General features: G+C 71.8%; 57 protein-coding genes (2 of these 57 running past the window's edge). 18 read left to right on the top strand and 39 right to left on the bottom strand.

What is annotated here, in order from left to right; translation table 11 throughout:
• The 4 genes from ACOJVX_RS22665 to ACOJVX_RS22650 all read left to right on the top strand — a co-directional run.
• Window positions 1-45, top strand: the 3' portion of a protein-coding gene (locus ACOJVX_RS22665; protein WP_418152905.1) for a hypothetical protein. Its footprint begins 420 nt before the window's first position; the window shows 45 of its 465 coding nt (coding positions 421-465); its start codon lies beyond the left edge, outside the window; the stop codon is at window positions 43-45.
• Between the two features lie 191 nt (window positions 46-236).
• Window positions 237-683, top strand: coding sequence for an SgcJ/EcaC family oxidoreductase (locus tag ACOJVX_RS22660; protein ID WP_035292489.1), 447 nt, complete (start codon window positions 237-239; stop codon window positions 681-683).
• Between the two features lie 311 nt (window positions 684-994).
• Window positions 995-1,255 carry a hypothetical protein gene (locus ACOJVX_RS22655; RefSeq protein ID WP_030104393.1) on the top strand — a complete coding sequence of 87 codons (261 nt, stop codon included), beginning with the start codon at window positions 995-997 and terminating at the stop codon, window positions 1,253-1,255.
• 80 nt (window positions 1,256-1,335) lie between these two features.
• Complete coding sequence (locus ACOJVX_RS22650; protein WP_418152903.1) at window positions 1,336-2,514, top strand: YhjD/YihY/BrkB family envelope integrity protein; 1,179 nt, start codon at window positions 1,336-1,338, stop codon at window positions 2,512-2,514.
• Window positions 2,515-2,669: 155 nt separating this feature from the next.
• Here ACOJVX_RS22650 and ACOJVX_RS22645 read toward each other — a convergent pair whose 3' ends face one another.
• The 8 genes from ACOJVX_RS22645 to ACOJVX_RS22610 form a co-directional block, all read right to left on the bottom strand.
• Window positions 2,670-3,104, bottom strand: a complete 435-nt coding sequence (locus tag ACOJVX_RS22645; RefSeq protein WP_418152901.1) for an Imm1 family immunity protein — start codon at window positions 3,102-3,104, stop codon at window positions 2,670-2,672.
• 378 nt (window positions 3,105-3,482) lie between these two features.
• A complete protein-coding gene (locus tag ACOJVX_RS22640) occupies window positions 3,483-3,920 on the bottom strand; it encodes an Imm1 family immunity protein (RefSeq protein ID WP_422647080.1) in 438 nt (145 codons plus the stop codon).
• Between the two features lie 378 nt (window positions 3,921-4,298).
• On the bottom strand, window positions 4,299-4,727 hold the full coding sequence (locus ACOJVX_RS22635) for an Imm1 family immunity protein (RefSeq protein WP_162147319.1): 429 nt from the start codon (window positions 4,725-4,727) through the stop codon (window positions 4,299-4,301).
• Between the two features lie 5 nt (window positions 4,728-4,732).
• Entirely contained in the window at window positions 4,733-5,134 is a 402-nt protein-coding gene (locus tag ACOJVX_RS22630; protein WP_422647079.1) for a DddA-like double-stranded DNA deaminase toxin, read from the bottom strand.
• A gap of 139 nt (window positions 5,135-5,273) precedes the next feature.
• Window positions 5,274-5,534 carry a hypothetical protein gene (locus ACOJVX_RS22625; protein ID WP_418155039.1) on the bottom strand — a complete coding sequence of 87 codons (261 nt, stop codon included), beginning with the start codon at window positions 5,532-5,534 and terminating at the stop codon, window positions 5,274-5,276.
• Between the two features lie 14 nt (window positions 5,535-5,548).
• The gene (locus tag ACOJVX_RS22620; RefSeq protein ID WP_418155040.1) at window positions 5,549-6,007 is read right to left on the bottom strand and encodes a hypothetical protein; all 459 of its coding nucleotides are present in this window, start codon (window positions 6,005-6,007) and stop codon (window positions 5,549-5,551) included.
• Window positions 6,004-6,159: a hypothetical protein gene (locus ACOJVX_RS22615; protein WP_418152895.1), complete on the bottom strand. Its 156-nt coding sequence runs from the start codon at window positions 6,157-6,159 to the stop codon at window positions 6,004-6,006. The genes ACOJVX_RS22620 and ACOJVX_RS22615 overlap by 4 nt, the downstream gene beginning before the upstream one ends.
• 2 nt (window positions 6,160-6,161) lie before the next feature.
• A complete protein-coding gene (locus ACOJVX_RS22610) occupies window positions 6,162-6,593 on the bottom strand; it encodes a hypothetical protein (RefSeq protein WP_418152893.1) in 432 nt (143 codons plus the stop codon).
• A 677-nt stretch (window positions 6,594-7,270) separates the two neighbouring features.
• Between ACOJVX_RS22610 and ACOJVX_RS22605 the strand changes: the two genes are divergently transcribed.
• The 3 genes from ACOJVX_RS22605 (at window position 7,271) to yhjD (ending at window position 10,170) form a co-directional block, all read left to right on the top strand.
• The gene (locus tag ACOJVX_RS22605) at window positions 7,271-8,617 is read left to right on the top strand and encodes a hypothetical protein (protein WP_422647078.1); all 1,347 of its coding nucleotides are present in this window, start codon (window positions 7,271-7,273) and stop codon (window positions 8,615-8,617) included.
• An 11-nt stretch (window positions 8,618-8,628) separates the two neighbouring features.
• Entirely contained in the window at window positions 8,629-8,883 is a 255-nt protein-coding gene (locus ACOJVX_RS22600; RefSeq protein WP_026419410.1) for a hypothetical protein, read from the top strand.
• 192 nt (window positions 8,884-9,075) lie between these two features.
• A complete protein-coding gene (yhjD, locus tag ACOJVX_RS22595) occupies window positions 9,076-10,170 on the top strand; it encodes an inner membrane protein YhjD (RefSeq protein WP_030105615.1) in 1,095 nt (364 codons plus the stop codon).
• A gap of 176 nt (window positions 10,171-10,346) precedes the next feature.
• Here the strand turns inward: yhjD and ACOJVX_RS22590 are convergent, their stop codons facing one another.
• The 5 genes from ACOJVX_RS22590 to sdhC all read right to left on the bottom strand — a co-directional run bounded on the left by ACOJVX_RS22590 (window position 10,347) and on the right by sdhC (window position 15,682).
• Window positions 10,347-11,738, bottom strand: a complete 1,392-nt coding sequence (locus ACOJVX_RS22590; RefSeq protein ID WP_422647584.1) for a D-alanyl-D-alanine carboxypeptidase family protein — start codon at window positions 11,736-11,738, stop codon at window positions 10,347-10,349.
• 375 nt (window positions 11,739-12,113) lie between these two features.
• Window positions 12,114-12,917 (bottom strand): succinate dehydrogenase iron-sulfur subunit, encoded by an 804-nt coding sequence (locus ACOJVX_RS22585; RefSeq protein ID WP_026419408.1) that lies wholly within the window; start codon window positions 12,915-12,917, stop codon window positions 12,114-12,116.
• A complete protein-coding gene (gene sdhA / locus ACOJVX_RS22580; RefSeq protein WP_026419407.1) occupies window positions 12,917-14,701 on the bottom strand; it encodes a succinate dehydrogenase flavoprotein subunit in 1,785 nt (594 codons plus the stop codon). The genes ACOJVX_RS22585 and sdhA overlap by 1 nt, the downstream gene beginning before the upstream one ends.
• A 118-nt stretch (window positions 14,702-14,819) precedes the next feature.
• On the bottom strand, window positions 14,820-15,242 hold the full coding sequence (locus ACOJVX_RS22575) for a succinate dehydrogenase hydrophobic membrane anchor subunit (protein ID WP_026419406.1): 423 nt from the start codon (window positions 15,240-15,242) through the stop codon (window positions 14,820-14,822).
• Between the two features lie 2 nt (window positions 15,243-15,244).
• Window positions 15,245-15,682 (bottom strand): succinate dehydrogenase, cytochrome b556 subunit, encoded by a 438-nt coding sequence (gene sdhC, locus ACOJVX_RS22570; RefSeq protein WP_016698112.1) that lies wholly within the window; start codon window positions 15,680-15,682, stop codon window positions 15,245-15,247.
• Between the two features lie 431 nt (window positions 15,683-16,113).
• Between sdhC and ACOJVX_RS22565 the strand changes: the two genes are divergently transcribed.
• From ACOJVX_RS22565 to ACOJVX_RS22540, 6 genes are all read left to right on the top strand, one after another.
• Window positions 16,114-17,259 (top strand): BMP family lipoprotein, encoded by a 1,146-nt coding sequence (locus ACOJVX_RS22565; protein ID WP_026419405.1) that lies wholly within the window; start codon window positions 16,114-16,116, stop codon window positions 17,257-17,259.
• A gap of 211 nt (window positions 17,260-17,470) precedes the next feature.
• Window positions 17,471-19,174 (top strand): ABC transporter ATP-binding protein, encoded by a 1,704-nt coding sequence (locus ACOJVX_RS22560; RefSeq protein ID WP_418152887.1) that lies wholly within the window; start codon window positions 17,471-17,473, stop codon window positions 19,172-19,174.
• Entirely contained in the window at window positions 19,174-20,274 is a 1,101-nt protein-coding gene (locus ACOJVX_RS22555) for an ABC transporter permease (protein WP_026419403.1), read from the top strand. The genes ACOJVX_RS22560 and ACOJVX_RS22555 overlap by 1 nt, the downstream gene beginning before the upstream one ends.
• Entirely contained in the window at window positions 20,271-21,701 is a 1,431-nt protein-coding gene (locus ACOJVX_RS22550; protein WP_026419402.1) for an ABC transporter permease, read from the top strand. The genes ACOJVX_RS22555 and ACOJVX_RS22550 overlap by 4 nt, the downstream gene beginning before the upstream one ends.
• A gap of 82 nt (window positions 21,702-21,783) precedes the next feature.
• Window positions 21,784-22,194: a cytidine deaminase gene (locus ACOJVX_RS22545; protein ID WP_026419401.1), complete on the top strand. Its 411-nt coding sequence runs from the start codon at window positions 21,784-21,786 to the stop codon at window positions 22,192-22,194.
• Between the two features lie 44 nt (window positions 22,195-22,238).
• The gene (locus ACOJVX_RS22540; protein ID WP_026419400.1) at window positions 22,239-23,537 is read left to right on the top strand and encodes a thymidine phosphorylase; all 1,299 of its coding nucleotides are present in this window, start codon (window positions 22,239-22,241) and stop codon (window positions 23,535-23,537) included.
• Between the two features lie 51 nt (window positions 23,538-23,588).
• On the opposite strand, the gene ACOJVX_RS22535 is transcribed toward ACOJVX_RS22540, so the two are convergent.
• A complete protein-coding gene (locus ACOJVX_RS22535; RefSeq protein WP_418152882.1) occupies window positions 23,589-24,803 on the bottom strand; it encodes a DUF418 domain-containing protein in 1,215 nt (404 codons plus the stop codon).
• Between the two features lie 124 nt (window positions 24,804-24,927).
• Between ACOJVX_RS22535 and ACOJVX_RS22530 the strand changes: the two genes are divergently transcribed.
• Window positions 24,928-25,590: a TetR/AcrR family transcriptional regulator gene (locus ACOJVX_RS22530; RefSeq protein ID WP_418152880.1), complete on the top strand. Its 663-nt coding sequence runs from the start codon at window positions 24,928-24,930 to the stop codon at window positions 25,588-25,590.
• Between the two features lie 105 nt (window positions 25,591-25,695).
• Here ACOJVX_RS22530 and ACOJVX_RS22525 read toward each other — a convergent pair whose 3' ends face one another.
• The 4 genes from ACOJVX_RS22525 to ACOJVX_RS22510 all read right to left on the bottom strand — a co-directional run bounded on the left by ACOJVX_RS22525 (window position 25,696) and on the right by ACOJVX_RS22510 (window position 29,894).
• On the bottom strand, window positions 25,696-27,036 hold the full coding sequence (locus tag ACOJVX_RS22525) for a hypothetical protein (protein WP_418152879.1): 1,341 nt from the start codon (window positions 27,034-27,036) through the stop codon (window positions 25,696-25,698).
• The gene (locus tag ACOJVX_RS22520; RefSeq protein ID WP_418152878.1) at window positions 27,033-27,611 is read right to left on the bottom strand and encodes a DUF3558 family protein; all 579 of its coding nucleotides are present in this window, start codon (window positions 27,609-27,611) and stop codon (window positions 27,033-27,035) included. Before ACOJVX_RS22520 ends, ACOJVX_RS22525 begins: the two co-directional genes overlap by 4 nt.
• A complete protein-coding gene (locus ACOJVX_RS22515) occupies window positions 27,604-28,029 on the bottom strand; it encodes a hypothetical protein (RefSeq protein ID WP_418152876.1) in 426 nt (141 codons plus the stop codon). Before ACOJVX_RS22515 ends, ACOJVX_RS22520 begins: the two co-directional genes overlap by 8 nt.
• 620 nt (window positions 28,030-28,649) lie before the next feature.
• Window positions 28,650-29,894, bottom strand: a complete 1,245-nt coding sequence (locus tag ACOJVX_RS22510) for a hypothetical protein (RefSeq protein WP_026419394.1) — start codon at window positions 29,892-29,894, stop codon at window positions 28,650-28,652.
• A 487-nt stretch (window positions 29,895-30,381) separates the two neighbouring features.
• Between ACOJVX_RS22510 and ACOJVX_RS22505 the strand changes: the two genes are divergently transcribed.
• Window positions 30,382-31,479 carry an adenosine deaminase gene (locus ACOJVX_RS22505; protein ID WP_030104761.1) on the top strand — a complete coding sequence of 366 codons (1,098 nt, stop codon included), beginning with the start codon at window positions 30,382-30,384 and terminating at the stop codon, window positions 31,477-31,479.
• Between the two features lie 91 nt (window positions 31,480-31,570).
• Here the strand turns inward: ACOJVX_RS22505 and ACOJVX_RS22500 are convergent, their stop codons facing one another.
• From ACOJVX_RS22500 to ACOJVX_RS22460, 9 genes are all read right to left on the bottom strand, one after another.
• On the bottom strand, window positions 31,571-32,902 hold the full coding sequence (locus tag ACOJVX_RS22500; protein ID WP_103056019.1) for a primosomal protein: 1,332 nt from the start codon (window positions 32,900-32,902) through the stop codon (window positions 31,571-31,573).
• 68 nt (window positions 32,903-32,970) lie between these two features.
• A complete protein-coding gene (locus tag ACOJVX_RS22495; RefSeq protein WP_418152872.1) occupies window positions 32,971-34,095 on the bottom strand; it encodes a YbaB/EbfC family nucleoid-associated protein in 1,125 nt (374 codons plus the stop codon).
• Window positions 34,092-34,499, bottom strand: a complete 408-nt coding sequence (locus ACOJVX_RS22490) for a YbaB/EbfC family nucleoid-associated protein (protein ID WP_051314105.1) — start codon at window positions 34,497-34,499, stop codon at window positions 34,092-34,094. The genes ACOJVX_RS22495 and ACOJVX_RS22490 overlap by 4 nt, the downstream gene beginning before the upstream one ends.
• An 8-nt stretch (window positions 34,500-34,507) precedes the next feature.
• A complete protein-coding gene (locus tag ACOJVX_RS22485) occupies window positions 34,508-35,716 on the bottom strand; it encodes a C40 family peptidase (protein ID WP_035292482.1) in 1,209 nt (402 codons plus the stop codon).
• 113 nt (window positions 35,717-35,829) lie between these two features.
• Window positions 35,830-36,156: a hypothetical protein gene (locus ACOJVX_RS22480; RefSeq protein WP_418152869.1), complete on the bottom strand. Its 327-nt coding sequence runs from the start codon at window positions 36,154-36,156 to the stop codon at window positions 35,830-35,832.
• A gap of 627 nt (window positions 36,157-36,783) precedes the next feature.
• Window positions 36,784-37,527 (bottom strand): ABC transporter permease, encoded by a 744-nt coding sequence (locus tag ACOJVX_RS22475; RefSeq protein ID WP_016698284.1) that lies wholly within the window; start codon window positions 37,525-37,527, stop codon window positions 36,784-36,786.
• Complete coding sequence (locus ACOJVX_RS22470) at window positions 37,527-38,447, bottom strand: ABC transporter ATP-binding protein (RefSeq protein WP_418152866.1); 921 nt, start codon at window positions 38,445-38,447, stop codon at window positions 37,527-37,529. The genes ACOJVX_RS22475 and ACOJVX_RS22470 overlap by 1 nt, the downstream gene beginning before the upstream one ends.
• On the bottom strand, window positions 38,448-38,813 hold the full coding sequence (locus ACOJVX_RS22465; RefSeq protein WP_016698286.1) for a transcriptional regulator: 366 nt from the start codon (window positions 38,811-38,813) through the stop codon (window positions 38,448-38,450). It lies immediately after the preceding gene.
• Complete coding sequence (locus ACOJVX_RS22460; protein ID WP_422647077.1) at window positions 38,810-39,463, bottom strand: hypothetical protein; 654 nt, start codon at window positions 39,461-39,463, stop codon at window positions 38,810-38,812. The genes ACOJVX_RS22465 and ACOJVX_RS22460 overlap by 4 nt, the downstream gene beginning before the upstream one ends.
• Window positions 39,464-39,729: 266 nt before the next feature.
• On the opposite strand from ACOJVX_RS22460, the gene ACOJVX_RS22455 reads away from it, so the two are divergent.
• Window positions 39,730-40,167, top strand: a complete 438-nt coding sequence (locus tag ACOJVX_RS22455) for a VOC family protein (protein WP_103056022.1) — start codon at window positions 39,730-39,732, stop codon at window positions 40,165-40,167.
• 139 nt (window positions 40,168-40,306) lie between these two features.
• On the opposite strand, the gene ACOJVX_RS22450 is transcribed toward ACOJVX_RS22455, so the two are convergent.
• From ACOJVX_RS22450 to deoC, 3 genes are read right to left on the bottom strand one after another with little or no spacing between them, the layout of a single operon-like run.
• On the bottom strand, window positions 40,307-41,179 hold the full coding sequence (locus tag ACOJVX_RS22450) for an aldehyde dehydrogenase family protein (protein WP_026419386.1): 873 nt from the start codon (window positions 41,177-41,179) through the stop codon (window positions 40,307-40,309).
• A complete protein-coding gene (locus ACOJVX_RS22445) occupies window positions 41,172-42,611 on the bottom strand; it encodes an aldehyde dehydrogenase family protein (RefSeq protein WP_026419385.1) in 1,440 nt (479 codons plus the stop codon). The genes ACOJVX_RS22450 and ACOJVX_RS22445 overlap by 8 nt, the downstream gene beginning before the upstream one ends.
• A 47-nt stretch (window positions 42,612-42,658) precedes the next feature.
• Window positions 42,659-43,651, bottom strand: coding sequence for a deoxyribose-phosphate aldolase (gene deoC, locus ACOJVX_RS22440; protein WP_051314103.1), 993 nt, complete (start codon window positions 43,649-43,651; stop codon window positions 42,659-42,661).
• A 195-nt stretch (window positions 43,652-43,846) separates the two neighbouring features.
• Here deoC and upp point away from each other — a divergent pair, with 195 nt between their 5' ends.
• Complete coding sequence (gene upp, locus ACOJVX_RS22435) at window positions 43,847-44,470, top strand: uracil phosphoribosyltransferase (RefSeq protein ID WP_026419383.1); 624 nt, start codon at window positions 43,847-43,849, stop codon at window positions 44,468-44,470.
• A gap of 126 nt (window positions 44,471-44,596) precedes the next feature.
• On the opposite strand, the gene ACOJVX_RS22430 is transcribed toward upp, so the two are convergent.
• From ACOJVX_RS22430 to ACOJVX_RS22390, 9 genes are all read right to left on the bottom strand, one after another.
• Complete coding sequence (locus tag ACOJVX_RS22430) at window positions 44,597-45,187, bottom strand: TetR/AcrR family transcriptional regulator (protein WP_016700151.1); 591 nt, start codon at window positions 45,185-45,187, stop codon at window positions 44,597-44,599.
• A gap of 131 nt (window positions 45,188-45,318) precedes the next feature.
• A complete protein-coding gene (gene mnhG, locus ACOJVX_RS22425; RefSeq protein ID WP_016700150.1) occupies window positions 45,319-45,675 on the bottom strand; it encodes a monovalent cation/H(+) antiporter subunit G in 357 nt (118 codons plus the stop codon).
• Window positions 45,672-45,938 (bottom strand): monovalent cation/H+ antiporter complex subunit F, encoded by a 267-nt coding sequence (locus tag ACOJVX_RS22420; protein ID WP_016700149.1) that lies wholly within the window; start codon window positions 45,936-45,938, stop codon window positions 45,672-45,674. The genes mnhG and ACOJVX_RS22420 overlap by 4 nt, the downstream gene beginning before the upstream one ends.
• Window positions 45,938-46,576, bottom strand: coding sequence for a Na+/H+ antiporter subunit E (locus tag ACOJVX_RS22415; RefSeq protein ID WP_016700148.1), 639 nt, complete (start codon window positions 46,574-46,576; stop codon window positions 45,938-45,940). Before ACOJVX_RS22415 ends, ACOJVX_RS22420 begins: the two co-directional genes overlap by 1 nt.
• Window positions 46,573-48,105 carry a Na+/H+ antiporter subunit D gene (locus ACOJVX_RS22410; RefSeq protein ID WP_016700147.1) on the bottom strand — a complete coding sequence of 511 codons (1,533 nt, stop codon included), beginning with the start codon at window positions 48,103-48,105 and terminating at the stop codon, window positions 46,573-46,575. Before ACOJVX_RS22410 ends, ACOJVX_RS22415 begins: the two co-directional genes overlap by 4 nt.
• Entirely contained in the window at window positions 48,102-48,563 is a 462-nt protein-coding gene (locus tag ACOJVX_RS22405; protein WP_016700146.1) for a Na(+)/H(+) antiporter subunit C, read from the bottom strand. The genes ACOJVX_RS22410 and ACOJVX_RS22405 overlap by 4 nt, the downstream gene beginning before the upstream one ends.
• Complete coding sequence (locus ACOJVX_RS22400) at window positions 48,560-49,138, bottom strand: MnhB domain-containing protein (protein WP_016700145.1); 579 nt, start codon at window positions 49,136-49,138, stop codon at window positions 48,560-48,562. The genes ACOJVX_RS22405 and ACOJVX_RS22400 overlap by 4 nt, the downstream gene beginning before the upstream one ends.
• Entirely contained in the window at window positions 49,135-51,483 is a 2,349-nt protein-coding gene (gene mbhE / locus ACOJVX_RS22395) for a hydrogen gas-evolving membrane-bound hydrogenase subunit E (protein WP_016700144.1), read from the bottom strand. Before mbhE ends, ACOJVX_RS22400 begins: the two co-directional genes overlap by 4 nt.
• A 608-nt stretch (window positions 51,484-52,091) precedes the next feature.
• Complete coding sequence (locus ACOJVX_RS22390; RefSeq protein ID WP_026419381.1) at window positions 52,092-53,675, bottom strand: acyl-CoA mutase large subunit family protein; 1,584 nt, start codon at window positions 53,673-53,675, stop codon at window positions 52,092-52,094.
• Between the two features lie 441 nt (window positions 53,676-54,116).
• Here ACOJVX_RS22390 and ACOJVX_RS22385 point away from each other — a divergent pair, with 441 nt between their 5' ends.
• Window positions 54,117-55,177 carry the 5' portion of a protein kinase domain-containing protein gene (locus tag ACOJVX_RS22385; RefSeq protein ID WP_425475823.1) on the top strand. Its footprint extends 1,033 nt past the window's final position, so the window shows 1,061 of its 2,094 coding nt (coding positions 1-1,061); the start codon lies at window positions 54,117-54,119; the stop codon falls past the right edge of the window.

Here is a 55,177-nt window from a genome sequence, read left to right as displayed (position 1 = left end):
GAGGCCTGGGGAGGGATGATCGACAGCTTCGTGCGGATCGGCTGAGCCCGCTCGTCGGGGTCCCGCCGGTCGCGCTCGACGCGAGGGACCGGGCCCCGGCCGCCAGCGGTTCGGCCTCACCCGATGCGCGGCGGCATCCCCGCGCGTCCCGGTCAGCGTGGCGGATCCCGCCGGCGCCTCCCCTCCACATCCGCGCCCTTGACCTCCACATTGGTCGAGGTCCTAGTGTCGCGATCATGCCTGGAACGAGGGAGACCGTGACGGCGACCGACAACGCCACCGACCCCGAGGGGGACACGGCGGCCATCCGCCGCATCATCGAGGAGAGCGAGACCGCCTACAACACCAACGACGCCGAACTGATGGTCGCGCACTTCGCCGAGAACGCGACCATCACCACGGCCACCGGAACCCGTGTCACGGGCCGCCAGGCGATCCTGGACCACACCCGGGCCGCGCTCACCGGGTTCCTGCGCGACCAGTACGTGCGCTACGAGGTCACCGACGTCACCTTCCCAGGGCCTGGCCTCGCCCTGGCGCACAAGTCGGCTCGCGCCGCCACCGCCGGCGGGGAACTGATCGACCGGGAACCCTCCATGGTCGCGACCTACGTCCTCGTCCGCGAGGGAGGTCGGTGGTGGGTGACGGCCCGGCTGAACACCCTCGTCGCCACCTGGGGGTAGCCGACCCCGGGCGCCGCGCACGACGAGCGCGGTGCCCGGCGCCCCCTCCGCCCGAGCCCTCCCGAGGTGCGGCGTCTCGGAGAAAGGCGCGAGAGCGCTCGACATCCGCTCGCCGCGTGGCAGGATGGGCCGCGTTGACGGGAAGGGGTGCCTTCCGGTTGACGGGACCCAGCCACTAGCCTGTGTGGAGTCTTGAGCCCACCGAATGTTCGATACGGCTCTGCTTTCCGCGAACGTTCGGTAGTTCTCCGCACACTCGTCTGCCTCTCGTCCACCCTTATGGACCAGAGGGCCAGCAGGGAGGCGCAATTGTGAGCACGGCGCGTGTGGTGTCGCGGACGGCGACCGCCCTGGTCGCTGCCCTGTTATGGATGCTGGCGGGCATCACGCTGTCCGCCCAGGCGACCACGGCGGAACCGCGTGACGCGGCACCGGTCGACGCGGACGTGAACCTCGGGATGGCGTTCGGGGGCCCCGTCGGGACCATCGCGATCGGGATCGGAATCCTGGGCTTCGTGCTCGGGCTGGTCCGCCACCGGCGCAAGTCCGCCGTCGCCGGCAACCAGCCCTGACGGCCTGGGCCGTCACCTCGGCCCGCCCATCGCCGCACGTCGGATAGCCTCCCCCCGGACAGCGGGGAGGACGGCGGACGGTGGGGCGAAGAGCGAACCGGCCCGGTCGAGAGGGCGGACCGGGCGACGACGCACCAGGTGGCAGGCGGGGGCCGGGGGACCGCGACGAGCGGGAGGAACCCGCCGCCAGCGGTCGACGGGGAAGCGGTGACCAGGAGTTCGACCCGCTGGACCGGGTGTTCCGGCTCGTCGGCCGGTTCCACCGGCTCCGGCGGCGGCACTACTGGCTCGATCACCTCGTGGTGGCGGCCGAACGCTACCGGGACAGCAACGGCAACCACTACGCCGCGGCGATCACCTACTACAGCGTGCTCGCCATCGTTCCCCTCCTGCTCCTCTCCTTCACCGTCGCCGGCTGGGTGCTGGCGCCGTTCCCCGCCGCGCTCAACCAGTTCGAGCGCATCCTGCTCGACGCGGTGCCAGCCGACCTGATCGGCGGTGCGTTGGAGGTCGCGGTGAACGCCGCCTCCAACCGCAGCTCAACGGTGGGTGTGCTCAGTCTCCTCGCCGCCGTCTACTCGGGTCTCGGGTGGATGAGCAACCTGCGCGACGCGTTGACCGCCCAGTGGGGGCCACTGCGCGGTGCCCGGAGGTCGTTCTGGCGTACCAAGCTGCTGGACCTGGCGGTGCTCGCGAGCCTGGGCGCCGCCGTCGTGCTCTCCTTCGCGATGGTGCTCGTCGGGCGCGACGTCGCGGTCACCGTGTTGCGGGCCTTCAACCTCCACGAGTTCGGTGCGCTGTGGCCGATCGCGTTGGCGGTGCTGTCGGTGGCCCTGTCGATGTCCGCCACCTTCCTCGTCTTCCTGTGGGTGATCTCCCGGCTCCCCCGGAAGACGGTCGCGCTGCGGACCGCCGTGCTCGGAGCCCTGGCCGGGTCGGTGGGCATGGAGCTGCTCCGCCACGCCGTGGCGCTGTACCTGAAGGTCGTGTCCAACTCCCCGAACGCGGCGGTGTTCGGCTCGCTGTTCGGACTGCTGATCTTCTGCTACCTGATGTCGCGGTACCTGCTGCTGATCACCGCCTGGACGGCGACGGCCAGGGAGAACGCAGAGCCCGTTGCGCTGCCACCCCCAGGGCCAGCGGTGATCCGCCCCGTGGTGCGGGTCTCGCATGGTCTCGGTACCGCCGTGCTCACCGGAGTCGTCGGGGTGGCGGTGGCGGTCGCGCTGAACTGGCGACGCCGGACCGACCGCCGGTAGCGGGAGGGCGAGCGGGCACCTCCCTGGGAGCGGCGAGGCCGAGGCCCGCGCGGTCTGGTCCCGGGGCGTGTGTTCGGACGCCACCCGGTGGCCGCTGCCTTCGGGGCCACCGGGACGGTGCTGGTCGTCCGCCTGGCCTGGGTCGGTTCGGCCGCTCAGTACCACATCCCGGGTTGCCACTGGACGCACTCCGGTCGGCGGCCCGTCTGGAAGTACTCGGTGACGGCCTGGCGCACGTGCTCGATCGGTAGTGATGCCGACGGTGGGAAGAACAGCGGAACGGACGGGTCGAAGTCGACGGGTTCACCGTCGAACGGCGTGGGGTTCAGGCTGTCCCACGGGCCTGGATCGTTGGTCGGCACCGGGCCGATCCAATTGAGGGCGCCCACTCCTCGGGCGGGATCGGTAAACACCCGCAACTGCCAGTCGGGTCCACGCCCGTCGTCGCTGACTCGGTGGCTCCACACGTAGAGAAGGCTGGCCCAGGCGGGATGGGGCTCATCCACGACCAGCCGTGCGAGCGCGTCCCGTTCGGCAGGAGTTGTCGCATACCGCCAGTCATTGTCGACGACGGCGCTCACGATGTTCACTTCGCTTTCCCTTCGATGATGGTCGGCTCCGTCCTGCCCCGTTCCCACAGGGTCATGGGAAACGTGGCAGGCAGGATCGCGGCCATCCCCTGTTGACGACCCGGACAACACGGCAGACCTAGTGATTGAGGACTACCACCCCGTGGGCCGTACCGGACTCCGTCTGACGTATCAGGAGATTGACCTCGACGTGGGTCGCGGCCTCGGCGATCGCGCGATCGCGCGGCGGATGTTCGGGGAGCAGGTCGGGTGGCGAGGATGAGGCCTGCCAGGTCTGACTCCAGCCCGCACCCGGACACCGTCCGTTCGCCACTTCCCTCGGGGCCGCCAGGACGTCGCCGGTCGTCGGTTTCTGGCGCCCAGTGACTTCGGTCGGACTCAGAACCGATCCCCCGGCTGCCACCGCACGCACTCCGGCCGGAGACCTGTGCACAAGTGTTCCGCAACCGCACGGCGCACATCCTCAATCGGCAACGCCGCCGACGGAGGGAAGTAGGACGGGACGGAACCGTCGAAGAGGATCGGCCGCGCCTGCGGATCGGCGGACGGGTTGAACGTGTCCCACGGCCCCAGCTCGTCGCTGGGAACTGGACCGACCCAATTGAGGGCGCCCATTCCTCGGGCGGGATCAGTAGAGACCCGGAGCTGCCAGCCGGGACCCCGCACCTCCCTGCTGACCCGGTGGCCACATACGTAGAGGAGGCTGGCCCAGTCCAGATGCTGCTCATCGACAACCAGCTGTACGAGCGCGTCCCGTTCGGCAGGAGTTGTCGCATACCGCCAGTCATTGTCGACGACGGCGCTCACGATGTTCACTTCGCTTTCCCTTCGATGACAGTTGGCCGCGTCCTGCCCGGTTCCCACACGGTCATGGAAAAACCGACCGGCGAGATCGCTGCGACAGCCTGTATACAGCCCCAATCACCGTCACGGACCTGTGGTTAATCACTACAACCGAGTGAGTGACGCCTGATTCCGCCTGACGTATCGCAAGCTTGACCTCGACGTGGGTCGCGGCCTCGGCGGTCGCGCGATCGCGCGGCGGATGTTCGGGGAGCGGGTCGGGTGGCGAGGATGAGGCCTGCCAGGTCTGACTCCAGCCCGCGCCCGGACGCCGTTTGTTCGCCACTTCCCTCGGGGCCGCCAGGACGTCGCCGGTCGTCGGTCTCTGGCGCCCAGTGACTTCGGTCGGACTCAGAACCGATCCCCCGGCTGCCACCGCACGCACTCCGGCCGGAGACCTGTGCACAAGTGTTCCGCAACCGCACGGCGCACATCCTCAATCGGCAACGCCGCCGACGGCGGGAAGTAGGACGGGACGGAACCGTCGAAGAGGATTGGCTGCGCCTGCGGGTCGGCGAACGGGTTGAAGGTGTCCCACGGCCCCAGCTCGTCGCTCGGGACTGGTCCGATCCAGTTCATGGCACCTATTCCCCGGGCCGGATCGGTGGACACCCGGAGCTGCCAGTCGGGCCCCCGCACGTCGTCAGCGACTCGGTGGTCGCAGACGTAGAGGAGGCTGGCCCAGTCGGGATGGGGTTCGTCCACGACCAGCCGTGCGAGAGTGGCACGCTCCGCAGAAGTCGTTGCGTATTGCCAGTCGTTGTCCACGACGGCGCTCACCACGTTCACTGTGCTTTCCCTTCGATGACGGTTGGCTTCGTCCTGCCCGGTTCCCACAATGTCATGGAGAATCCGACAGGCAGGATCGCTGCTACAGCCTGTATACAACCCCAATTACCCCGGCAGACCCTGTGATTGATCACTACGACCGTGTGGGTGACCCCTGACTCCGCTTGGCGCACAGCGAGCTTCGTCTCGACGTGGCGCGCCACGTCGACGATGGCCAGGTCGCGTAGCCGGTGCTTCGGGAATATGTCGCTGGTTGCGAGGATGAGGCCCGCCACGTCAGATTCCGGCGCACGTCCCGATACGATCCGTTCGCCGCTGCCCTCGGGGCCGCCCAGGATGATCCCGGTCGTCTGCCCGCCCTGCGATCGCTGTGGCAACTGGTCTCGGGCCCAGGCCACCCAGGCGGCGCCTGTCCCCGGGGCCGCTTCCCACGGGGTGTTCGACGGGTGCGGCAGCGGACGGCCCCGGGGTGGTTCGTCGGCCGGGGCGGGGTCGTGGGTGCCGTGCACCACCCCGTCAGCTGGGCCAGGGGCCTGGTCAGATCCCGAAGCCGCCCTGAAACGTGGCCATCAGCCGCACCAACTGCTCGCGCAACTGCTGCTGCTGGTTCGCGGCCATCGTGATCGACTGGCGGATCTGCTCCAGCTGCGCCAGGACCTCGGCGTGCCGGGCGGTGCCGTTGAACACCGCCAGGTGCCCGGCGACCTCGTCCATCCGGCCCTGTTCCTGACTGAGCCCGTAGGGCTCCAGCAGGGTGGTCGCGGCCTGTAAGCCTCCGATGATCTGCTGCATGTCCACGGCGGTTCTCCTGTTCAGGTGAGGGTGTCGACGGCGGCGGCGGAGGCGGCCTGGCCGATCAGCTCCCCGGCCCGCTGCGGGTGGGTGAGCGTCAGACCACGGTCGTGGGGTGGGCGCCAGAGCACGGGAAGCACCCACGTCAGCGGCGGGGCACCGGCGGAGGTCAGGGTGAGGACCTTCCCGCCCAGTCCGGACAAGCTCGTCACCATCAAGGACGCCACGATCCCGAGGCCGGTGGTGATGGCCGTGGCCACCGCGTCGGCGTCGGGCACCAGGAGCGCCCCGGCCACCCGCCGGGCCTGCACGCACGGCAGACCGACCGGTTCGGCGGGGGCGTGTTCGGGACGCAACACCACGCCGAGCCGGCTCGCCTCCACCCGCAGCGGCACCGGCCGGTACTGGGCCGGCCACCACACCACCACCTCGCCCACCGCGTTCCCGGGCATGACGACGTCGGGTGGTGGGCCGCTCATCGAAGGCCCCCACCGAGGAAGGGGCGGACCCGGCGGGCTCGGTGGGGCAGGGCGTACCGGCGGATGCGGGAGGCGGGCCGCGCGTCCACCCGGGGGATCAGCAGGGTGACGGCCTGGGTGACCGAGTCGGTGATCGTGGCGGTGGGGATCACGGTCACCGCCTCGGCTGGCACTGGTCGGCGGCCTGGTCCAGCAGGCGGGCCAGGGACCGGGCCGGGCCAGGGCCCAGCATCAACGGCCAGTACGCGGCGACCTGGGAGGCCGATCGCAGCGTCAGCCTCGCCCCCGAGGCCAGGGCCCCGGGCATGGCGGTGGGCGCGACGGACAGCGTTCGGGTCGTGGGTCCGATGTGCGCGGGGACCGCCAGGCGTCGCCGGGTTCGTAGGGCGGCGGCCACCTGCCGCACGCCCGAGGGCAGCACCAGGAACCTGGTTCCGCTGCCGACGAGGGCGACGGCGGAGCGCTCGACGGTGAGGGTGAGGGCGAGCGTGGTGAGCCGGCCGGTCGGGTCGACGGCGGGGACGGTGGCCGACCACTGGCGGCTGGTCCGTCGGGCCGGGGCGGTCACCGCCCCGGCTCCGTCCATACCGGGAGCACACCGGCGAAAGCGGGGAGGGTGGGGGTGGTGGCGGAAGCGTCGAACGCCACCACCCCCGCCGGCCCGCGCCGGGGCGCATCGGTTGTGCGGGCCGGCTGCCGGGTGGGGGCGGCGGAAGTGTCGGGGGACTTCGCCGCCCCCGGTCGTCCCCCGGTTCGAGCGCGCGGGGTGGGGGACGACGGTGGGCGTGGTGTGGTGGCGGGCTGCCCTCCCGCCACCACACCGGACCGGCCCCCAGGAGGAGGTGGGGCCAGCCGCTGGAAGGGGACGGCGCCGGGGGACGCCGTCCCCGGCCGGGCACACCTCGGGGAGTCGGGCGACGTGTCCGGCCTGTCCTGAGCTCGCAGGGCGAGGAGTTCCGCGACCGACACGCGGCGCGCGGGCGGTGGCGCGGGCGACGGATCGGGTATGGGGCCCGGACTGGTTCGGCGGTCGACGACGCGCGCCGCCGTCCAGAACGCGCCTCCGACCAGCGCGCAGATCCCCACGAGCACGAGCCCGTCCACCCCTACCTCCAGTGATTGTATAGTTGCTTTCGGTGATCAATGGTCCTAGGGTTAATGCACGTTCTGACAGTGCGGTCAAGGCCGCAAACAAACCCTCAATTCCGTCGAACACCCCCATGAATGGCTATGATCAGAGGGCCCGGGAATCGTGGAGGCACCATGACCAAGGGGACGCCGACTCCGAACCTCGCGCTGGAGCGCGCGCTGCGGCACCTCGGATGGACGCTCGCGGTGGCGGCGGAACGCGTCAACGAAGCATACGAGGAAATAACCGGGAGTCCTGGTGCCTACGACGCGGAGTCCATTCGGAGACTCCTGAGGGGGAAGGTCACGTGGCCGCACCCTGACTATCGGGCCGCGCTCCGAAGCGTGTTCCGGGTCCGTTCCGACAGTGACATCGGGTTCTACAGCACGCGTCGCCGGACCACGGCGAAGCTGAGGGGGATGAGGGAGAAGGAGGAGGACGTGCGTCGAATAGATTTCCTGCGCGGATTCGCGGTGTTGACCGGGAGCGCGTTGACCGGAGGGAGTCTCGCGGCGACCCTGGATGACGCGGCTCGCGCTACCGCCGCCGCACCACAGGCCATCGGCGAGGAACACATAGCACAGGTCAGGGACGCCACCGCGTTCCTCCGCTCTGGCGACTTCGCGGGGACACCCCTGTCCTTGCAGGCGATGGCGGGGCAGCTGCGCTGGGCGGTTGATCTGTTGGACGCCTCGGCATCCCACCAGGACCGGATCGACCTGCACGCGGAGGTGGGAAGCCTGGCCAAGGTGGTCGGTTGGGCCTACTTCGACCAAGGACACCACCACAGCGCGGACAGGTACTTCCGCATTGGCCTGCACTGCGCGGATGTCGCCGGGAGCTGGTGGCTCAGGTCCGAGGTCCTCACGTGCATGGCCCGGCAAGCCATCTACATCGGGCAGCCCGACGAAGCACTCACCCTGCTGGGCGCGGCACGGGTTCGCGAGGACAGGATCTCGCCCCTGCGCCGCGCCAGCCTGTCGACAGTGCAGGCGCGCGCGTACGGGACGCTCGGAAACGCCGAGGAGTGCCTGCGGTCCGTCAAGCAAGCCGAGGACCATTTCAATCAGCACGACCGAGAATCCGGCGGCAAGGATGATCCACGCCTCGGCGAGTACGCGAAGTTCTACAGCACGGCGCAGCTGCACGGCGACACTGCGGGCGCTCTGGCCAAAATCGCGGCCAAGGGTGCGCACTTCACTGATGCGTGCCGGCGACTGCGGTTCGCGGTCGATCACTACCCAGCCGAATACTTCCGGTCCGCACTGTTCAGCCAATCGAGGCTTGCTACCCTCCTGCTGCGGCACGGCGACCAGGACGAGGCTGCCGCCGTTGGGATGCAGGTGTTGGGTCAGGTGCGAGGTATTCCGTCCCGGCGCCTGCGGGACAAAATCACCGAGATCCGCGCCGTCGCGAAGAGCGCCCATCGACCGGTCGTCGAACTTCGCCAGAAGGCCACCGACGTCCTGCACCGCGCCTGATGGGAGCAAGCATGAACACGGACACCCCCGCGCGCGATGCGGTCGCCGAGCTCGTCGCGGGGGCGGGAGCCGTCGTGTCCCCGGCCGTTGATGCGTTCGTGCGGGCGAGGGCCGAGGATCCGCACTCCGTCGTGCGCACCGTCCTCGCCAGGCTGTCCGGTGGGATGCGCGCGGAGGGGGCGCCAGCCTACGGCCTCGGCTCCGCTCGGCTGACCGTTCTCGACGTCCTGGACCGACAGGTGACCGTGGTGGTCACCGCCGACTAGCGCCGGCCGGTCCTTCCCGAGCGCCCCCATCGAGCCCCCGCGCCCCGGGGCTCCGACCGGTCCTCGCGACCCCCGGATCCTGCCGGAGGTCGCGGGGACCAACCATGCCGTCATTCCTGACCGACGTCGTCGGCGTCCGGCGGGCGGCGGGCGTGATCAGCGGGAGCGGCGAACCTGGGTGAGACTGTCCGGATGAGCCAGGAGCACCGGAGCCCGGCCCAGCGGGCCGGCGACGTCGGACGGAACGCCCAGTCGACCCTGGGCCGGATCCGCGACCGGCACCCAGGGCTCGACCGGTTGATGCGGGCGGGCACCCGGTACTCCGAACACCACGGCGACCACTACGCGGCGGCCATCACCTACTTCAGCGTCCTCGCGTTGGTGCCGCTGCTGATGGTCGCGTTCGCGGTGGCCGGGTTCGTGCTCTTCAACAACCAGCAGCTGTTGGACCAGGCGCGGACGGCGATCACCGAGGCCGCCCCAACCCCGGACCTCAGCTCCACGTTGAACGAGGTCGTCACCCAGGCCATCGACCAGCGCACCGTCGTCGGCATCCTCGGGCTGCTCACCGCCCTCTACTCCGGTCTTGGCTGGATGACGAACCTCCGCAACGCGTTGACCGCGCAGTGGAACCAGAGCTTCGAGCAGCCGCCGTTCGTCACCCGCCTGGTCCGCGACCTGCTCGCGTTGGTCGGCCTCGGGTTGGCCCTGGTCGTCAGCATTGGCCTGACCGTCGTCGGCTCGGCGTTCGCCAGCGAGATCCTCGACCTGCTCGGGGTGGAGCGGACGGCGGCGGCACGGGCTTCGCTGTGGGTGGTGAGCCTGCTGCTCGTCCTCGCCGCGAACTGGTTGGTGTTCACCTGGGTGCTGGCGAAGCTGCCCCGGAAACCCGTCACCCTGCGCTCCGCGATGTGGGGTGGGCTGGTGGCGGCGGTGGGGATCGAGCTGCTCAAGCAGCTCGGCGGCGTCTACCTCCAGTCGGTGGCGCGGTCCCCGGCCGGCGCCGCCTTCGGTTCGGTGCTCGGTCTCCTCGTCCTCATCTACCTCGTGGCGCGGTTCCTGCTGTTCGTCGCGGCCTGGACAGCCTCGGCCACGGAGAACCTGGCGCACACCGACGCCGCCGGCCACCAGCCGCCGGCGCCGCCGGTGTCGACCGAGCTGCCGGTGGCCCTGCGCCGCACCGACGACCGGACCGGCCTGGGAGGGAACCGGCTGGCGGCCGGGATGTTCGGGGTCGGGGTGTTGACCGGTCTCGGGGCCGGCAGGTGGTGGCGACGCCGAGGCTGACGAGACCGACGGGGCTGAGGCTCCCCACACCGGGGTGACGGCCTGACGGGGGCGGCGTGCGGCGTGCTGCCCCCAGCGCTCGGGTGGCTCCTGTCGCGTCTGCCGGCGGAGACGGGGCGAACGCGGACGGCGGCAGGGCCGGCGCGACGTCGCTCCGCCGGCGGTGGTGCCCGGCGTCAGCCCTGTTGCGGGGGGTTCTGGTTCGGGGGCGGCCACAGCCAGTCCTCGGTGGCCTTCGCGGCCTCCTCCCGCTGCTTGGCGGCCCGGCGGGCGGCGGCCTTCCGGCGCGCCGCGCGGTCCCGCAACGTCAGCACGGTGAAGAACAGCACCACGACGCCGGCGAGGATGGTCAGGGGAAGCCCGAAGCTGCCGAACATCGAGGTGTCCCCGGCCCGGTCGGCCAGCCTGGGCTGGTCCTGTGCCGTGACCGGCTCGTCGGCGTCCCCACCGGCTGCGGAGGCGTCGCCGCTCTCGCCGGCCTCGGCCGCGTCATCGGACTCGGGCGGCGAGGTGTCCAGGGTGCCCACCCCGGACTCCGCCGGCAGGGCGAAACCGTAGTCGAGCAGCGATGCCGCCTGCTGCCACAACGGGGTGACGGGTTCCCCCCGCAGCAGCACCACGCCGAGGCGACGTCCGTCGCGTTCGGCCGCCCCGGCGAAGGTGTAGCGGGCGTCGTCGGTGAAGCTGTCGCGGCCTCCCAGCGCCCCCGGGTAGTTGGCCAGCAGGTCGCTGTCGTTGACCAGCGGCCCGAGCGTCCCGCCCGGCAGCGGCAGCTCGGGGCTGCTGAACGCGCTCAGGTAGTCCTCGTTGCCCAGGGCCTCGCGCAGGAACAGCGTCACGTCGTAGGCCGACGTGCTGATGCCGGGGGCCTCCAGGCCGGAGGGGGTGGTGGCCCTGGTGTCCAGGGCGCCCAGCTCCTCGGCGACCGCGTTCATCCGGTCCAGGGTGGCGGGGATCCCCCCGAGCTGGCGGGCCAACGCGTTGGCGGCGTCGTTCCCGGAGGCCATCACCAGGCCGTTGACCACCTGGCGGGTGGTGTACTCGGTGTTGGCGGCGATGCCCATCGCCGCGCCACCCTGAGCCACGTCCTCGGGGGTCCCGACGACGATGTCCTCCATGCCGAGGTCCCGAAGCGCGACCAACGCGGTCAGGATCTTCATCGTCGCCGCGGGCCGGTGCCGGCCGTGCGGGTCCCGGGCCGCCAGCACCTCGCCGGAGCCCAGGTCGGCGACCACCCAGGACGCCGCCGTCACGTCGGCGGGGGCCGGGGGAGCGCCCTCGGGCAGCACCTCGCCGCACTCGCCGAGCCGTTCACCGCCGACCGGTTCGTCCGGAACGGCCAGGGGTGGGGGAGGACCCTCCCCCGGCGCGAGACCCTCGGTGTCACTCGGCGCGGCGGGTGGGCTCTCCCGCACCGGGCACTCGGTCCCGTTCTGGTCCTGGGTGAGAGCCGCGGGTTGCCACGACGGGGATGCCACCGCGGTGCCTGTCACCAGTCCGAGTGGGGCCAGCAGAGCGGCACCCACGCCGATGGACAGAGCCGCGGCGAAGCGACGACGAGCCGGCATAGACACGCTTCTCAGGCTAGCCACCCCACTCTGCGTGATCGCACCGGCCACCGGAGCTGTCAAGGTTTCAATCGCCTTCGCTGGCATGGGGGAACGTCCTCGGCGTTCGGGGACGGCAGCCCGGGGCCTGCCACCACCACGGGTTGGGCGGCCGACGCGACGGCACGTCGGCGGCACGGGAAGGGGGAGGGGAGCGACGGAGACGAGCGGGAAGGCGGGAACGGGCCGCGCCCCGAGCCGGGCGGCGGGGGCGGGGCGGTCACCGGGATCGCCGAGGGCGTTCGGCGGTGGGAGGAGCGCCGGGACCGAGGACGGCCGCCGGCGCGACCCCGTCCGGGCCGGCGGAGGCCGGCCCGGACGCGGGTAAGGAGGGGGTCAGACCCTGCGGAAGAGCAGGGCCCGCTTGACCTCCTGGATCGCCTGCGTGACCTGGATGCCTCGCGGGCAGGCGTCCGTGCAGTTGAACGTCGTGCGGCACCGCCACACGCCCTCGTTGTCGTTGAGGATGTCCAGCCGCTCCTCGGCGCCCTCGTCCCGGCTGTCGAAGATGAACCGGTGTGCGTTGACGATCGCCGCCGGGCCGAAGTAGGAACCCTCGGTCCAGAACACCGGGCAGGACGTCGTGCACGCGGCGCACAGGATGCACTTGGTGGTGTCGTCGAACCGGGCGCGGTCCGCCGAGGACTGGAGGCGCTCCCGCGTCGGCTCGTTGCCGGTGGTGACCAGGTAGGGCTTCACCGCCCGGTAGGCCTCGAAGAACGGCTCCATGTCGACGATCAGGTCCTTCTCCACGGGAAGGCCCTTGATCGGCTCGATGCTGATGGTGGTGTGCTTCCCGCCGCCCGCCAGCAGGTCCTTGATCAGCACCTTGCAGGCGAGCCGGTTGATGCCGTTGATCCGCATCGCGTCGGACCCGCAGATGCCGTGGGCGCAGGAACGGCGGAACGCCAGCGTGCCGTCCAGGTACCACTTGACGTGGTGCAGCAGGTTCAGCACGCGGTCGGTCGGCAGGGCCGGTACGTCGAAGGACTCCCAGTAGGGCTCGTCCGCGTCGCCCTCCGGGTTGTACCGGCGGATCTTCACGGTGACGACGACGGAGCCCTCCGGGGCGGGGGGCGGCGCGGCCGGGTCGTTCCGCGAGTCGTCGGTGCCCGGCTTCTCTGTGGTGGGTGCGGACATCAGTACTTGCGCTCCATCGGCTGGTAGCGGGTGATCACAACCGGCTTGTAGTCGAGCCGGATGTCGGCGGTCAGACCACCGAAGCCCGTCTTCTTCGTGGTGTCGTCGTCCGAGATCTGCTTGTACGCCATGGTGTGCCGCAGGAAGTTGACGTCGTCCCGGGTCGTGTAGTCCTCGCGGGCGTGGCCGCCCCTGGACTCCTTCCGGTTGATCGCGCCCAGCACCAGCACCTCGGCGAGCTCCAGCAGGAAGCCGAGTTCGACGGCCTCCAGCAGGTCGGTGTTGTACCGCTTGCCGTGGTCCTGGATGGCCACCCGGTCGAAGCGTTCCTTGAGCGCCTGCACGTCGTGCAGCGCCTGCTTCAGGGTGTCCTCGGTGCGGTAGACGGAGGCGTTGGCGTCCATCGTCTGCTGGAGCTCGGTGCGGATGTTCGCCACCCGCTCGCCGCCGGTGGAGGCGTTCAGCTTGTCCACCATCGCCACCACCGGGACCTCCGGGGCCTCGGGCAGGTCGACGAAGTCGTGCGCCTTCGCGTACTCGGCCGCGGCGATCCCGGCCCGCCGGCCGAAGACGTTGATGTCCAACAGCGAGTTGGTGCCCAGCCGGTTGGCGCCGTGCACCGACACGCAGGCGCACTCGCCGGCGGCGTACAGGCCCGGGACCACGTTCTCGGCGTCCCGCAGCACCTCACCCTTGATGTTGGTGGGGATGCCGCCCATGGCGTAGTGGGCGGTCGGGTACACCGGGACCGGCTCCTCCACCGGGTCGATGCCCAGGTAGGTGCGGGAGAACTCGGTGATGTCCGGCAGCTTCGCGTCCAGCACCTCCGCCCCGAGGTGGGTGAGGTCCAGCAGCACGTAGTCCTTGTGCGGCCCGCAGCCCCGGCCCTCGCGGACCTCGGTGGCCATCGCCCTGGCCACCATGTCCCTGGGCGCGAGGTCCTTGATGGTGGGCGCGTACCGCTCCATGAAGCGTTCACCGGAGTCGTTCCGCAGGATGCCGCCCTCGCCCCTGGCGCCCTCGGTCAGGAGGATGCCCAGGCCGGCCAGGCCGGTCGGGTGGAACTGGTAGAACTCCATGTCCTCCAGCGGCAGGCCCTTGCGGAAGACGATGGCCATGCCATCACCCGTGAGGGTGTGGGCGTTCGAGGTGGTCTTGAAGACCTTGCCGAAGCCGCCGGTGGCGAAGACGACGGCCTTCGCCTGGAACACGTGGATCTCGCCGGTGGCCAGCTCCAGCGCGACGGCGCCAGTGCAGACGGGGCCGTCGGCGGTCTCGGTGAGGCAGATGTCCAGCACGTAGAACTCGTTGAAGAACTCCACCTCGTGCTTGATGCAGTTCTGGTAGAGCGTCTGGAGGATCATGTGGCCGGTGCGGTCGGCCGCGTAGCAGGCCCGGCGCACCGCGGCCTCACCGTGGTTGCGGGTGTGGCCACCGAACCGGCGCTGGTCGATCTTGCCCTCGGGGGTGCGGTTGAACGGCAGCCCCATCTTCTCCAGGTCGAGGACCGCGTCGATGGCCTCCTTGGCCATGATCTCGGCGGCGTCCTGGTCGACGAGGTAGTCACCACCCTTGACGGTGTCGAAGGTGTGCCATTCCCAGTTGTCTTCCTCGACGTTGGCCAGCGCGGCGCACATCCCGCCCTGGGCGGCGCCGGTGTGGGACCGAGTGGGATAGAGCTTGGTGAGCACCGCGGTACGCGCCTGCTGACCGGACTCGATCGCCGCTCGCATCCCGGCGCCGCCGGCGCCGACGATCACCACGTCGTACTTGTGGAACTGCATGAGCGTCTCTCCGTCTTCACTGCGCCGACCCCGGGTGGTCGCCCACCCGGGGTCGCCCGCACTTCTCGCGTCGGACGGCGCCTACCGCGTCGCCGTCGGGGGACCCGGGGGACCGGCGTCAGTTACCGATGTTGGGGTCGAAGGTGAACAGCACGAAGGTCCCGACGGCGATCGTGACGATCATCGAGACGTAGAGCAGCATCTTCAACCAGAAGCGGGTCTGGTCCTTGCGCGCGTAGTCGTTGATGACGGTGCGCAGGCCGTTGCCGCCGTGGAGACCGGCCAGCCACAGCATGGTCAGGTCCCAGAACTGCCAGAACGGCGAGGCCCACCGACCGGCGACGAACGCGAAGTTGATGCGCTGCACGCCGTCGTCCAGGAACAGCATGATGAGCAGGTGGCCCAGCACCAGGAAGACCAGCAGCAGGCCGGACAGGCGCATGAACAACCAGCTGTACAGCTCGAAGTTGCTGCGCCGCGCCGCCGGGCGCTGCGGGGAACGGGGCTTGTCCACCGAGAAGGGGGCGTCGGTCACGGACATGGTCAGCTACCCCCGAACAGGTCAGCGAAGCCCTTGACGAGCAGGTAGTAGGAGCCGGGGATCATCACGACCAGCCAGATCGCGAGGATCGTCCACAGCATCGGCTTCTGGTACTTGGTGCCCTTCGACCAGAAGTCCACGAGCATCACCCGGATGCCGTTCAGGGCGTGGTAGAGCACGGCACCGACGAGGCCCAGCTCGAAGAGCACCATCACCGGGTGCTTGTAGGTCTCGATCACGACGTCGTACGCGTTCGGCGAGACCCGCACCAGTGCGGTGTCCAGCACGTGGACGAACAGGAAGAAGAAGACGAGCACACCGGTGATCCGGTGGGCTACCCACGACCACATCCCCGGGTCGCCCCGGTACAGGGTGCCGCCAAGCCGGGCGTTCCCCGCCCGGTCCGCGGCACCAGCCGAGTGGGCGGTGGTGCTGGCCATGATCGACGGCCTCCAACATCGCTGGTGGGAAGGGACTCGTAACGTCGCGGGAAACTCGCCTCGAGCATCACGAAGCCTTGACTCGCCGGATGTTAGTCCTGGGCAATCACTCCGGCACAGCCGACGGTGCCTGGTTGTGACTGACCGAACATGCCGTGGTGCGCGGGTGGGCGGTGGCCAACCGGCCGGTGGTGGTGATCTGGGGGTCGCCTCACCTCGGCGAACCGGCGTGGCGGGAACCCGAGGGTGGTCGCGGTGCGTGAGGGGTCCTGGTTGTCAACCGCGAACCGTGTGTCTCCCGCGATGCGGACCCAACGATTCGGTTAAGGGCCCGTGAACGGCTACCGACCATGCGCTACCGACAGGTACGGTTCGGCGTCCGCAGAGACCTCTGTGCTGCTCAGCATGACTGAGTTGGAAGGAGTGCAACCATGCGTCGACCGCGTGGTGCCGCGCTGGCAATCGCCCTGACCGGGGTGTTGGCGGTGGTCGGGTGTGCCAAGGACGGCGGCGGCACGTCGACGTCCGGTGAGGGCGGCGGTGGCGAGGGCGCCGCCGGCTGCCAGCTGGCCGACCCGCCCCCCGTCCCGGACGAGGTCGAGGTCAGCACACCGGAGACGGCCGACGTCGACGGCAGCGAGCTGCGCGTCGGTCTGGCCTACGACATCGGTGGCCGGGGTGACGCCTCGTTCAACGACGCCGCCGCCGCCGGTCTCGACCGGGCCGAGGAGGAGTTCGGCCTTGGCGACGTCCGCGAGCTGACGGCCGAGGCCAACGAGTCCGAGGACGCCAAGGTGTCCCGCCTGCGCCAGCTGGCCGACGAGGGCTTCAGCCCGATCATCGGGGTCGGCTTCGCCTACGCCGACGCCTTCGAGACCGTCGCCGCCGACTACCCCGACACCGACTTCGCGCTGGTCGACGCGGCCGTGGAGGGTGCGGACAACATCACCCCGCTGCTGTTCGCCGAGCACGAGGGCTCCTTCCTCGCCGGCGTGGCCGCCGCCTACAAGACGGACAACTGCCACATCGGCTTCGTCGGGGGCGTGGAGACGCCGCTGATCCAGAAGTTCGAGGCCGGCTTCCTCGAGGGTGCCCGGGCGGCCGCCCCGGACATCCAGATCGAGAACACCTACCTGACCCCGGCCGGTGACATCACGGGCTTCCAGGACCCGGCCAAGGGCAACGAGGCGACCCGCGCGCAGCTCGACGCCGGTGCCGACGTCGTGTACCACGCCGCCGGTGCCTCCGGGAAGGGCGTGTTCGAGGCCGCCAAGGCGGGTGACGCGCTCGCGATCGGCGTCGACTCCGACCAGTACAACCAGGAGACGGTGGCGGAGTCGAGGGACGTCATCATCACCTCGATGCTCAAGCGCGTCGACGTGGCGGTGTTCAACTACCTCGCCGCGGTCGCGGAGGAGGACCTCGCGGACTTCCCCGAGGTCTTCGACCTGAGCGTCGACGGCGTGGACTACTCCACCTCGGGGGGGATGGTCGACGACATCGCCGACGTCCTCGACGGTTACAAGGCCCAGATCATCGAGGGTGAGATCGAGGTCCCGTCCTCGCCGACCGGCTGAGCCGGTCCACCACCCGCCGCTCCCAGGCAACGCACCGGGCACCTCGCGACCAGCGCGGGGTGCCCGGTGTCGGATCCGGGCAAGGGGCACCCACGACGGGCGGGCGCGTGTCCCGCACACTCGAAGGGCGGCGCGGCCACCCACGCCCGCCGCCACGGTCGTCGGCCGGTCGAGACGCGGCCGAGAGCCACACACGACAAGGAAGGGCGGGATGACCAGTCCTGTTCCCGAGGAAGGCACCGGTCACGACGCCGGGGTGCCCTCCGACACAGCCGCCGTGCCCGCGGTGAGGCTGTCCGGGATCACCAAGCGGTTCCCCGGCGTCGTCGCCAACTCGGACGTGCACCTGGGGGTGCGGGCCGGCGAGGTGCACGCGCTCTGCGGGGAGAACGGCGCCGGCAAGTCGACCCTGATGAAGATCCTCTACGGCATGCAGCAACCGGACGAGGGCACGATCGAGGTCGAGGGGCGGGAGGTGGTCTTCCGCTCGCCGGCCGACGCGATCGACGCGGGCGTGGGCATGGTGCACCAGCACTTCATGCTGGCCGACAACCTCACGGTCCTGGAGAACGTGCTCCTGGGCGCGGAGAAGCTGCACGGCATCGGCCGGCGGGCCAGGGCGAGGGTGTCGGAACTGGCCAGGCGGGCCGGCCTCACCGTCGACCTCTCCCTGCTCGTCGAGGAGCTCGGGGTCGCCGACCGGCAGCGCGTCGAGATCCTCAAGGTGCTCTACCGGGGTGCCCGCATCGTCATCCTCGACGAGCCGACGGCCGTGCTGGTCCCGCAGGAGGTCGACGAGCTGTTCGCGACCCTGCGCGAGATGCGGGCCGACGGTTACACCTTCCTCTTCATCTCCCACAAGCTGGACGAGGTGCGGGCGATCGCCGACGCCGTCACCGTGATCCGGCGGGGCACCACGGTCGGCACCGCCGACCCGAGGACGGTCACCTCGCGGCAGCTCGCCGAGATGATGGTGGGCAGCGAGCTCCCCAGCCCGGAGACGCGCGTGTCCTCGGTCACCGACGTCGAGGTGCTGCGCGTCGAGGGCCTGACCCTGCGGAGCGAGGGCAGCGAGCGGCCCCTGCTCGACTCGATCGACCTCACCGTCCGGGCGGGGGAGATCGTGGGCATCGCCGGGGTCGAGGGCAACGGCCAGGTCGAACTCGTCGAGGCCGTCATGGGGATGCGCCGGGCCCACGCCGGCACCGTCCGGTTGTCGGGGGTCGACCTCACCAGCAAGGGCACGATGGCCCGGCGTGAGGCGGGCATCGGGTACGTCCCGGAGGACCGCACCCGGCACGGCCTGCTCCTCGACGAACCGCTGTGGTCCAACCGCATCCTCGGCTTCCAGAGCCGCCGCCCGGTCTCCAGCGGCGCGTGGCTCAGCATCGAGGGAGCCAGGACGGACACCACCCGCATCGTCGAACAGTTCGACGTCCGCACCCCGGGCATCGACGTGGCCGCCGGGGCGCTCTCCGGCGGGAACCAGCAGAAGCTGATCGTCGGACGGGAACTGTCCGGCGACCCCGTCCTGCTCATCGCCTCCCACCCCACCCGAGGGGTGGACGTCGGCGCGCAGGCGGGCATCTGGGAACACATCAAGACCGCGAGGGCCAACGGTCTCGCGGTGCTGCTCGTCTCCGCTGACCTCGACGAGCTGATCGGGCTGTCGGACACGATCAAGGTCATCTACGGCGGGCGGCTGGTCGCGGACGCCGACCCCCGGTCCGTCACCCCGGAGGACCTGGGCGCGGCCATGACCGGCGCCGGGGAGGTCGGCTCCGAGGACGCGGCGGACCGCGCCGGGAGCCCGGCGGCCGACCAGCCAACCTCCGGCACCGACGACGGCGGCACCGACGACGGGGGCACCGACGACGGCGGGACCGACCGGTCGACACGAGGCGGGGATCGGTGATGGGGTCGATACGAGCGAAACTGCTGCCGCCGGCACTGGCGATCGCCTTCGCCGTGCTGCTGTGCGCGGTGACCCTGCTGTTCTCCGGGAGCAGCCCGCTGGAGGCGCTGGGCGCCATGGTGGGCAGCCTCGGCCGGGGCACGACCGCCGTGGACGTGGTCAACACCGCCACCTCGTACTACATCGTCGCCCTCGCGGCGGCCCTCGGGTTCCAGATGAACCTGCTGAACATCGGCATCGAGGGCCAGTACCGGCTCGCGGCCTGCGTCGCCGCGATCGTGGGTGGCGCGGTCACGCTGCCCTTCGGGCTGGGCGTGGTCGTCACCATGCTCGCGGCCGCCGCCACCGGAGCCGCGTGGGTGGGCATCGCCGCGTTGCTCAAGGTGTACCGGGGTGTGTCCGAGGTGATCTCCACGATCATGCTGAACGCGCTGTCGTTCGGCGTGATCGCCTACCTGATCAGCTCGGACATGTTCGGCGAGCTGCGCGGGAACAACATCGGCACGCCCTACCTGCCCGAATCCAGCCGCGTCCCCGGCTTCTCCTTCGGCTCGTCGGGGACCGTGTTCGGCATGGTGCTGGTGGCCGCCGCCCTCGGCGTCGGGTACTGGGTGTTGATGAACCGGACCAGGTTCGGCTTCGAGCTGCGCGCCTCCGGGAAGTCGCCGACGGCGGCGGCCGCGGGCGGCGTGAACGCCAAGAAGATGATCCTGGTGACCCTGCTGATCTCCGGTGCGGTCGCCGGCCTCGCCGGGCTGCCCGAACTGCTCGGCCGGGACCACACCTTCAGCCTGAACTTCCCCGCCGGCTACGGGTTCACCGGGTTGGCGGTGGCGCTGCTCGGGCGGAACAACCCCGTCGGCATCGCCTTCGGCGCGCTGCTGTGGGCCTTCCTGGACAAGAGCAGGCTCGCCCTCGACAACGTGGGCGTGCCCAGCGAGATCGTGACCATCATGCAGGGCTCGATCGTCCTGTCGGTCGTCGTGGCGTACGAGCTGGTCCGCCGCGTCGAGCTGCGGGCCGAGCAGCGGCGGGTCGGCGGGCAGAACCCGCCCGGCTCCGGTGAGCCGCGGCCCGTGTCGGCAGGAGGTGCCGTATGACCCTCGGCGCTACGTCACAGGACCCGAACACCTCGGCGGGACCGGTGACCGAGAAGGCACCGCGGTCCCGGCGTCGCATCCCCGGTTGGCTCATGGGAGCCCTCTGGGTCGCGGTGGTCATGGTCCTGCTCTCGACCACGTCCTTCCTCACCGGGCTCCCGCAGCTCACCTCGTCCAGCACCATCGAGTCGGCGGCGCGGTTCGCGCTGCCGATCCTGCTGGCCGCCCTGGGCGGGCTGTGGGCGGAACGGGCCGGCATCATCAACATCGGCCTCGAAGGCATGATGATCTTCGGGACCTGGGGTGCGGCCTTCGCCGGCTACTACTGGGGCCCGTGGGCCGGCCTGTTGGCCGCCGCCCTGTTCGGCGCGGTCGGCGGCCTGCTGCACGCCGTGGCCACCGTCACCTTCGGGGTGAACCACATCGTCTCCGGTGTGGCGATCAACCTGTTGGGCCTCGGCGTCACCAAGTACCTGTCGAGCCTGATCTTCTACCCGCTGTCCGGGAACCCGCGCGAGTCGCCGCCGGTGCCGAAGTTCGACACCTACTCGGCGCAGCCGCTGGCCGGGTGGCTGGGCGAGTTGGAGGCGATGCAGCGGGTCGGGATCTCCGACGTGGCCGGCATCCTGCGCGGCCTCGTGATCGGCGTCTCCCCGCTGGCCATGATCGGCATCCTGCTGGTGCCGGTGAGCTACCTGGTGCTGTGGCGGAGCCGGTTCGGGCTCCGGCTGCGATCCTGCGGTGAGAACCCGAAGGCCGCCGAGTCGCTCGGCGTCAACGTGTACCTGTACAAGTACTCGGCCGTGATCATGTCCGGCGCGCTGGCCGGCATCGGTGGCGCCGCCCTGGTCCTCAACCCGGGGCAGCCCGGCTACTCGGAGAACCAGGTGAACGGCCGGGGCTACATCGGCCTCGCGGCGATGATCTTCGGCAACTGGCGGCCGGGTGGTCTGCTCGGTGGTTCCGCGCTGTTCGGCTACGCCGACGGCCTCCGGCTGCGGCAGGGCGAAACGACCGTGCACGCCCTGCTGTACGGAGCGGCGCTGCTGGTGCTGGTCCTCGCCGTCGTGCACCTCGTGCGGGGCCGTTGGACGAACGGGGCCACCGCCCTCGGGGGAGCGGTCGCGCTCTACGCGGTGTACTGGTTCACCGACGGCATCCCCCGGGAGCTGTTGGCCTACGCGCCGCACCTGGTGACGCTGGTGGTGCTCGCCGTCGCCGCCCAGAAACTGCGGGGACCGGCGGCCAACGGGCTCCAGTACAGCCGGGAGACCGGTGGTCGCCGGAAACGGGGAGGGAAGGAACCCGGGGCCCTGGTGGGCGCCGGCGGGCCCGGGGCGCCGCCACCACCCCCCGGTGGTCGGGCGGGACCCGACGAGGCGGAACCCCCAGGCCGGGGTGGGGCCGCGCCGCCAACGGGCGGTTGATCCGGTCGCTCCCGCACGACGCGGGAGCGAGGACCGGAGCGGACGAGGACACGCGCTGATCGTGGGAAGAGGAGCCAACGAGATGACGACGGCGACGGCCGGGACCGAGGTCGACTGGGACGCCCTGCGCGAGGCCGCGGTCCGGGCCGCCCAGACCGCCTACTGCCCCTACTCGGGACTCCAGGTGGGGGCGGCGGCGGTCTGCTCGGACGGGCGGGTGGTCACCGGGTGCAACGTCGAGAACGCCTCCTACGGGGTCGGTCTCTGCGCCGAGTGCACCATGGCCGGTCAGCTCCAGCTCACCGGTGGTGGCCGGTTCGTCGCCGTCGCCTGCCGCTCCGGAGCCGGTGAGCTGCTCATGCCCTGCGGTCGTTGCCGCCAGGTGCTCTACGAACTCGGTGGACCCGAGTGCCTGGTGGACACCCCGGACGGGGTGCTGCCGATGACGCGGGTGCTGCCGGCGGCCTTCGGGCCGGCGGACCTGCCCGCCTGACGCGCCGCGCCGGAACGAACGGTGAGCCAGAGCGAGGAGACGAGATGACCTCAGCGTTGAGCGCCGTGGACGTGATCCGCGTGAAGCGGGACGGCGGCGAACTGACCGACGAGCAGATCGACTGGGTGGTCGACGCCTACAACGCGGGTGCCGTCGCCGAGGAACAGATGGCGGCTCTCGCGATGGCGATCCTGCTGAACGGGATGACGGCCCGGGAGACCGGTCGCTGGACGCGGGCGATCGTGCGCTCGGGGGAGCGGCTGGACCTGACCGAGGTCGACCGGCCGACCGTCGACAAGCACTCCACGGGGGGTGTGGGTGACAAGATCACCCTGCCGCTGGCCCCGCTGGTGGCGACCTGCGGGGCGGCCGTCCCCCAGCTCTCCGGCCGCGGCCTCGGCCACACCGGAGGCACCCTGGACAAGCTGGAGTCCATCCCCGGGTGGCGGGCGCGTCTCACCACCGCCGAGATCGTCGCGCAGCTGAACTCCGTCGGCGCGGTCGTCTGCGCGCCCACCGAGGGGCTGGCGCCAGCCGACCGCAAGCTGTACGCGCTGCGCGACGTCACCGGGACCGTCGAGTCCATCCCCCTGATCGCCGGGTCGATCATGGGGAAGAAGGTCGCGGAGGGCGCGGACGGCCTCGTGCTCGACGTCAAGGTCGGCTCCGGCGCCTTCATGAAGAACGAGGACAGGGCGAGGGAGCTCGCCGCCACCCTGGTGTCCATCGGTGAGAGCCACGGCATGGCGGTGAGCGCCCTGCTGACCGACATGTCCACCCCGCTGGGGGCCACCGTGGGCAACGCCCTGGAGGTCGCCGAGGCGGTGGACGTGCTGCGCGGTGGTGGCCCCGCCGACGTCGTCGAGCTGACGGTGGCACTGGCCACCGAGATGCTGCGGCTGGCCGGCATCGACCCCACCGGTGCCACCGATCCCGCCGCCGTGCTCTCCTCCGGCGCCGCCTACGAGACGTGGTGCCGGATGATCCGCGCGCAGGGAGGGGACCCGGAGGCCCCCCTGCCGACCGCCGCGCACACCCGGACCGTCACGGCCGCGGAGGACGGTGTCCTGACGGCCGTGGACGCCTACCAGGTCGGGATGGCCGCCTGGCGGCTCGGCGCCGGCCGGGCCAGGAAGGAGGACGCCGTGCGGTTCGGTGCCGGTGTCCGCCTGTTGGCCAGGCCAGGCGACCGCGTCCGCCGGGGCGACCCGCTGTTCGAGCTGAGCACCGACACCCCGGAGGCGTTCCCCGGTGCGGTGGCCGAGCTGGCCAGCGCGGTGCGCACCGGGGAGACGGCGGTCGAGGCGCACCCCCTTGTGCTGGATGTGGTGCGCGGAGGATGAGTCCGCTCCAGCGGCCGCCTCGCCCCGCCGCCCCCGGGTGGCCCTCCCGGGTCAGCCCTGGTCTCGGCTGACCCGGCCCCGGTCGCGCTCGGCGCTGAGCCGGCGCAACAGGACCTCGAAGGGGCCTCGTCGTCCGGCCCTGCGCAGCAGGTCGGCGACGAGGAGCCCGAGCACCCACACCCCGAGCCCGACCAGCACGGACGTCGCGACGTCGATGTGCTGCCCGAGGTTGAACGTGGTCGGGTTGAACAGGGCGAACCAGACGACGGACTGGAGCAGGTAACAGGTCATGGACCGTTCGCCCGAGGCCCGGAGCGCGGTGACGAGCGGTCCGCCTCGGTCACCGAGGCGGACGGCGAGCAGGGCGATCAGCGCCGCGTAACCCAGTCCACCCGCGACGCCGGCCGTCGAGTGCAGCGCGAAGGCGGCGGTGGACACGAGGGTGGAGGTGTCGGTCCACAGCAGCGAGTGGATCAGCGCCAGGGGAAGGCCGCCGACGACGGCGATGGTGATACCGCCGATGGCCGTGGCCCGCAGCAGGCCGAGGGAGCGCTCCGGGTGTTCCAGCAGCTGTCGGCGGGCCGCCCAGATCCCCACGAGGAACGGGGACAGCGACGTCACCGCGAAGAGCAGCGTGCTGACGGGCCAGCTCGCGAGCCGGATCGCCGCGTCGGTCAACGGGTCCACCGTCTCCATGGCGGCCGCACCGGAACCGGTGGCGGCCATCGCCCCGACGAAGGCCACCGAGTAGAGCGTGGAGCACACCACCAGGCACACGCCGGCCAGACGGATCAGCGCACGGTCACTCCACCGCAGGGCGCCGACGAAGACGAGGGCGAGCAGGCCGTAGGTGGCGAGGATGTCGCCGGGGAACAGCAGGACCGCGTGGAACAGCCCGAACAGGACCATCCACCACCCCCGGCGCCGGAGGAACCGGCGGACCCTCGGCCAGTCCCACCCGCTCACCGCCCGGTTGGCCGCGACGCGGGCGAGCCCGTAGCCGAAGAGCGCCGCGAACATCGGGTAGCCACGGCTGTCGGCGAACAGGGTGAGGACGGCGGCGGCGATCCGGTCGAGGACGTCCCCGTGCGTCGGGTATCCGCCGGCGAAGTGGCTGTCCCCGCCGACCAGCATGTGAGCGTGGACCAACGCGATCACGGCCAGCATCACGCCTCGGGCGAGGTCGGGCGCGAGGGACCTCGCGTGCGGCGTGTTCGCCGAGGGTGGGGACCCGGACGAACGACCTGAGGTGGCGGGAACGGGCACGACGGACTCCCCGGTGGTCGTGAAGGATGTCGGGCGGAGCCGGATGCCGGCCCCGGGAAGATACGGAAGCGTATCTAAAAATCACCTTAGGGTACGGTCGCGTATCCAAGCAAGGAGGGGTGCCGTGGGGGACCAGGTGGACCGGGAGGGGACGGCGCGAACCCGCCGGCGGGGCGCGGCCCTCGTCGCCGCGATCCACGCGGCCGCGTTGGCGGAACTCACCGAGGTCGGGCTCGGTCGCATGAGCATGGAGGGAGTGGCCCGCCGCGCCGGTGCCGCGAAGACCTCGCTCTACCGGCGCTGGAACTCCCCGCACGAGCTGCTGCTGGACGCCATCCAGGTCACCTACCCGCAGGAGGAGGTGTCACCGGCCACGAACGACCTCCGAGGCGACCTCATCCGCGCGCTGCGCCAGCTGCGGGAGTGGATGAACACCGACCAGGCCCAGGCGGTGTCCGCGATCATGATCGAACGGGACCGGTACCCCGACCTCGTCGCGGCCCTGTTCGACCGGGTCTTCGACCCCGCCGGCGGCCGGGTGACCCGGGTCGTGCTGCGGCACTACGCCGACCGAGGAGCCATCGACGCCGAGCGCCTGACCCCGGTCGTGACCGACATCGGGGAGGCCCTGGTGTTCAAGTTCGCCAGCGACACCGGGCGGTTTCCCACCGACGAGCAGCTGGCCGACATCGTCGACCAGGCCATCCTGCCGGCCGTCGGGATCACATCCGGCTGGTCCGGGGAGGAGACCCGACCGCCTCACGCCTCCGAGACCGGGCCTCGCTGATCGACGCCGCTCCGGAGTTCCGCCTCCGGAGCGAGAACGCGCCTGGGTCGGGCACCCACTGGCACCCCGGCACCCACGGGCACCGGGGAGGGCAGCGCCGCGCGCTCAACGCCCGTGGTCCTCCCCGAGCACGGGCGGTGCGACAGCCCTGCCGTCCCCGAAGAGGTCGTCGGTCTCCTGGAGGTAGGACGGCCGCGAGTGCTCCTGGTCCTCCGCGCGCTGTCCGCCCCGGCCCGCACCGCCACCACCCACCGGACCACCGGTGCCCCCACCGGGTCCTCCCGCCCCGGGGCGGCCACCGCCCGTCCCGCCGGTCACTCCTCCCACCGCGGAACCACCACCGGGGCCGACACCACCGCCGGGCGGGCCGAACCCGCCAGCGGGCCCCGAGCCGCCGGTGGTCCCGAACCCTCCGGCAGGTCCGAACCCTCCGACCGGTCCGCTGCCGGGCGGGACGTTCGGCCCGGGTGGCACACCGCCACCGGGCGAACCGCCCGCCCGGACCCAGTCCGACGTCACCAGCGGCGGCGACAGGACGGGAGGGCTGGGCGGTGATCCGAGGTTGTCAGGCACACCGGTCGGAACCGGTGGGGACGGGGGCACGGGGAAGCCGTTCCCGTTTCGCCAACCGCCGCTACCCCCTTCTCCGCCGCCGATGCCACCACCACCGGCGGTCCGGCCGTCTTCGCTCACGCCACGCCAGTCGGCGCCCCTGTGCTGGTGGTCGCCAGCACCGTGCGGGCTCCTCACCGGGGCCGACGGCACCGGCGGAGGTGGGTACCGGTCCTGGCGGACCGGTACTCGGTGCGAGTCCGCCGTTCCCGTGGCCTCCCGGGCCTCCGTCGCCCCGTTGCCGAACTCGGGTGGGGGAACGAACGAGGGCATCGAGGCGTCGACCTCGCGCAGGGCCGACTCCAACTCGACACTGACATCGACGGCCCGTGCATGTGCCTCGGTGGAGGCCGCGTGGGCGGCGCGGGCCTCCTCGCCCATCCTGAGCGCCTCCAGCGGGCTGAAGGCAGCGACGACCTCACGCAGGAAACCTGGCTCGTCGTACTCCACGGGATCCGGCATCGCGTCCCGAGCCCGCACCGCGATCTCGCTCTGCGCTCGCACCGAGTCACCGATGCGGCTCATGGCCTCGCTGGTCCTCCCCGACCATTGCCCGAGCGAGTCGAGGACGGCACGGGCGGAGTCGGCGGCCTCGCCCTCCCACACGATGTCGCGGGTGGCCGACATCGCCCGCAGTACGTCGCGGACCTCCTTCATGGCGGAGCGCATCTCGTACCAGCCCTCGGCGATGTCCGCACAACCGGCTGGATCGTTGTTCTCGCGCACCCAGCGGCGCAGGGTGGCGTGGTCCACGGCCGCGTAGTTGTGGGGACAGCCGAAGGTGGGGGCGCGGGAGGGGGAACGCTCGGTGAGTCCCCCGTGGTCAGGGATCACGCCGACAGGGTGGCCGCGACGCTCTCGGCCAGTGGGTCGATGACATCGCAGGCGGCGGTGCTGGTCTCGCTCTCCGCGCCCAGGGACACGTAGCCCGCGGAGTCCGAGGAAAGGATGACCTGGCACCAGATGTCGTCCGTGATCCGGTACCCGCGCAGCCCCCCCACCGAGATGTCGACGACCGTGTACTGGTCGAGGTTCAGGCTCTCGGCAGCCTCCCCGACGGCCACGTCGACGATCACCCCCGGATCGCCGCGCTCGGCGGCCAGGAAGTCGCAGGAGTTCAGGACGCTGGAGTACTCCCCGGATGCGGGGTCCAGCCCGACATCACGCAGTTCGTCCTCCGTGAACAGCTCACAGGGATCCAGGGATGCCAGCCGGCCCGCACCGGGAGCACCACCGGCCGCGCTCGTGGCGGCCGGGCCGCCCGAGCCCCCGGGAGCGATCGCGGCGGGCGCGTCGACGGGTGCGGCGGTTCCCAGTTCGACCGCGCCGCACGAGGAGACGAGGAGCACCGAGACCGCCAGGCAGGACAGTGCGGCGGTCGTGGTGCCGGCGCGGCTCGCATCACGCATCGCCTCCTCCCCTGATCGTGTCAAGGGAGGACTCGACGGCCTCGTCGGTCTCCTGGGTGTGGCGCACGGCCGCGCGGACGGCGGTAGCCAGGTCGCTGATGAGGCCCTGGAACGTCGTGAGGATGTCTCTCGCGGAGTCCATCCCACCGCTGGCGACGAGCTCGTCGTGACGCGACATCCACTCGGCGGCCGGCCCGGAACCGAGCGGGACCTTCTGCTCCACCCGTCGAAGCTCGCGGAGCATTCGAGCCACTAAGTCCGCGATGTCGTCAAGCCTGGCTGCGGCGGCCTCCGCGCTCCGCTGTTCCATGTGGACCGAACCCGAAGCCACGCTCGTTCTGAGCTGGTCGACCTGGTTGGTCACCGCCGCCCCGACGGGTGCCAGGCGGGCGCCGCCAGCTCCGAATGGTGTCGTCATCCCAAGGACCCCCGCACTGATCTCCCCGGACGAGTCGCGACTGGTCGACTCGTGCCCAGGGGCAAGCCGATCGAAAAGTAGCAGCGGTGATCGAGATGCGGAGAGTATTCGACTCACTACCACCCGTGTGTAGTAGGTGGTCGCCGTCAGGCACCACGACGGAACACGGACCCGTCAGGCGCGTGGGTGCTGATCACGGCAGAGGTGCCGTCGTCGGGTGCCGCTGCTCGTCAGGGAGCACGTTCCCCAGCCCGGGCCGTGCGGCGGGAAGCGCTGTCGGAGAGCGCATCACCTGACGCTGGTTGCCGGGAGGGGCCGGGGCTGGGCCGTTCTCGGCGGTGGTCCCCGGTGGTCGCCCGGGCGCGTGCGGCAGGACGGCAGCGCGGCCGGGGGCCGTGTGCCGGACGCGGCGCAGCGACTCAGCGGGCAAGCGGCGGGGGCGAGGTCGCCGCCAGGCGGCTGACGACGGCCGGCGGCGGGAGGTGGGTGGTGTCGGCAGGCTCGAACACCGCGCCTGAGGGGCGCGGCCGGGGCCTGCCGGACGGGTGCCGGGCGGCCACCCGACGGCAGGAGGGGGTGGCCGCTGTCGCGGCCACCCCCTCCGTCAGCGTGACGCGGGCTCAGGCGCTCTCGATGGCGTCGGCCTCGTCGCCCTTCTCCCCCTCGCGGCCCTTGCCGCCCTTGCGGGTGGCGCGGCGCTGCTGCCGGGGCAGCGGGGTGGGCGGTGGCGGCGGCGTGGGGGCCCCACCGAGGATCAGCTCGGCGAAGGTGGCCATCGCCTCGTCGAGCTGGGTGGCGTTGCGCCGTTCGGACTCCGCGTTGGCCTCCCGCACCATGCTGTTCACCGCGCCGGTGTCCGGGCGGTCGGCGAGGGTGCCGTCGATCCGGTCGAGGTGCGTCTCGACAGCGCGGTTCAGCTCGGAGATCTTCGACAGGACGTCGGAGTCGACCTCGCGCAGGCGGGTGTCCACGGCGTCGTTCAGTTCACCGATCCGGCCGAGGACGCTGTCATCGACCTTCTCCACCCGGCTGTTGACGTCCTGCACGCGGCGGGAGAGCTGTTCCAGGCGCTCGGCGAGGGCGTCGAGCTTCTCGGTCGGGTCGACCGCCGGGCGCTCCAGCAGGCTGTCGAGCTTGCGCTGGACCTCGTCCCGCGTCTCGCGCAGCTGGTCGCCCAGTGTCTCGCGGCTGGTCTCCACGCTCGCGCGCACGGCCTCGGACGACGAGGTGACCTCGCCGCGCACGGTCTCCGCGGACTCCGTGACGTGCCGCTGGAGGGCTTCCTTGGTCCCGTCCAGGTGCTCGTGCACACCCTCGTCGACCTCGTCGATGCGGCTGCGCAGCGACAGCTCCAGGCCGTCCATCCGCTCCCGCACCGGGCCGTGCACCGCGGCGGGCATGTTCTCCAGCCGGGTGTCCTGCTTGTCCAGGTGCAGGCCCAGGTCGTCCAGGCGCTTGTGGATGTGGCCGAGGCGGTCCTCCAGGCCGTCCATCCGCCCCGCGACGCCGTCGAAGCGTCCGGAGACCCCGTCGAGGCGGCCGTCGAGCTGGGCGAACGGCTTGGCCAGCTTGTCCACCAGGCCGTCGACCGCGTGCAGCAGCCCCGAGATAGCGGTGTCCTGGGACTCCAGTTTCGAGAGCGCCTCGTCCAGTCTCTCGGCCAGGACGCTGACCTCGGTGCGATCGGGCAGTTCGGACAGTCGCTTGCGGACGGAACCGAGCGACTCGAGAGGGGACAGCCGAGCGTGGATCTCGTCCAACGCGTCGAAGACCTGTTGCTGCTCGCTGTCGCGGATCTCGGCCGCTCGCGTCAACATCGAGCGCATCCGGTCGAACGACAACGCTGAGTGGTTGTTCTCGTTCACGGCGTGGGTGACCTTCGTCAGGGGGCGGGGGCGACACAGCGAGCCTAACCAGTCAGTGGCACGACCGGAAAGGACCCCCAGCGATAACGCGATTACTGGGTGTAGACGACCGCGTCGTCACGGAGCGGTACCGCGACGACCTGTCTTCTTCGGTTGTGTCCTCAGTGTAAGGAACGTCCCCCGACGGATGGCGGTGCCGGCGCCGTGGCAGGCATCCGTGATCAACAGCTACGCGCCGTGTCTACCACGCGGGATGGCTCCCGGCCAGCCACCACGCCGAGCGACCTCCGTTCGCGGAGGTGTCGGACCGCCTGGTGAGCGGGGGGAGCGGGGGAGCCGGCCGTCGTGGCAGGGTGACGGACGATCAACCACCCCTTCGGACCACCGAGCGGTCCGATCCGGCGATCCTCACCTGCCCGGGGCCGTGGGTCACCTGGCTGATCCCAAGGGGCTGAACCCCGCTGGCCCACGCCGATACATTGGGGCCATGTCGACGCCGCTGACGTCGGAGAACCTCCGACTCGCCCCGAAAGTCGTGCTGCACGACCACCTCGACGGTGGTCTGCGGCCCCAGACCCTGATCGACCTCGCGAAGGAGACCGGGTACGACCGGCTCCCGAGCACGGACGCCGGCACCCTGGCGACCTGGTTCCGCGAGAGCGCGAACTCCGGTTCGCTGGAGCGCTACCTGGAAACCTTCGCGCACACCGTGGGCGTCATGCAGACCAGGGACGCCATCACCCGCATCGCCGCCGAGGCCGCCGAGGACCTGGCCGCGGACGGCGTGGTCTACGCGGAGGTGCGTTACGCGCCGGAGCAGTCCCAGCAGAAGGGGCTGGGGCTCGACGAGATCGTGGAGGCCACCCAGGAGGGGTTCGCGCTCGGCGCCTCGCGTGCCGCCGCCGACGGCCGCACGATCCGGATCGGGACCCTGCTGTGCGGGATGCGCCAGGCGGACCGTTCGCAGGAGATCGCCGAACTCGCGGTCCGCCACCGCGACTCCGGCGTCGTCGGTTTCGACATCGCCGGCCCCGAGGCTGGCTTCCCCCCCACCCGGCAGATCGACACCTTCGAGTACCTCCGCCAGGAGAACATGCACTTCACCATCCACGCCGGCGAGTCGTTCGGGCTCCCGTCGGTGTGGGAGGCGGTGCAACGCTGCGGCGCGGAACGGCTCGGGCACGGCGTCCGCCTCGCCGACGACGTGACCGTGGGCGAGGACGGTTCGGTGAAGCTGGGCGAGGTGGCCTCCTACGTGCGCGATCGGCGGATCGCGCTGGAGATGTGCCCGTCGTCCAACCTCCAGACCGGCGCGGCGAAGTCCCTGGAGGAACACCCGTTCCCCCTGCTGGCCGCCGAGCGGTTCCGGGTGACCGTCAACACCGACAACCGCCTGATGAGCGACTGCACGGTGTCGAGCGAGTTCGGACTCCTCGTCGAGGCGTTCGGCTACGGCTGGGAGGACGTGGAGCGCTTCACGCTGAACGCCGCCAAGGCCGCCTTCATCGACTACGAGGACCGCCGCGCCCTCATCGACGACGTCCTCATCCCCGCCTACCAGGCGCTGGCCGGGGACGGCAGCTGACACTTCCCGTCCCCGCCGGGGCCGGAGGGACGCGGGAACGCCGAGGGGGACGTCCGCCACGGACGTCCCCCTCGGGTGGCTGCGCGGGCGGTCAGCCCTCGTTGCGGTGCAGGCGTTCCTCGAACCCGTCGACCAGGTCGCGCCAGGCCGCCTGTTCCTTCTCGTACGGCGGGCTGGGCGCGAGCCGGGTCGGGTCGGGACGCAGCGCGAAGGACACCAACCACCCCAGGCTGGTCGACGGGGCCAGGGCCTCGGCCGCCGAGTCGTCCGCCGCCCAGTCGGCCGCGTCGGTGAGGAGCTCCACGGCGAGTTCCAGTTGGTTGGCGTCGATACCCTCCGGGCCCTCGGCGAGTTCCTCGTCGAGACCGACGAGGGTGTAGGTGTTGTCGCCGTCGACGTCCTCGATCGCCAGTTCGCCGGCCGAGGACTTCGCGAGCACCTCCGGCCAGGTCGACACCTCGGCGAGGTCCCCTCCCACCGCGGGCGTCTCCGCGGTGTCCTCGTCGGCGGCGGGACCCGAGGAGCGGATGTGCGCCAGCAGGGCCTCGGTGGAGGGGAACACCTCGATCGTGCCGTCCGTGCCGAGGAAGATCGGCTCGTCACCCAGGTAGCAGCGCAGCGTGTACCAGTCACCGCTCGCCGTCACGATCCGGATCGGGTCGATCCCCACCCCGCGCCAGAAACCGAGTTCCCCCGGGGTGGCATCCGGTTCGACGCCGGCGCCGGCCTCCTCGGCGGGGGACAGCTCGACCGACGGGTCCTTGGGGGTCACCGGCTCCGACTCGTCGACCGTGACCTCCGCGTCGTCCTCCGACGACTCCTCGTCCTCCGAGGGGAGCTCGGCCGACGCCCTGGCCACCGCCTCGGCGTCGACGTCGGGTGTGGCGACGACACCGTCGACGGCGTCCAGCACCTCGTCCCACCGGCTGACGACCACCCGCGCCAGGTCCGTCCACAACCGTTCCCCGTCCCGACCGGAGAACTGCACCGTGCCCTGGTCCAGGACGGAGAAGCCGGGGGAGGCGTCGAGGACCTCGTCGACCACGTCGAGCTCGCAGACCGCCGCGAGCGACCGGAGGATGGAGACGATGTCGGCCAGTTCGCCCAGCACCCAGGTGTCCGGATCCTGCGCGACCAGCTCCGGCACGCCGACCAGGTCGAACTGGTGGTCGGCGTCGGGCAGCAGTTCCCGCGCCGTCAGCTCGGGAACGACGTCCCACGCCGGGTGGTCCAACAGGTCGTGGTCGGCGTCGGAACGGATGAAGGCCGCCAGCTGGGCGCTGTCTGGGAAGAGGTAGAGGTCCTCCTCGTGCCCGAGGAACGCCTCCCACTCCTCGCCGTCCTCGCGCCAGCGAGGAGCCCACAGCGTCACCATGTCGCCCTGGGTGAGTCCGAGTTCGATCGGAACGATGTCCTGCGCCATCGGCTACCTTCCGGTGCGCCGGCCGCGGCTCCAACAGCGCAGCCGGGAACGTCTCGCCTCGCGGCAGCCTACGGGTTTCCCCCGCCAGTTCGCTCACCGGTCCGGGTGCCGGGCTCGGGAGGTCCACCGGTGTGGTCCGGGCCCCGCCGGTCCTGCTCCGACGGGGGGAGCGGTGGTTGGGCCGGTTGGACCGGCGGTGGCCACCCACCCTGTCCCGGGCCGGGTGCTGGCCACCCCGGCCACCCCGGCCGCCGCGGGACGGGGGCGCCGCCACCGCCGCCCGCCGGGCGTGGCCAGCGGGGGGCGGGGGAGTGCGGGGCCCCGGGGACCGCGCGGGGGTCCGCGCCGGGCCTGCCGGGTGGCGAGGTGGGGCGGTACTCCGTCCCCACCCTCGGACCCGCCCGGTAGGGCTGACCCGGCCAGCCGGGCGGGGGCTGGCGAGGCTGAGCCGGTGGTGGGGGCGGCGCCACCCGGTGGTCCGGTGCGGGGCGCACGGGGGAGGGGAGCCCGTTGGCCGGTCCCCGGCCGGTGCTCCACCCGGGGCCGCCGGGCGGTTGGTCGGCTCGATCCCGTTCCGGGTGCCTGCCCGGCGCCGGCCCCCAGCCGCCCGGCCCCCGCGCGGGCGGTTCCGCCGGCGCCGGGGTGCGAGGGAGTTGGGCGGCTTCCCGGGGCGGGGCGGGGGGACCGGTCCACCGCGCGGGTGGGCTGGACCGGGGCTGGTGCGGGGCCGGGGGGTCAAGGCCGGGCCCGAGCGGTTCCCCCTGGGGGGACGCGGACCGGTCCGGGTCGACGGCACCAGGTTCGAGGTCGGCTCCGACCTGCTCGCCCGTTCTCGCCGGCGCCGGTGAGCCCAGGTTCTCGATCGCCGACGTCAGCTCGTCACCGAGGCTCCGCGCGAGCACGTTGTAGGAGCGTTGGGTGGCCTCCGCCGCCGCCTGGGAGGCGGCCCGTGCGATGCGGGCGCTGACCTCCGCCCCACCCGACGCGAGCGCCGCCGCGTCGATGCGCAGGTCGAGCAGCGCGCCTCGGGCGTCGACCGTCACGGTCACGGTGCCGTGTTCGTCCTGCCCGGTGCCCCGCACCTCGGCCAGCGCGGCGGGGAGGCCGCTGGTGCCCGCCCTGCGTTCCTCCGCGCGGCCGCGCAGCTCGTCCACGGTGGGCGGGACCGCCCACCTGCTCGCCGGGGCGGTCATCCGCGCCTCCTGTCCAGGACGGACCAGCCGTCCTCGTCGTCCACCTGGTCGTCCGGCTCCTCGTCCGCCCGGAGGCCGAGCCAGTCCAGTCTGGACTCGACTCGCGGGTCGAGGCCGGGGGACAACGCGCCGCGCATCCGCTGGGTGGCGCGGGAGCCGGCCTGGTCGGTGAGGCGGCGGATCTCGCGGGCGAGGCCCTCCGGGCCCAGCCGCAACGCCCGGTCCGAGACCCGGACGTCGACGAGCCTGCCCCCGGGACCGGCGGTGACGGTCACGGAGCCGTCCCCGGACTCGGCGGTGGCGGTGGCGCCGCCGAGGCGGGCGACCGCCGCGTCGGCCAGCTCGGTGGTGGCCGCGATCCGCTCGACGGCCCTGCTGATGCTGTGCTCGATCCGGTCGCTCATGGCTGCGCTCATCCCGTCGGCCGGTAGAAACCCGTGAACGGCATCCCGGAGTTGGTGGTGCGCAACGGACCGACCTGCACCGGATCGCCCGCCTCCACCAGCTGACCGTTGCCGATGTACATCGCCACATGACCCTGCCAGACGATCAGGTCGCCGGGGAGCAGCTGTCCGGGTGGCACCTCGGCCCCGATGGCCTGGGCGGCGGAGTGGCGGGGGATGTCGAGACCCGCCCCCGCGTAGGCCCACTTCGTCAGGCCGCTGCAGTCCGTTCCCGAGGGTGGGCTCGACGCGGCCCACACGTAGGGCGTGCCCAGCGCGGAGAGCGCGTTGCGGACCGCGGCCGCCGCGACCTCGTTCGGGGCCTCGGCTGAGGACCCGTCCGGCAGGTTGACACCGACGCCCTCACCGGGCTGCGGCGGGATCGCCACCGGTAGGTGTGGCTTCGTGGCGCCCCCACCCGAGCCCCCGGAGCCACCCCCCGCGCTCCCGCCACCTCCCGCGCTCCCGCCGCCTCCGCTGCCTCCGCCGCCGGCCCCTTCCGCGCCCCGGGACCCCGGGGTGGCCGGCGGGGATCCGTGCGGATCCGCGCCGCCACCGGCGGAGTTCGGGCTGACCGACGGCGGTCCGGCGGACTCGGCGCCGATGGGAGCCCCCAGGGCGCGCAGCGCCCCCAGGTCGACCCGCTCCGCACCGGAGAGGCGGCCGGCCAACGCCGCCAGCTCGTCCCGGACCCGGGCCAGTTCGTCCGCGCTGCGCACCACGTAGCCGTCCGCGATATCGGCGGCCGCGCCCATCGCGGTGGTGAACGCGAACGGGTTGCCGAAGCTCTGCGCGGTGAGACCCGACCGCAGGACCGGGGTCACCGCGTCCACGCACTCCTCGACGAGCTCCTCGACGGTCCGCCGGCCGCGTTCCAGCGCGGTGACCGCCTCGGCGGCCGCGTCCCGCAGCAGTGCGCAGTTCGTGCCGACGGCGGCCAGCGCGGTGTCCACGTCGGCCGCCCGCGCCTGGAAGGCGTTCGCCTTCTCGCCGTACCAGCCGGCCAAGGCCACACCTGTCGCCGCCGTGTGGTCGGCGGCGACGGCCTCCAGTTCGGCGAACGCGGACCCGGCGGCCTCCGAGGCCGCCGTCGCGCCGCCCAGGTCGCCGTCCATCTGCTCCAGGTGCTCCCGCATGGGAGCCACCAACCCGGCGACGACGCCGGCCACATCGCTCATCAGTCCCCCCGGCGCTCCTCGCCCTCCGCGAGGAGCCAGCTCACCACTCGACGGACGTACTGGGTGGAGGAATCCGCCACCCCGATGCCCCCGGCACGTGGTGGCGTCGCCCGTCAGGCGCGCTCCGCCGCCCTGAGGTTGGCGGCTTCGTCCTCGTCCTGCCGCAGGTACCCGCCGAGCGAGTCCCCCACGGCGCCCGCGAGTCCACCCAGGCCCTCCCCGGCGGCCGTCACGGCCGCCGTCGTCTCCCCCGCCAGCAGCGCGAAGGCACTCGTCAACCCGGCCTGCGCGCCCAACGGGGTGAAGGCGTCGCCCGCCGTCGCCGTGGCGGGAGCCAGGGTGCCGGACGCGACAGCTCCCAGGCGGGCGGCCAGATCTCCCGCCCTGCCCTGGTAGGAGGCCAGGGCCTCCTCCTCGACACCGAAGCCGGACTCCGCCATCGACCCGGTCCTCCTTCGACCTCGGCGTGGGGCGCGGACCCCTCCGCCGCGACCGGACACGGCGTCCGGCGCACTGACAGCCTGCCCTATCGCGGTGCCGGTGGGGGCGGGAACGGCGATACCGGGCAGTACTCGTACGACGACCGGGGGTGACGGACCGAGCGCGCGAGTGGCGGCGGGGATCAGGTCCTGTCGGGGGTGGGGCGAGTGCCGGGTGACTCACCCCGAGCGCCGGGTCGGGCGGGTGGTCGCGGGCGTCCCCCGGCCGGTCGCCGTCGTGAGCCGTGTGACCCGGAGGGGACGCCCGTCGTGGTGCTCCTCGGCCCTGGCCGGAGGCCGGGCGGGATCGGGCCGGCGGTGCGGGCCGGCGGTGCGGGCCGGCGGGGTGCCGTGCCGACGGACGGGCTCCCAGGCTGGACCCCACCCGGGGGCGGCCGGCAACCGCTGGTCCCCGGGGCTCCAGGACCTCGGTGCCCTGGCCGACGCGTGCGGAGGCGGGCGCCCCATCCAGGCGCCCGCCTCCTGCTGCCCGTGCTCGCGCCCGCCCACAGCCAGGCATCGCGCTGAACAGGCGGCGCGGTCCTGGGAGGTGCGCGCGGCGGCCCTCCGGCTGGCGTGGCTGCCGCCTCAGCGGAACCGGCGCCCCTCGTCCCGGCGGAACGCGACCACGGCCAACACCGCCAGCACCGCCGTCCACCCGAGCAGCACCAGCAGGGCGGTGCCGTCCACCGGGCCACCGGTGAGGGCGTTGACCACGAGGTCGCGCCCGGCGCGGGTGGGCACGGCGTGGGAGGCGGTGTCCAGCCACGACGGGAAGATCTCCGGCGGCATGAACAGACCACCGACGAACGCCATCGGGAACACCAGCAGCTGTACCACCACCAGGGATGCCTTCACGCTGAAGTGGTACCCGACGGCGAGTCCCATCAGGAGGAAGGGCACGCCGCAGCCGAGCACGACCGCCACTCCGGCCAGGATCTGGGCCGGGCTGGCCTGGGCGCTGGTGAACAGCGCGGCGACCACGATCACCGGGATCAGACCGAGCAGGCAGAAGAAGAGCCCGGTGAGCAGGCGACCGCCGAAGCGGGGGCCGGCGCCCACGGGCAGGGTCCGCACGTAGGCGTCCCAGGGTTGCGCCCGGTCCTCGGCGATGCCGGCGCCGAAGGTGTACAGGCAGACGTTGATGACGGCGAACAGGCTCAACTGCCCCGCCGCGGCCGTCGCGGCGACGGGGTCCCCGCCCACCTGGCTCTGCGGCACGACGAAGAACAGCATGATCAACGCGGGGAAGACGAGGTTCCCCACCATCGCGATGGGGATGCGCGCGGTCTCCAGCAACTGGTACCGGGCGTGGAGCAGAAGCATGCGCATCAGGCCGCTCCCGTCGTGGTCGAGGTGGGCACGAGCGACTCGTCGTCACGGCGGCCGGTCAGGCTCCGGAAAGCCTCCTCCAGGGAGGCGCCCGACACCTCCAGGTCGGTGAACTCGGCCTCCGAGAGGACCAGCTCCCGCACCAGCGCGTCGCTGTCGTTGGTGAGCAGCTCGGTCCGGCCGTCGGGCAGGACAGCCTGGTCGAGGACTCCGTCGAGCGCGGGGAGGTGCGCGGCGCGCAGCAGGAGGCGGCGGGTGGGCACCCGCGATCGGACGGCGTCGAGGGTGTCGTCGACCAGCACGCGGCCGCCGGCGATCACCACGACCCGCTCGGCGAGCGCCTCCACCTCCTCCAGGTAGTGGCTGGTGAGCAGGAGGGTGCCGCCGGTGGCGTGGTAGTCCCGCAACGCGTCCCACAACTGGAGCCTGGCGTCGACGTCCAGCCCGGTCGTCGGCTCGTCCAGGACGACCAGGTCGGGCCGGCCGACCACGGCGAGCGCGACCGTGAGCAGGCGCTGCTGCCCGCCGGACAGGGCGCCGGTCTGCCGGCGCCGCAGGGCGGTCAGCCCGAAGCGGTCCAGCAGTTCGCCCGTCGGCACCGGATCGGCGTAGTGCGCGCCGACGAAGTCGACGACCTCACCCACCCGGAGGTTCTCCGGGAGCCCGGTGCGCTGGGGTGTCGTTCCGAGGCGGCGTCTGCTGGCGGGGTTCCTCGGGTCGCCCCCGAACAGTTCGACCCGGCCCGCCGACGGCCTCCGGATCCCGGTCAGCAGGCTGATCATGGTGCTCTTGCCGGCCCCGTTGGGGCCGAGGAGACCGACGATTCCCCCCTGGGGGATGTCGAGGTCGGCGCGGTCGAGCGCCAGGGTGTCGCCGAAGCGCCGACTGACGCCGACGGCCCGCGCGAGTAAGCCCGTCATTCATGGTTCCTTCGTGTGTGGAGCGCGCCCGTCGTGGGCCGGGGAGGACACCCGGTCGACGTGTCCGCTCGGGGTGAGCAGGTCGTGCAGCGCGGCGAGGTAGTGGTCGAAGGCACTCCTGCCGCGCGGGGTGATCTCGACGAAGGTGGTGGACGTGCGCCCGCCGCGTTTCTCCGTGTTGACGTAGCCGGCCGCCGTGAGCTTGCGGAGATGGGTGATCAGGTTCCCCGGCGTCATGTCCAGGAGCTCCTGGAGGCGGGAGAAGGTGATCTGGTCGCCGGGGCCGAGGGTGGACAACGTGGCCATCACCCGGAGCCTGGCCTGGGCGTGGATGACCGGGTCGAGTTCGGGGGGCGTGGGGATCACCCCTCCCCACGCGCGCGACCGGACCGCCGGAGGGCGGCGACGAGCGCCGCGACGAGCAACACCCCGCCGCCCAGCAGGGAGAGCAGCAGGTTGGTGGTGGGTGGGCTGGTGAACGCGCTCGCCGTCCCGAGGACGGCGAACCAGCAGCCGAGGCCGAAGTCGACCCGGGAGTCCCACAGGGCCGCGCCGGCCATGAGCAGGACACCGGTGAGGACGGCGGGCAGGGTGGCGAAGAGCATCCCGGCGAGCGGGTCCGGGAGGCCGTGCGCCCCGGCTGCCACGACGACCAACGAGACCGCCGTCATCCCGATCGGCCACGTCAACCCGTACAGGATCCCGAATCGGCGGGAATCGCCCCGCAGGCCGTGGAAGGCGCGGACCAGCTCGACACCGACGACCGCGTTGCCGACGACGAGCATCCCGAAGAAGACGGCCAGCGCGGCCGACAGGGGGAGGAGCGGGTCGGCCAGCCCGCCGAGGAACAGCAGGAGGTGACCGGCGAACCAGACGACACCCCAGGTGCCGTACATGACCCTCGGGTCGGGGGTGGTCAGGTGCTCGGTGCGGCGCTGTTGACCCTCGACCAGCGCGAGGAGCAGCTCCGGGGACGGCGGGTCCGAGGACGCCACGTCCTGGGAGCGGTCAGTCATGGCAACCCCTTGACTTTGCGACACAAAGTTCCACCTCCTCTTTGTATCGCAAAGTCAGGATGGGGGGCAAGCCAGGCGCACGTCACCGATGCCGCCACCGGCCGAACGGCCCGGCGCCGGGAGGAACCCCGACGGGGGGCGATCCGGGAGCGGGGAGCGCGCGGGTCACCTCAGCGCCGCGACCGGGACGACCGCCGACGAGGCGGGCGCGGGCACTCCCTCGTCGCCGGCCGGCGGATGTCGGGGCGGCACCCTACCCTCCGCGCATGGCTTACGACTTCCAGGTGGTCATCGACTCGACGAATCCGCACGAACTCGCGGACTGGTGGGCGGAGGCGTTCGGCTGGGACGTGGAACCGAGCGACGAGGACTTCATCCGCGACATGGTGCGGCAGGGGTTCGCGACCGAGGAGGAGACCACCACCCATCGGGGGACCCTGGTCTGGCGGGTGGGGGCGGCCATCCTCGGTCCCGAGTCGGCCACCGGTGAGCGGCGCCGCATCCTCTTCCAGCTCGTCCCCGAACCGAAGACGGTCAAGAACCGCGCGCACCTGGACATACGGGTCGGACAGGACCGGATCGACGGCGAACTGCGGCGGTTGCTCGACTCCGGCGCGCGACTGCTCCACCACGGCCGCCAGGGCCCCCACCACCGCTGGGTGACGATCGCCGACCCGGAGGGCAACGAACTCTGCCTGACCTGACCTGGCACGCGTTCGTCGCCCGCGCTCGCTCCTCCCGGACCCGGTCGGCAGGGCGTGGCCGACCCGGCGAACGGTCCGCCGGTGGGACGGGGAGCGGGGCGAACCCGCCGGGTGCTGGGGGAGCACCCGGCGGACGCCATCACACCCCCTGGGGGTGCCAGACGGTCTTGTGCTCCAGGAACGCGCGCAGCCGCTCCATGCCGGGGGGACGGGTCCAGTCGGGCTCCTGCCCCGCCCGCCCGGCCCCGAACACCCGCTTGACCGTGCCGGCGGCGGCCCGTTCGAGCTCGGTGCCCAGGATCTCCGGGGCTCCCACGAGGTCCACGGCGTTGACGTCGGCGTGCGCCGCCAACCACGGCGCCAGCTCCACGGCGTTCCCGGTGACCAGGTTGACGACCCCACCGGGGAGGTCCGAGGTGCCCAGCACCTCGGACAGCGAGATCGCCGGCAGCGGCCGTTCCCGGCTGGCCACCACCACCGTCGTGTTCCCGGCGGCGATCGCCGGGGCAACGGTGCTGACCAGCCCGAGCAGCGACGAGTCCTGCGGCGCGAGGACCCCCACGACGCCGGTGGGTTCCGGGACGGTGAAGGAGAAGTAGGGGCCGGCCACCGGGTTGGCCGCGCCGAGGACCGTGGCCAGCTTGTCCGTCCACCCCGCGTACCAGACCCAGCGGTCGATGGCCTGGTCCACCAGGGCCTGTGCCCGCTTGGCCGGCACACCCTCGGCGGCGGTGACCTCGGCGACGAACTGCTCCCGGCGGCCCTCCAGCATCTCCGCGATCCGGTACAGCACCTGGCCCCGGTTGTAGGCCGTCGCGCCGGACCAGCCGGGGAAGGCCTTCCTCGCGGCGGTGACCGCCTCCCGCAGGTCCTTGCGGGAGCCCTGCGGCGCGTTCGCGAGGAAACCCCCCTTGGCGTCGTTCACCCGGTAGACGCGACCCGACTCGGAGCGGGGGAACTTCCCGCCGATGTAGAGCTTGTAGGTCTTCGCGACCGCGAGACGATCAGACATTGAGGTAGGCCTCCAGTCCTGCGCGACCGCCCTCACGGCCGAAACCCGATTCCTGGTATCCACCGAACGGCGCGGTGGGGTCGAAGCGGTTGAAGGTGTTGGCCCAGACGACTCCGGCGCGCACCCGGGAGGCGGCCCACAGGATGCGGGAGCCCTTCTCCGTCCAGATCCCCGCCGACAGGCCGTAGGGGGTGTTGTTGGCCTTCGCGATCGCCTCGTCCGGCGTGCGGAAGGTCAGCACCGACAGCACCGGGCCGAAGATCTCCTCCCGGGCGATCCGCATCGACTGCTGGACGTCGGAGAAGACCGTCGGGGCGAAGAAGTAACCGCGCTCGGGGACGGGGCAGGGACTGGTCCACCGGCTCGCGCCCTCGGCGTCGCCGGAGTCGGCCAGCTCGGTGATCCGGTCCAGCTGGGCCCGCGAGTTGATGGCCCCGACGTCGGTGTTCTTGTCCAGCGGGTCACCGATCCGCAGGGTGCCGATCCGGTCTCGCAGGCGCGCGACCAGCTCCTCGGCCACCGACTCCTGCACGAGCAGGCGCGACCCGGCGCAGCACACGTGCCCCTGGTTGAAGAAGATCCCGTTCACCACGCCCTCGACGGCCTGGTCCAACGGGGCGTCGTCGAAGACGATGTTCGCGGCCTTGCCGCCCAACTCCAGGCTGAGCCGGCGACCGGTGCCCGCCAGGCCGCGCTGGATCCGCTTGCCCACGTCGGTGGACCCGGTGAACGCGACCTTGTCGACGCCGTCGTGCGCGACCAGCTCGGCCCCGACCTCGCCCGCGCCGGTCACGATGTTGACCACGCCGGGCGGCAGCTCGGCCTGCTGGCAGATCTCGGCGAAGACGAGCGCGGTGAGCGGCGTGGTCTCGGCGGGCTTGAGCACGACCGTGTTGCCGCACGCCAGGGCCGGCGCGATCTTCCACGCCAGCATCAGCAGCGGGAAGTTCCACGGGATGACCTGGGCCGCCACCCCCAACGGCTGGGGGTCGGGCCCGTACCCCGCGTAGTCGAGCTTGTCGGCCCACCCCGCGTGGTGGAAGAAGTGCGCGGCGACGGTCGGCAGGTCGGCGTCCCGCGACTCCCGGATCGGCTTGCCGTTGTCCAGGGTCTCCAGCACCGCGAGTTCCCGCGACCGTTCCTGGATGAGCCGGGCGATGCGGAAGAGGTACTTGGCCCGTTCCGCGCCGGGCATCCGGCCCCAGACGCGGTCGTAGGCACGACGGGCGGCGCGCACCGCGCGGTCCACATCGGAGGCGGCCGCCGTGGTGACCTCGGCGAGGACCTCCTCGGTGGCGGGGTTCACGGTCTTCATGGGCTCCCCGGCGCCGTCGACGAACTTCCCGTCGACGAACATCTGGTACGCCGGTCGCAGGTTGGCGATATCGGCGGACTCGGGAGCCGGGGCGTACTCGAAGGGAGTCTCGGACATTCCAGTGCTCCAGCGGTAGGTGGTTGGGAGGGGCGGCGGGGGACTCCTCAGTCGACCGAGACGTAGTCGGCGCCGCTGTAGTGGCCGGTCAGCTGCCGCCGACGCTGCATCAGCAGGTCGTTGAGCAGGCTGGACGCCCCGAAGCGGAACAGGCGGGGGGTCAGCCAGGCCGGACCGGCGACCTCGCGGACGGCGACGAGGTAGCGGATGGCGTCCTTGGTGCCCCGGATGCCGCCAGCCGGCTTCACGCCCCGGTGTTCGCCGGTCAGGGCGTGCCAGTCACGAACGGCCTGGAGCATCACGTGGGTGACCGGCAGGGTCGCGGCCGGCGAGACCTTCCCCGTCGAGGTCTTGATGAAGTCGGCGCCAGCGAGGAGCGCCAGCCAGCTCGCCCGCCGCACGTTGTCGTAGGTGGCCAGCTCGCCGGTCTCCAGGATGACCTTCAGGTGGGCGTCGCCGCAGGCCGCCTTCACGGCCTGGATCTCCTCGAGGACGAGGCCGTACCGGCCGGTGAGGAAGGCGCCCCGGTCGATGACCATGTCGATCTCGGTGGCTCCCGCCTCCACCGCCATCGCCGTGTCGGCCAGCTTGACCTGCCGGTTCGACCGGCCGGACGGGAAGGCCGTCGCGACCGAGGCCACCCCGATCCCGGTGCCCGCCAGGTCGCGGACCGCCACCCCGGCCAGGTCGGGGTAGACGCAGACCGCGCCCACCGGGGGCACGTCCGGGTACTCGGGGTCCGGCCGGCGGGCCTTCGCCGTCAACGCGCGCACCTTGCCCGGCGTGTCCGCGCCCTCCAGGGTCGTGAGGTCGACCATCGAGATGGCGGCGTCGATGGCCCACCTCTTGGCGTCCTTCTTGACGCTGCGGGTGGCCAGCGTCGCGGCTCGTTGCTCCAACCCCACCTGGTCGATGCCGGGCAGTGCGTGCAGGAAACGGCGGAGCGAGGTCTCGTCGCGGCTCGCCTCGGTCAGTTCGGGGGGTGGCCCGCCGCTGACCGCGTCGGTGGCCTGGGCTGTCGTGGTCGACCCGGATGGCATGCCCGAAGTCTAGGCGTCGCCCTGGACGGTTCCGCGACGCTCGCGGTGCCCGCCGGGGCCCACCCGAGGCGCACCCGTGCGGACGGGGAGGAACGACCGAGCACGGCGGACGAGGGCGGGAGCGGACGGCCGCCGCCGCGGGGTCGGGCGGCGGGCTGGTGGGCTCCGACGAGCCGACGGTTACCGTGGGCCGCTATGGACGTCTTCGTCGTCGAGCACCCCCTCGCGAGAGCCCGACTCACCACGATGCGGGACGCGCGCACCGACAGTGCCGCCTTCCGCTCAGCCCTGCACGAGCTCACCCTCATGCTGGTGTACGAGGCAACCAGGGAAGCCCAGGTCAGGACCGAGAAGGTGCACACCCCGGTGGCGATGGCCACCGGCTACCGGCTGGCCAACCCGCCGCTGCTGGTCCCGGTGCTCCGCGCCGGCCTGGGCATGGCGGACCAGGCGCACCTGCTGATCCCCGAGGCGCAGATGGGATTCGTGGGGTTGGCCCGCAACGAGGAAACCCTGCGACCCACGCCCTACCTGGAGTCGCTGCCGGAGAGCCTGGAGGGACGGGCCGTGCTGGTCCTGGACCCCATGCTGGCCACCGGGGGTTCGATGGAACACACCATCCGGTTGCTGGCCGACCGGGGAGCGACGGACATCACGGCGGTCTGCGCCTTGGCCGCGCCGGAGGGCGTGGAACACCTCAGGAGGAGCGGCCTGCCGCTCCGCGTCGTCACCGCCAGCATCGACCAGCGCCTCAACGACTCCGGGTACATCGTGCCCGGTCTCGGCGACGCGGGTGACCGGCAGTACGGCCCGGCCTGACGCGCCGCTCGTCGCGGGGCGCCGGTCCGGGCCACCCAGGCCCGCCGCTCGCCGGGCACAGGGGGTTACGGGGCGCCCGCCACCTCCGGCCACGGTGGGGGAGGGCGCCTCGGTGCCGGCGCCCGGTCAGCGGAGCCACCCTCGGGCGTTCGCGCGAAGCGCCCGCTCGTAGCTCGCCTCCACGTCCAGGTAGGGCGGGACCCGGTGACCGAGCTCCAGCGACACCAGTCCGTGGACCTGCCCCCAGCAGCCCATGACGATGGTCTCCGGTGGGGCCTCCGCCAGCACGCCCCGCTCCAGCCCCCTGCGAACCGCCTCGAACAGCGGGCGCAACGCGCGTCGGCCGCGCTCGCGGGAGTCCTCGCCCAGCGGGCTGGGGGCCGTGCCCTGGCTGAACATGACCCCGTAGAGGTGCGGGTCCGCCAGTGCGCTGCGGCGGTAGGCGAGCCCCAGCTGGATCAGGTCCTCCACCGGGTCGTCGGTGCTCGGCACCTCGGCGAGCCAGACGGCGAAGCGGTCGAACGCCTCACCCAGCAGGGCCTGCACGAGTTCCGGCTTGCCACCGAAGAGGGAGTACACCGCCGTCGTCGACGTTCCGACGTCGTTGGCGAGGCGGCGCAGGCTCAGGCCCTCGGGGCCGTGCGCCGAGAGCAGTTCCCCGGCGCGGTCGAGCAGCCGGATCCGTAAGGCGTCGTCGTGAGTCCGTGGTCGCGGCACGGCGACAGGCTACGACAGGATCCCGAGGTCGGCGCGCCACGGTCCGTCTACCTGCGACGGTGCGCGGCGGAGGTGACCGTCCGTCCACTGTGGGACGCGGCCCGACCTGTCCCCGGCCGGGCCGCGTCGGCTCAGCCGGACTTCCCGGTCCCCTCCTCGCGGGCCAGCCGCTCGCCGAGCTCGTCGACGACCAGGCTCTCCTTCCTCATCGCTCCCGTCCGGTAGGCGACCCGGCCCACCATCTGCGAGATGACGGGAGCGGTGATCATCTGGAACATCGCGACCATGATCAGGCCGGACCCGTACAGGAAGTCCAGCTGGATCGCGGTGCCCACCAGCAGCATGATCAGGCCCAGTGTCTGCGGCTTCGTCGCCGCCTGGAGCCGCGCCGTGACGTCGGGGAACCAGAGGACACCGAGCGCGCCCAGCAGGCAGAAGACCGCACCGCCGATCAGGAGGACGGCGGAGATCACGTCACCCACGCTCATCGGTGCGTCCCCTTCTTCTCGACCAGTCGGACGGCGGCCATCGATCCGATGAACCCGAGCAGTGCCACGGCGGCCAGCAGGGCGATGTTGGAGCCGTCCTGTTGGATCGCCATGCCCACGGCGGTTCCGCCGACGATGAGCACGACCAGGACGTCGACGGCGAGGATCCGGTCGAGGGTCGTCGGGCCTCGGACCAGCCTGATGACGATGACCAGGCCCGCGGCGCACAGCAGCGCCAGGGTGATGGCGAAGACGATCTGCATCAGCGGTCCTCCTCTGGCGGCGTCGGCCGGGCCCCGGCCGACGGTGGGGCCGACGGCGGCGCCGGCTGGTCGGCCTCGGTCGGGCCGAGGTGGTCCAGCGCCCGGACGTCCTCGTCGGAGCCGATGGCCCGGACGACCCAGGACTGCATCTCCAGCACCTCACGGCGGATCTTCGCGGCGTCCTCCTCGCCCTGCATCCCCAGGGCGTAGACGTAGAAGACCCGCTGCTCGCGGTCGATCTGGAGGACGAACTTCCCCGGCCCCAGCGAGACCAGGTTGGCGGCGGTGGCCACCACGTGGTCGGTGTCGGCCGGCACCGGCACGGCCACGATCCCGGCCTTCGTCCTGGGGCCGTAGCTGATCGACTCCCAGGCCACCTGGAACGCCGAGGTGAACAGGTCAGCCAACAGCCACCACAGCAGCTGGAGCACCCGCAGCGGTCGTAGGCGGCCCCGGCGCGTGATGGGGGGCATCGGGAACACCAGGACCACCACCGAGGCGACGATCACGCCCCCGAGCACCGTGGCCACGTCCAGGGTGCCCCACAGCATCAGCCAGACCAGCGTCAGCCACACCACCAGCGGCGCCCGCCGCCAGGCGTGCCGACGGGTCGCGAGCAGGGCCGTCATCTTGCTCATTCCGCCTCCTCACCGAGCACCGCGGTGCGATAGGGGCCGCCGTCGAGCAGGTCGGTCGCCGCACGCGTGCTGATCTCCGACAGCGGTCCCGCGAACACGGCGATCAGCACACCGAAGACCACCAGCGCGGACGTGGCCGAGACCATCGTGCGGGAGGTCGAACCGGTGCCGATGATCAGCTCGTCGGTGGGGTCCGGATCGGGGTGGGGCGGCTTCGACTTGCCCCAGAACGCGAAGACCCACACCTTGGCCATCGCGTACAGCGTCAGGAAGCTGGTCAGCACCGCCGCGCCGGTGGCCACGTAGGCCATCGTGGTGCCGACCTCGGCCCCCGCCTCCAGCAGCGCCAACTTCGCGACGAAGCCGGAGAACGGCGGGATCCCGGCCAGGTTCAGCGCCGGGATCGCGAACAGGAGGGCGATCGCCGGGTACAGCTTGGCCAGGCCGCCCATCCCCCGGAGCGCGACCGTCCCGGTGTGCCGGGTCAGCAGACCGCTCACCAGGAACAGCGTCGCCTGCACCGTGATGTGGTGCACCACGTAGAGGATCGCGCCAGCCAGGCCGGTCACGTCGTACAACGCCAGGCCGAACAGCATGTACCCGATGTGGCTGACCAGCAGGAAGGACAACAGCCGGTTCAGGTCGTTCTGCGCGATGGCTCCCAGGGCACCGATGATCATGGTGATCACCGAGAACCAGAGCAGCAGGGTCCAGCTCTCCCCGTGGTCGAAGACCAGGGTCTGGGTCCGGATCAGCGCGTAGACGCCGACCTTGGTCAGCAGGCCGGCGAACACGGCGGTCACCGGGGCCGGGGCGGTCGGGTAGCTGTCGGGCAGCCAGAAGTGCAGCGGCACCATCGCGGACTTGATGCCGAAGACCACGATCATCATCAGCGCCATCGCGGACTGCACGCCCACCGGCAACGCCTCGACCTTGCCGGAGAGGTCGGCGAGGTTCACGGTGCCCGTCGCCGCGTACACCAGCGCGATCATCGTGATGAACAGCAGCGAGGACGTCAGGCTGACGATCGTGTACGTCATCCCGGCCCGCACCCGGGTCGCCGTCGTCCGGCGGGTGATCAGGACGTAGGACGCGCCCAGCATGATCTCGAAGGCGACGAAGAGGTTGAACAGGTCGCCCGTGAGGTAGGCCATCGAGACGCCAGCGCCCAGCACCAGGTACATCGGGTGGAAGGCGGTGCTGGAGGTGCTGCGGCCGTAGTCGGTGATGCGCTGGCCGATCGAGTAGACGAGGACCGCGAGCATCACCACCATCGAGATGAGCATCAGCAGCGCGGACAACCGGTCCGCGACCAGGGTGATGCCGACCGGAGCGTCCCAACCCCCGAGCTGGAGCACCACGGGGCCCGACTTGTCCGCCTCGGCGAGCAGGACCACCGCCAGCACGGCGTTCGCCGTGAACACCACCACGCCCAGCAGCCGCTGGAGCGTCGCGAACCGGCCGAGCACCAGCGAGAGCCCGGCGGCCAGCAGCGGCAGAAGGATCGGCAGCGCGACCAACATCGTCACCGCGTGGCCTCCTTGTCGTTGTCGGTGCCGAACTCGAACTTCCGGTCGGCTCCCGGCTCGTCTGGTTCCTCCCGCTCGTCGATGCGCTGCTGCTGCCGGCGGATGCGCCGGTCCTCGACGTCGTCACGCACCTCGTCGTGCCCGAGGAGCACGGAGGACCGGTAGGCGAGCGCGAGCAGGAAGGTGGTCAGGGCGAAGGTGATGACGATCGCCGTCAGCGCCATCGCCTGGGGCAGGGGGTCCGTCATCTCCTCCGCCGGTGACACGCCCACGATCGGGGAGCGTCCGGGAGGGCCACCGGCGAGCTGGAGGAACATGTTGGCGGCGTGCCCGACGATGACGATGCCGATGATGATGCGCATCAGGGAGCGCTGGAGCAGCAGGTAGAAGCCGACCGCGTAGAGCCCGCCGATGGTCAGCGCCATCGTCAGGTTGACGGTGACGTTCACGGTGTTCATCCGGAGGGCCTCCTCCTCGGTCGTGGCGACTGTTCCTCGATGCCCGCGCCGAGCGTGCGGAGCAGGTCGCACACCACGCCAACGATCAGCAGGTAGACCCCCATGTCGAGGAAGAGGCTGCTCACGACGTGCACGTCGCCGAGCACCGGCAGCGTCATGCTCACGTAGGCGCTGGTCAGCGGCGCCTCACCCCAGAAGATCGGAGCGAGGCCGGTCAGGACGGCCAGGCTGAGCCCGGCGCCGATGATGACCGGCGGGCGCAGCCCGACCGCCGCGCGCACCTCCATCGGCCCGCCGGCCAGGTAGCGGACGACGAAGGCCTGCCCGGCGACCAGGCCACCGGAGAACCCGCCCCCGGACCGGTTGTGGCCCGCGAACAGCAGGTACAGCGACAACACCAGCACCGTGGGGAAGATGATGCGGGCGGCGACCTCCAGCAGGAGCGACCGTTCCCGGCCGTCCCGGTGGCTTCCGACCAACAGCCAGTGCTCCTGCGGGGTGTCCCACTCCTCCCACAGGCTGGTCCGGCGCTTCTTCTCACCGGAGGGCTGGGAACGCGGCGGTCCCTCGCTCACTTGCGCACCTCCCTGGACTTGCGCGGTCCCTCCGTCTCCTCGGCCGCCGAGGGGCGGCGCGCCCTCCTGGTGGCGAGGATCAGGCTGGCGACGCCGGTGGCGGCGACCGCGAGGACGGAGATCTCGCCGACGGTGTCGAAGGCGCGGAAGTCGACGAGGATCGCGTTGACGACGTTGTTGGCGTGCGCCCCCTCGGGAGCGGCCTCGACGAAGCCCTCACTGGCCTCGGGTGGCGCCTGCCTCGCCCCGCTGAACACGAGGGCGGACACCGCCACCAGGGCACCGGCCGCGACCGAGACCGCCACCTTGGGCCAGCGCGGGGAACGGGTGGATTCGACCTGGGTGAACCGGCTGGGCAGGCGGCGCAGCACGAACACGAACGCCACGAGGGTCAGCGTCTCCACCAGGAACTGGGCCAGCGCCAGGTCGGGGCCACCGTCGAGGACGAAGAACGCGCCGATGCCGTATCCGACCACGCCGGTCAGGATCACGGCCGTCATCCGGCGTTTCGCCATCGTCACGGCGATCGCGGCGGTGAGCACCAGGATGGCCACCGGGACCTGGACCGCCGAGTCCCACAGCCGGAGCTCCTCCGGCATCGAGCCACCGGTGAGGACCGCGCTGCCGGGCACCAGCACGAAGGTCAGCAGGATGATGGCCAGGTAGGTCGGGAGGGAACCGGCCTGGAACCGGCCGGTCACCGCGTACGACACCGTGTCCAGCCCGGCGACGGTGCGTTCGTAGCCGGGCTGTGCCTGGAGGAAGTCCGGCAGCCACCCCCCGAGGCGAACCACCCGGTCCCTGGCCAGGTGCAACCCGACACCGGAGGCCACGACCACCGCGGAGAGCAGCAGCGGGAGCGAGAACCCGTGCCACAGCGCCAGGTAGTAGGGGTGGTCCCCGGCCGGGTAGGGCTCGGCGTAGGTGGTGGCGAGCGCGTTGAACAGCGAGGCGACCACCCCGAGGAGCAGGGTCAGCGCCGCGGGCACGGCCGCCGGCACCATCAGGCCGAGCGAGGGCTTGGGGGCCGAGGAGTCCTCGACACCCGGCTTGGTGCCGAACGCCCCCCACAGGAACCGGAAGCTGTAGGCGGCGGTGAGGGCGGACCCGAGCACGAGACCGACCAGGACCACGAGGTCACCGGTGGTACCCGACTCCAGGAACCCCTCGAACGCCGCCTCCTTGCCGAGGAACCCGAACAGCGGGGGGATCCCAGCCATGGACAGCGCGCCGATGGCGCCGATCACGGTGAGCACCGGGAAGCGCCGTCGGATCCCGGAGAGCTCGTCGATGTTCCTGGTGCCCGCCTGGTGGTCGATGATGCCGACGACGAGGAACAGCGTCGACTTGAACAGGCCGTGCGCGATCAGCATCGTCGCCCCGGCCATCGCGACCGTGTGCGAGCCGGCGCCCATCAACACCATCAGGAACCCGAGCTGGCTGACGGTGCCGTAGGCGAGCAGGGTCTTGAGGTCACGTTCGAACAGCGCCCGGTAGCCGCCGATGAGCATCGTCCAGATCCCGAGCGTCGCGATCAACGGCCACCAGGGCGTGTGGTCGGAGAACGCGGGGGAGAGCCTGGCGACGAGGTAGACGCCGGCCTTGACCATCGACGCGGCGTGCAGGTACGCGCTGACCGGGGTGGGCGCGACCATCGCGCCCGGCAGCCAGGTGTGGAACGGGACCTGGGCGGACTTGGTGAACGCCCCCAGGAGGATGAGCACCAGCGCGGTGCTGGTGAGAGCGCCGGCGGCCGGCGGGCTGGCCACGATCTCGGAGATCCGGTACGTCCCGGCCTGCTCGCCGAGCAGGACGAAGCCCAGCAACATCGACAGCCCACCGAGTACGGTGACGAGCAGGGCCTGGATGGAGGACCGCCGCTGCTGTTTGGTGTTGCCGTCCTGCCCGACCAGGAGGAACGAGCAGACCGTGGTCAGTTCCCAGAAGATGTAGAGGGTGAACAGGTCGTCGGCGAGGACGAGGCCCAGCATCGCCCCGGCGAAGGCGACGAGCAGCGCGGACGTCCGGGAGTTGCTCTGGGCGTCCGGCTTGAAGTAGTAGACGCAATAGCAGAGGATCAGGACTCCGACCCCGGAGACCAGGAAGATCATCAACAGGGAGAGGATGTCGAGTCGCAGCGTGAACGTCAGCCCGAGAACGGGCGCCCACGCCACCGACTCGTCAACGGTCCCGCCGGCCAGCACCTCGGTGAGGCTGGTCAGCGCCCAGCCGAGCGAGACGGCCGGCAGGATGGCGCCCACCGCGAACGCCCAGCGCCCAAGCCACCTGCTGACGGTCGGGAGCAGGGCCGCCAACACCAGGTGGGCGGTCACCAGGAGCAGCATCGGGACCTCCCCGACCTCGGGACGACCGCCGGCTTGCGTTCGCTCATAAGCTCCTCCGGGACGCGGGGCTGACCTTGCCACGACCCGCGCCAGCGGCGGGCGGCCCTCCATCCGGGCCGCTCGCCGAACGCGCAAGACGGGAAAATCGTACGGACGGACTCACGTGCGCCTCACAACTCCTCCGCTGCCGCGTGGCGCCCGCGCCCGCTGTCCGCGATTGGTACAGCGGGTGTCCTTCCTGGTGTGGTGCTCAGCTCCCTAGGTCGACGTTCTCGGTGGTGCCTGCCGGACAACCGCCCCGACTGATCGCCCGTTCCGGGCGAAACCGGTTGCTACCAGTGGCAAGCCGCCGGAACAACCGTACCGGTTCTCCGGGGTGCTTCCCGCGATCCTCGGGGGTGCGTACCGGGCGCACGCCCTCGCCGCGCCGCCCGTGGTCGACCGCGTGGCACCAGGGGCGGACGGTGGGCCGGGGGGTAGATCGGCAGTGGTACGCCGCCGCGTCTTCTCCCTGCTTACCCCGTACTTAGCGGACATTTCACACCGTCGTGGGCGGGGGGCCGCCCGGCGGCCGGACCGGGCCGGGTGGCCCCCGGATGGCGTGGGGATCAGAAGACGTCCGACGGGGTGTACCGTCCCCACACCTCCCGGAGACAGTGACAGACCTCACCCACGGTCGCCCTGGCGGCGAGGGCCTTCCTCATCGGCGGCAGCACGTTCTCCCGGCCGCTGGCCGCCTCCCGGAGCTCCGCCAACGCCACGCGCACCGCCTCGCCGTCACGCTCCGCACGCAGCTCCGCGAGCCGCCGGGACTGCGTCCGCTCGATGTCCGGATCCACCCGCAGCGGCTCGTAGGGCTCCTCGGTGTCCACCGTGTACCGGTTCAGGCCGACGACGACGCGGTCGCCGGAGTCGATGTCCAGCGCGTTCTGGTAGGCCGTCCGCTCGATCTCGCCCTTCTGGAAGCCCTGCTCGATGGCGGCCACCGCCCCGCCCCGGTCCTCGACCTTGCCCATCAGCTCCACCACCGCGCGCTCCACCTCGTCGGTCATCGCCTCGACGGCGTACGAACCGGCGAAGGGGTCGACGGTGGAGGTCAGGTCCGTCTCGTTGGCCAGTACCTGCTGGGTGCGCAACGCCAGCCGGGCGGCCTTCTCGGTGGGCAGCGCGATGGCCTCGTCGTAGGAGTTGGTGTGCAGGGACTGGGTGCCGCCGAGCACGGCGGCGATCGCCTGGACCGTGACCCGCACCATGTTGACCTCGGGCTGCTGCGCGGTCAGCTGCACGCCGGCGGTCTGCGTGTGGAACCGCAGCGTCCAGGACTTGGGGTTCGTCGCCCCGAACTCCTCCCGCATCAGGCGGGCCCAGATCCGCCGTGCCGCCCGGAACTTCGCCACCTCCTCCAACAGGCTGGTCCTGGAGACGAAGAAGAAGGCCAGTCGGGGGGCGAAGTCGTCCACCCGCAGCCCGGCGTCGATGGCCGCCCGCACGTACTCCACGCCGTTGGCCAGGGTGAACGCGATCTCCTGCGCGGGAGTGGCCCCGGCCTCGGCCATGTGGTAGCCCGAGATCGAGATGGTGTTCCACCGGGGGAGCTCGGTACGGCAGTACGCGAAGATGTCGGTGATCAGCCGGAGCGAGTGGGCCGGCGGGTAGATGTAGGTCCCCCGGGCGATGTACTCCTTGAGCACGTCGTTCTGGATGGTGCCGGTGAGGGTGGCGGGGTCGACGCCCTGCTCCTCGGCGACCAGTTGGTAGAGCAGCAGCAGCACGGCGGCCGGCGCGTTGATGGTCATCGACGTGGAGACCTCGCCGAGCGGGATGCCCGCGAAGAGACGCCGCATGTCCTCGATGGAGTCGATCGCGACGCCCACCTTGCCGACCTCGCCGTGGGCGACCGGCTCGTCCGAGTCGTAACCCATCTGGGTGGGCAGGTCGAACGCCACCGAGAGACCGGTGGTGCCCGCCCTGATCAACTGGTGGTAGCGGGCGTTCGACTCGGTGGCGGTCCCGAATCCCGCGTACTGCCGCATCGTCCACGGCCGCCGCGTGTACATGGTCGGGTACACGCCCCGGGTGAAGGGGTAACCGCCCGGCTCGCCGACCCTGTCGGCCAGTCCGTCCCGGACGTCGGCCGGCCCGTAGACCGGTTTCACCTCGAACCCGGACTCGGCTCGTTTCTCGGCGGACATCGGACGCCTCCTCGTGGTGGGTGTGCTCTGGCGGGGCGGGACGGGCGGTACCGAGGCGGCGAGGGTAACGCCGCCTCCCGGTCCGGCGGCCCGGTCGGGGGCCGGCCCGGAGGACCACCGGGGTGACCAGCGTTCCTGGGTGGGCGTGGCGGGGTCGGACGGCCGTCGGCCGGTGGCGGGCGGACGGGGCCCAGCTGGCGGGCGGCACGAGGTGGTCATCGCGACCACCTCCCGATCTTGTCTCCACCGCGACGCCGCCAGCACAATGACGGCGGGCGACGCGTCCACCCCTGCGCCCTGGTCCGGGATCACCCCGCTCGGACCATCGATCCAAGAACAGGCTCGTACCGTCGTCTGTATCGCACAGTGCACAGTCGAGTACAACGCATGGAGAATGTGTCCGTGGCCACCACAGACTCGGAAGATCCCGCAACTCCTCGTGTGATCGCCGGCCGATACCGGCTCCGCCGGGTGTCGGGGAAGGGCGCCACCGGCATCGTCTGGGTCGCCTACGACGAGTTCCTGCGCAGACAGGTCGCGCTGAAGGAGGTGCTGCTGCCCCAGGGCGTGCCAGCTCCCGAAGCCGACGCCATGCGGGAACGCACGATGCGGGAGGCACGGGCCAACGCCGTGCTCTCGCACCCGAACGTGGTGACCCTCTACGACGTGGTGCGGCACGAGGGTGAGCCCTTCGTCGTCATGGAGCTCGTGCTCGCGCACAGCCTCGCCGCCGTGCTGCGGCACCACGGGCCGATCAACGAACAGCAGGCGGCCGTGGTGGGAGACGCCATCGCGGCGGCCTTGGAGGCCGCGCACCGGGCCGGCATCACACACCGGGACGTCAAACCCGGGAACGTGCTGGTCAACCAGGACGGGTGGACCAAGCTCACCGACTTCGGCATCGCGCGCAACGTCACGGAGAGCACCCTCACCGCCACCGGCCTGCTGTTGGGAACGCCTTCCTACATCGCACCCGAGGTCGCCACGGGGCGCGGGGTCAGCCCGGCCGCCGACCTGTGGGGGCTGGGAGCGACGCTGTACGCGGCGATGGAGGGGCGACCACCCTACGACGCCGGCGGCGACCCGCTGGCCACGGTCACCGAGGTGGTGCACGGCCCGGTTCCCCAGGCGAGCCGGGGAGGCACCATCGCCGAGATCATCAGCGGCCTGATGGTCAAGGCGCCGGCCAAGAGGATGCCGTTGGCCGAGGTGCGCCGGCGGCTCGCCCCGTTGCTCCCCAAGTCCGGGGTGAACGTGTTCGAGGACGTCCACATGCCCGATCCCAGCGCGGCCGAGCCGCCGTCGACGGGAACCCGGGGCGCCGGGGGGACCCGGTCGGGCACCCGGGGAGCCGGCGGAACACGGTCCGGCACACGTGGTGGCGCGGGCACCCGCGCGCAGGCGTCGCGGCGCCCACCGACGGCGACGGGCGCGGCCAGCCTGAACCCCCCGACCGCGGGGGCGACGGGCGGCTGGTCCCCCGGCGGTCGACGCCCCGGCGG

This window comes from Actinoalloteichus caeruleus, assembly GCF_049311605.1.
In the GTDB taxonomy this organism is placed as follows: domain Bacteria; phylum Actinomycetota; class Actinomycetes; order Mycobacteriales; family Pseudonocardiaceae; genus Actinoalloteichus_B; species Actinoalloteichus_B caeruleus.
The sequence above is the reverse complement of the archived record's forward strand: the minus strand, read 5'-3'. Positions and strand labels throughout refer to the sequence as shown.

Bases quoted from the DNA above. Each gene is read 5' to 3' on its own strand.
- ACOJVX_RS22590 (WP_422647584.1), bottom strand. From the start codon at position 11,738: ATGCCGGCTCGTCGTCGCTTCGCCGCGGCTCTGTCCATCGGCGTGGGT.
- ACOJVX_RS22470 (WP_418152866.1), bottom strand. From the start codon at position 38,447: ATGACGGGCTTACTCGCGCGGGCCGTCGGCGTCAGTCGGCGCTTCGGC.
- ACOJVX_RS22555 (WP_026419403.1), top strand. From the start codon at position 19,174: ATGGGGTCGATACGAGCGAAACTGCTGCCGCCGGCACTGGCGATCGCC.
- ACOJVX_RS22460 (WP_422647077.1), bottom strand. From the start codon at position 39,463: ATGACTGACCGCTCCCAGGACGTGGCGTCCTCGGACCCGCCGTCCCCG.
- ACOJVX_RS22565 (WP_026419405.1), top strand. From the start codon at position 16,114: ATGCGTCGACCGCGTGGTGCCGCGCTGGCAATCGCCCTGACCGGGGTG.
- ACOJVX_RS22500 (WP_103056019.1), bottom strand. From the start codon at position 32,902: ATGGCGCAGGACATCGTTCCGATCGAACTCGGACTCACCCAGGGCGAC.
- ACOJVX_RS22575 (WP_026419406.1), bottom strand. From the start codon at position 15,242: ATGTCCGTGACCGACGCCCCCTTCTCGGTGGACAAGCCCCGTTCCCCG.
- ACOJVX_RS22420 (WP_016700149.1), bottom strand. From the start codon at position 45,938: ATGCAGATCGTCTTCGCCATCACCCTGGCGCTGCTGTGCGCCGCGGGC.
- upp (WP_026419383.1), top strand. From the start codon at position 43,847: ATGGACGTCTTCGTCGTCGAGCACCCCCTCGCGAGAGCCCGACTCACC.
- ACOJVX_RS22480 (WP_418152869.1), bottom strand. From the start codon at position 36,156: ATGGCGGAGTCCGGCTTCGGTGTCGAGGAGGAGGCCCTGGCCTCCTAC.
- ACOJVX_RS22450 (WP_026419386.1), bottom strand. From the start codon at position 41,179: ATGTCTGATCGTCTCGCGGTCGCGAAGACCTACAAGCTCTACATCGGC.
- ACOJVX_RS22540 (WP_026419400.1), top strand. From the start codon at position 22,239: ATGACCTCAGCGTTGAGCGCCGTGGACGTGATCCGCGTGAAGCGGGAC.
- ACOJVX_RS22585 (WP_026419408.1), bottom strand. From the start codon at position 12,917: ATGTCCGCACCCACCACAGAGAAGCCGGGCACCGACGACTCGCGGAAC.
- ACOJVX_RS22445 (WP_026419385.1), bottom strand. From the start codon at position 42,611: ATGTCCGAGACTCCCTTCGAGTACGCCCCGGCTCCCGAGTCCGCCGAT.
- sdhC (WP_016698112.1), bottom strand. From the start codon at position 15,682: ATGGCCAGCACCACCGCCCACTCGGCTGGTGCCGCGGACCGGGCGGGG.
- ACOJVX_RS22490 (WP_051314105.1), bottom strand. From the start codon at position 34,499: ATGAGCGACCGGATCGAGCACAGCATCAGCAGGGCCGTCGAGCGGATC.
- ACOJVX_RS22620 (WP_418155040.1), bottom strand. From the start codon at position 6,007: ATGAGCGGCCCACCACCCGACGTCGTCATGCCCGGGAACGCGGTGGGC.
- ACOJVX_RS22550 (WP_026419402.1), top strand. From the start codon at position 20,271: ATGACCCTCGGCGCTACGTCACAGGACCCGAACACCTCGGCGGGACCG.
- mnhG (WP_016700150.1), bottom strand. From the start codon at position 45,675: ATGAGCGTGGGTGACGTGATCTCCGCCGTCCTCCTGATCGGCGGTGCG.
- ACOJVX_RS22605 (WP_422647078.1), top strand. From the start codon at position 7,271: ATGACCAAGGGGACGCCGACTCCGAACCTCGCGCTGGAGCGCGCGCTG.
- ACOJVX_RS22475 (WP_016698284.1), bottom strand. From the start codon at position 37,527: ATGCGCATGCTTCTGCTCCACGCCCGGTACCAGTTGCTGGAGACCGCG.
- mbhE (WP_016700144.1), bottom strand. From the start codon at position 51,483: ATGCTGCTCCTGGTGACCGCCCACCTGGTGTTGGCGGCCCTGCTCCCG.
- ACOJVX_RS22610 (WP_418152893.1), bottom strand. From the start codon at position 6,593: ATGGACGGAGCCGGGGCGGTGACCGCCCCGGCCCGACGGACCAGCCGC.
- yhjD (WP_030105615.1), top strand. From the start codon at position 9,076: ATGAGCCAGGAGCACCGGAGCCCGGCCCAGCGGGCCGGCGACGTCGGA.
- ACOJVX_RS22600 (WP_026419410.1), top strand. From the start codon at position 8,629: ATGAACACGGACACCCCCGCGCGCGATGCGGTCGCCGAGCTCGTCGCG.
- ACOJVX_RS22455 (WP_103056022.1), top strand. From the start codon at position 39,730: ATGGCTTACGACTTCCAGGTGGTCATCGACTCGACGAATCCGCACGAA.
- ACOJVX_RS22405 (WP_016700146.1), bottom strand. From the start codon at position 48,563: ATGAACACCGTGAACGTCACCGTCAACCTGACGATGGCGCTGACCATC.
- ACOJVX_RS22390 (WP_026419381.1), bottom strand. From the start codon at position 53,675: ATGTCCGCCGAGAAACGAGCCGAGTCCGGGTTCGAGGTGAAACCGGTC.
- ACOJVX_RS22545 (WP_026419401.1), top strand. From the start codon at position 21,784: ATGACGACGGCGACGGCCGGGACCGAGGTCGACTGGGACGCCCTGCGC.
- ACOJVX_RS22560 (WP_418152887.1), top strand. From the start codon at position 17,471: ATGACCAGTCCTGTTCCCGAGGAAGGCACCGGTCACGACGCCGGGGTG.
- ACOJVX_RS22495 (WP_418152872.1), bottom strand. From the start codon at position 34,095: ATGACCGCCCCGGCGAGCAGGTGGGCGGTCCCGCCCACCGTGGACGAG.
- ACOJVX_RS22505 (WP_030104761.1), top strand. From the start codon at position 30,382: ATGTCGACGCCGCTGACGTCGGAGAACCTCCGACTCGCCCCGAAAGTC.
- ACOJVX_RS22660 (WP_035292489.1), top strand. From the start codon at position 237: ATGCCTGGAACGAGGGAGACCGTGACGGCGACCGACAACGCCACCGAC.
- ACOJVX_RS22415 (WP_016700148.1), bottom strand. From the start codon at position 46,576: ATGAGCAAGATGACGGCCCTGCTCGCGACCCGTCGGCACGCCTGGCGG.
- deoC (WP_051314103.1), bottom strand. From the start codon at position 43,651: ATGCCATCCGGGTCGACCACGACAGCCCAGGCCACCGACGCGGTCAGC.
- ACOJVX_RS22520 (WP_418152878.1), bottom strand. From the start codon at position 27,611: ATGCGTGATGCGAGCCGCGCCGGCACCACGACCGCCGCACTGTCCTGC.
- sdhA (WP_026419407.1), bottom strand. From the start codon at position 14,701: ATGCAGTTCCACAAGTACGACGTGGTGATCGTCGGCGCCGGCGGCGCC.
- ACOJVX_RS22485 (WP_035292482.1), bottom strand. From the start codon at position 35,716: ATGAGCGATGTGGCCGGCGTCGTCGCCGGGTTGGTGGCTCCCATGCGG.
- ACOJVX_RS22515 (WP_418152876.1), bottom strand. From the start codon at position 28,029: ATGACGACACCATTCGGAGCTGGCGGCGCCCGCCTGGCACCCGTCGGG.